Below are 57,671 nucleotides of genomic sequence, written 5' to 3' on the forward strand. Positions count from 1 at the left end.
AAGAGGTTTTAGCTGTAAATGGTGATAAAGTAGAGAGTTTTGTTCCGAAAGAAAGTATCAATTCAAATGGTAAATTTGTAGTAGTAGAACGCGAAAAAAAAACACTTACAACGTCACCAGTCGATATTTCAATTATTGATTCTGTAGTGAATCGCACGTATCCAGGAGCTGTACAACTTGCAAATAAAGCTTTTGCAGACAATCAGCCAAGTTTATTGGTGGCTAAAAGAAAGCCTTTGAATATTAGTATAGACTTACCGGGCATGAGAAAAGAAAATACAATCACTGTCCAAAATCCGACATATGGTAATGTAGCTGGAGCAGTAGACGATTTAGTATCTACTTGGAATGAAAAGTATTCTACAACACATACGTTGCCTGCAAGAATGCAGTATACGGAATCCATGGTTTATAGTAAATCGCAAATCGCAAGTGCTCTTAATGTTAACGCTAAATATCTTGATAACAGTCTAAACATTGATTTTAATGCAGTTGCAAATGGAGAGAAAAAAGTGATGGTTGCCGCATATAAGCAAATATTTTATACGGTAAGTGCTGAACTACCTAACAATCCATCCGACCTTTTTGATAATAGTGTTACTTTTGATGAATTAACTCGAAAAGGCGTAAGTAATTCGGCTCCACCTGTTATGGTTTCAAATGTAGCTTATGGTAGAACAATTTATGTAAAATTAGAAACAACATCTAAGAGCAAAGATGTACAAGCTGCTTTTAAAGCCTTACTTAAGGATAACAGCGTTGAAACAAGTGGACAGTATAAAGATATTTTTGAAGAAAGTACCTTTACTGCTGTAGTATTAGGCGGAGATGCGAAAGAGCATAACAAGGTTGTTACTAAAGATTTCAATGAAATCCGAAATATCATTAAAGATAATGCTGAATTAAGTCTTAAAAATCCAGCATACCCAATTTCATATACAAGTACTTTCTTAAAAGATAATGCAACTGCTGCTGTTCATAACAATACAGATTATATTGAGACGACAACTACAGAATATTCAAGTGCTAAAATGACACTTGATCATTACGGTGCTTACGTTGCTCAATTTGATGTATCTTGGGATGAATTCACATTTGACCAAAAGGGTAACGAAGTACTAACACATAAAACGTGGGATGGTAGCGGAAAAGACAAAACGGCTCATTACTCTACAGTTATCCCTCTTCCACCGAACTCAAAAAATATAAAAATTGTAGCAAGAGAATGTACAGGTCTTGCATGGGAATGGTGGAGAACAATTATTAATGAACAAAATGTTCCATTAACAAATGAAATAAAAGTTTCAATTGGAGGAACAACATTATATCCAACAGCTAGTATTAGTCATTAAGTATAAAAAACACTTTTTCCACGGAAGAGGTGTTTTTTTTTAGGAATACAAATAAAATTATTTTCAAAATATGTGGTTGGAATTCAATTAAACGCAATTTTAGTGAATACATTTTAAAGTCTTGCAATCAAATCAATCTTGATATATAGTTTAGTTAAGTAAACTAAATTAAAATGTATTCGGAGGTTTTGAAATGGAAAAAGAAATAATTTCAAACGAAAATAAACAAAAAAAGCCATTGCTTTTTAAAATTGGAATAGGACTTTTAATCATATATGTTCTACTTTGGGGAAGTGCTTTAATCATACCATTTACTTCACTTTCGACGCAGGTAAAGACCATTGTCATTCCAGGGTGTATAGTAATAGGAGAAATTCTATTTTTGATAGGTGCTGTCTTTGTTGGAAAAGAAGTGGTGGCAAAATATAAAAAGTATTTAAACCCGAAAAATTGGAGCAGAAAAGGTGAGAGAGAGAATTATGATAAATAAAAATATAGCTGAGGAAATCAATCAAACGCTTGAAGAACTATGGATATTACTTGAAACGAAAGAAAGATCTTATACGAATTTCAATTTAAATAATCAGCAATATACGTTGTTAACATTAATTATTCGGTACCCATCATCCACTCCTAAAGAGTTAGCTGAAAAAATGAATGTGACGAAAAGTGCCATTAGTCAACAGTTAGTGAAACTTGAAACGGAAGGATATATTTTCAGAAGGCAACATGCAGAAGATAAACGTGCATTTTCAGTTGAATTAGGTGAGAAAGGCTTGTTATATAAAAAAGAAATGGACGCATATATGCAACAGGTTTCTGAAAAATATTATGCAAGTTTATCACCTGAAGAATTAACAAATCTTTTATCAGCGCTTCAAAAGCTAACGAAAGTAATTGATGAGCTGTAGTGGTTGTTAAGGTTCAATTTTTATCCTATTTGTAAGAAGAAGCATAAAATGCCGTTTTGGTTACCTTATGCTTCTTTTCGTTTATAGATGATTTATGTTTCGAATAATAAGAAAGATCCTGCAACTCAGTACAGGATCTTTATCAAACGTTTTTAAAAGCTAAATTGTGGTTTCATATCACCTTTATAAGGCTCATGTTCAACGAATATAGTTATATCCTTACCAGCTTGGTCTTTACCAGTTCTTTTATACGTAAATTTATTCTTATTTAGTTCAGTAAGCTCAAGAGCAGCACCGTATTTATTATTTCCAATGGAAACATGGGCTCTTATTTTATTTTCGTGTACAACATCGAAGTAGCCATAATCACCGCGGCTTTGACCTGTTTCGCTATTGAAGAACTCATATTTATTAGATTTGTCATCAAATTTTGCTAGGCTTATAAAATTCGAATTAAACTGTGTTACATCGTTACCAGCTTCATCTAATACCTTTGTTCCATGCCAAAGGGTACTGCCTAAAATTTTATCTCCATCAACGTTTTTAACAATATCTCCTGTAGTCGTGTTCAGCTGCTTGTCCGGATCAGTGAAAGAAAGTTCTTTTTCTTTATATGGAACATGTTCAACGAAAACTTCTACATCTTTACCGTTAGCGTCTTTCCCCATTCGTTTATAAGTAAATACATTTTTATTTAGTTTTGTCATGTCAACGACAGCTTGATACTTCATTGATTCTGAAATTAATATTCTCTTCTTCCCATCATTTGTGACAAAGAAGGTTCCTTTATCGCCACGACTTGCACCTGTTTTAGCATCAAAAAATTCATATCTGCCTGACTTTGCATCATACTTTGCAAGACCAATGAAGTTTGCATTCTCTTTTGTTAAGTCATTCTTATCTTTGTCATACACTCGTGTACCTTGCCAATTTGTCTCGCTAAGAATATTAGCCATTTTTTGCCCTTTAGTTAATTTGTTTTCCTGTTTTGTTTCTTTAGCAACTTGTTCTTGTTTTTGTTTCCCGTGATTTTCTTCAGCTTTAGTACCAGCACACCCTGTTAATACTAATGTGAATCCGAGCAGTACGGATGATAGTGCTTTTGTTTTTTTGTTCATGTTTTATCGTCTCCTTATTTTATGATTTCAAGTAGTACGGTTAGCGATTATAGTAGCAGTGCATCATATATGAACTTAGTTGCTACGTTTCTTATGTTAATACCCGACTATAAACTGCCTCTAAATAAAACATTAAAAAAAGATAAACTAATTCCTAAAAAATGTTCATATTTATAAAAATCGCTAGCTTGCTGTAGTGCCTACGAGTAATCCAAAAAATACATTGTAAAGAAGAAGGAAAGCCGCTAATAATAATGTAATTGCTAATTGTAGCTATGCGGAAGTAATAACGTTGTGAAACGATTTTGAGGTATATAGTTTCAGTGTGAAAAAAGTGAAAGTTGCTATAAGTACAAATGGATTTTGTGGACTTCACGGCAAAGTTATAGATAGAGTGGCATTGCAGGGTTAAAAACCATAACTTTGCTGGAGGAGCGGGTTATGGTTTTTTTATGAGGAAATACGATTTTAAGTTTTTGCTGAAGGTGTTTTTCTAGGATATGCTGTGAGTGATTGGAGTGAGGTAGTGTCAGATATTGTCGACCGATCGATATATTGGAAAAATCGTTGATATATTGTGAGTTGTGATAGATATATTGGAAAAATCGTTGATATATTGTGAGTTGTGATAGATATATTGGAAAAATCGTTGATATATTTGTAAAGGGGTGTTTGAGGTGATTGTGAAAGAAAGAAAAATGCCGATTTATATAAGACAGTTAGAAGCACTGCTTAGAAGGTTACCTGTACATCATCCAAAACGAAATTTAATTGGAGAAAACTTGGCAAAACACATGGCGGGGTATAAAGGGGAGCAAGCAATTGATTATCCACTTAGTTTTATTTCTGAGAAAGAGTATAGTGTTTTACATGATGTTCGCTTATCTAATCATGATCAATACTTTCAAATTGATACTATTATCATTTCCACAAAGTTTCTTCTTTTTCTTGAGATAAAAAATATAGCAGGTACATTAATGTTTGATGCAAAGTTTAATCAACTTATCCGAATAACAGAAGGAAATTCAGAGGGATTTCCAGATCCGGTTTTACAAATAAAAAGGCAAGAAATACAATTAAAGAAATGGTTAAGCTTACATGGATTTTCCTCTAGTCTTCCAATCGAGTCCCTCGTTGTTATTAGCTCGCCTCGTACCATTATAAAATCTTCAGATGACAATCTTCTTCATACAATTATTCATAGTGCAAATTTACCTCATAAAATAAAGTGGTTTGAAAGTAAATATAAGAGAAAAGTTATAGATAATGTAGATAGGCTCATTCATCAAATAATAACGGAGCATTCTCCACTTCAACAAAATATACTTGAGCAATATAAAATAGAAAAAGAGGAGTTGTTAAATGGAGTACAATGTGAGAAATGCTTAGTTATTCCAATGGTTAAAGTGAAGAAGGGCTGGCGTTGTACAAGTTGTAAAGATTTTTCAAAAGTGGCACATGAGGATGCTATACGAGATTATGCATTGCTCATTAGTACGACATGTACGAACGGTAATTTGAAAGAGTTTCTCCATGTTTCGTCGGGTATGGTTGTAAACAGAATTCTCCACACACTAAATCTCCCCTACACTGGAAACAACAAAGGACGAATATATGATTTAACTTCTTTCCAATCGTAATTTTGCTATAATAAATAAGTACTTATACGAAGGGGAGTCTAAAGAGAATATGAGGTCATTTAATATCGATCATGTTATAGCTAGTGTTTTGCAATGGATATTAAATATAGCTTTAATTATATTATCCATTGTGTTATCGATTTTCTTAGTGAATGAGACGATCACGTTTGTGCAGTATATTTTTTCGTCAAAAGAGTATACGTCTTATAAATTGGTTGAAAGTATCATCGTCTATTTCTTATACTTCGAGTTCATTGCATTAATTATTAAGTATTTTAAATCGAATTATCATTTCCCGTTACGTTATTTTATTTATATCGGAATTACGGCTTTAATTCGATTAATTATTGTGTCTCATGAGGAACCGATGGAGACGTTATTATACGCAGGAGCAATTCTTGTTTTAGTTATTGCTTTATACATATCGAATATGAGAGATTTGAGAAAAGAGTAGTAGTGCAGACGTAAGTTTGCACTACTTTTTTACATCTTGACCTTCAAGTTGCTTGAAAGTTTACAATGAAATTAGGGCGTTTGAAATCGAAAAAAATTGAGAAATTAAGTGAAGAGGTTTCTTTTACTTGGAGGTTATAGGAATGAATCAGGAATTGAAGTTACGTCCATTAGAACGAGAAGATTTAAAGTTTGTACACGAACTGAATAATAATGCGCATATTATGTCGTATTGGTTTGAAGAGCCGTATGAGGCATTTGTGGAGCTGCAAGACTTATACGATAAACATATACATGATCAAAGCGAACGCCGATTTATCGTTGAGAAAGACAATGAAATGGTTGGATTAGTTGAGTTAGTAGAAATCGATTATATTCATCGTAGAACAGAATTCCAAATTATTATTGATCCGAATTATCAAGGATATGGTTATGCAGTGGATGCGACGCGTTTAGCAATGGATTACGCTTTTTCCGTACTAAATATGCATAAGATTTATTTAGTTGTAGATAAGGAAAATGAAAAAGCAGTACATGTTTATAAAAAAGTTGGGTTTATGATAGAAGGTGAGCTTATCGATGAGTTTTTCGTTGATGGTAATTATCATAATGCGATAAGAATGTGTATGTTCCAAAAGGCATACTTTGGCACAAAATAACTGACTGGAAGAGCTATAGATAAAATATTATCTGTAGCTTTTTTGTGATGCGAAAAACATTTTTATTGCAAAACAATAAATAATTGTTGATTCTTAATAATTTCAGGCGTATTATGATGGTAATAAAATCAGTGAGAATTAAAGGAGAGTATATGATGAAAAATAAATACGTAGTAGCTATTTCTTTCATGATTTTAGCGATTATTTCTTTAACGATACATGCTTCAAACAGTAAAGTAGGAGCGGATGGATTTCTTGGAGAACCTTTCTTTTTCCTAGTACCGATAAGTTATATATTGTTCCTTAGTGGTATTGGTGTATTATTATTTGGATTTATTACTTCAAAGCTGAAAAAGGGCAATAAATAGGGGTTACCAATAGGGACGAAACACTCACTATGAAATAGAAACATACCATATGGAAGAAAAAGAATAAGTGAGATGAATCATGATGAACCATCATTTTTATAATGGAAGACAAGTAGGAGCAGCTATTACGCTGGCTGGGGCACAGGGAACAATTCATGCTATGAATCAAGCTATTCAAATGCAACAACAAGCATATTTTGCACAAATGATGCAAAATCAGTATATGCCGTATTCACAGCTTCCGATGCAAATTGTACATTACAATGTACATCCAGCTGGTGTATTTTCCATTCCATATGGCGGAACATACTTCTTATGAAAGAAAGCGACTCAATAGAGTCGCTTTCTTTTTTTATATTCCGCCTAGCTTCATTCCAAGGAATGCGAAGAGGATACCAATTATGTAAGTAGCGCTTAAGTATAAAAGGAAAGTGCTAATATTTTTTCGATTGAGAAGTTGAACAGCTTCTAGTTTAAACGTAGAAAATGTAGTGAATGCACCCATAAATCCAGTACCTAATAATAGTTGCCAACCTGTAGTGACCCCATTGCCAATTATATATCCAAGTAAAAAAGCCCCTGTTATATTAATAAGGAATGTAGCAAGTGGAAATTGTGTTTTATTTCTTTTCTTAAACCAATTGCTAATTGCAAATCGTGTAATCGCACCGAAAAATCCTCCTGTTGCGACTAATAAGGCTTCTATCATGAGTAATCACCTTCCGTAAGAGATTTCTTAATTAAGAAATCTCCAAGTGTATAGCCAAGGCCAGACATAATGAGGCCACCAAGTATGCTACATGATACATATAAGAAGGCTATGCTCCACTCAGAATGATTGATCAATTGCACAGTTTCTACACTAAATGTTGAAAAAGTCGTAAAGGAACCGATGAATCCAGTCCCGATGCCTGTGATAACCTCTGAAGGTAAGACGTTTAGCCGGGCGATATAAGTAGTTAGCCACGCTAAGAAGAAGCAACCGATTAAGTTAATGAGTAATGTTGCTAATGGAAATGAATGATGCCAAAATGTGGTGATATTAAGACCTAAATAATAACGAGAAAGAGCTCCTAATATACCGGCAATGCCGACGATAATATAAATCAATTTTCTCACCTCTTTAAATAGCTTGCTCAAAAAAATAGACTCCTACCAGTATTCATACTGGTAGGAGTCATTAGCTAAGCAGCGTTTATGGCGAACTCCATCGCCTATGATTATTACATATAGTGTACTAAATATACCGTTTAATTTCCAGTGAGGAGGAGGGTGTAACTTTTCTTTTTTTGATGTCTGAAGGTTTTTCAAGTAATTAAAATGGGATCGATTACTTATCAACTAAATATAGTGATATAAGGTTTTAATTATGATAAAATGTTTCTTATGTGTGTCGTTTCGTTTTATTTGACTGAAAATAAAGAAAAATAAATTTGCGTGAAAAGGAGTCATTTATTTGAAGAAATTTTTAAAAATCGTATTTATATGTGTTTTAGTAGTAGCGGGCATTGTAGGAGGATTTCTAGCGTATATGACACTTACTAAAGAACAGCCTGCTGATATTATAAGCTTGAAGGTGGAGAATAATAAGGAGCGCGTATTAGCGACTGGAAATGAATTTAAAGTTACAACATTTAATATTGGATATGCTGGGTTAGATAAGGACCAAGATTTCTTTATGGATGGTGGAAAGGGATCTGGTTCAAGTAGTAAAGAGCAAACGGAAACTAATTTAAAGAATATGCTTTCGTTTTTACAAAATGAGAATAGTGATTTTGCACTATTACAAGAAGTTGATATAAAGTCACTTCGTTCATTTGATGTAAATGGACATGAATTTTTGAAAAAAGGATTACCTGATTATGTTTCGTCATTTGGCAAGAACTACGATACAAAATGGGTTCCAGTGCCAATAACAAATCCAATGGGATATGCGGAGGCTGGATTAAGTACGTTTTCTAAATACACTGTTCAAGAAGCGAAGAGGTTCCAGCTTCCTGGAATGGAGCCTTGGCCAAAGCGTTTGTTTGATTTAGATCGAGCAATTGTGGAATATAAAATTCCTGTTAATAATGGGAAACATGTTAGACTCGTAAATTTACATTTGTCTGCTTATGATGAAGGCGGGAAAATTAGAAAACAGCAAGTAGAGTACTTAAAAGAATATATGAACAAGCATTATGAAAATGGTGATTACGTAATAATGGGCGGAGATTGGAATCAATTAGTTTCAAACGCTCAATTAAGTGATCCGAAGTTCGTGAAAGAGCGTCCTGAGTGGTTAGTAGAGTTACCGAAGGACTTTACAGACGGTGGCTTTAAGTGGGCTGTAGATCCGTCTGTTATGACTGTGAGAGATGATGTAAAGAAATATGTAGAAGGTGAAAATTTCGTCACTATTATTGATGGCTTTATCGTTTCACCGAATGTAGAGATTGTAAATGTACAAGGGAAAGATTTAAAGTTTGAAAATAGCGATCATAACCCAGTAAGTGCGGTATTTAAACTGAAGTAATTGATATGTATAAGTAGAAGGTGGGGCTTCATATGGATTGGTTAAAGAGGACTTGTTTTTCTAACCTTGAGAAAGAATCACAGAAAAATCATTTATTACTGTTGATAACGATTTGTAGTTTCTTTCTTGGGATAATCGCAATTGGGTATTATGGATATATTTTTACAGAGAGAGCCATAGCGTTTTGGATTTGTGGTATTTCTGTCGTTGCATTTGGAACGCTGTTTACTTTTATAAAAAGTATGGAATCAGCGTATAAATATATCATGACATTTATGTTGCTTACAATGTCTTACATTATGGTACAAGCTTTTAATGAAAGCCCGGCTGTATTTCAAATGGTCTATTTTACATTAGCTGTTTCACTTATTTACTTAAGTGAGCGCCTCATTTTAATTCTTGGCGGGGTAGCTGTTGTGATCACATTTATCCTTTGTAGCTATTGGCCGGAGCAATTTTTTGCTTATACAGCCTCGTCTGAAGCTGCTAATTTCGCAAGTTTGTTAGCGATTGTAACAATCGCTATGTGGGGCGTCACGAAAATCGGTTCTAATCTGCTCCTTCGTTTAAGTGATGAGAAGCAAGAAGTAATGAGAAAAGCTCAGGAGTTAGAAGAGACGCAAAGACTTATTGAAGAAACAGTTGTGAAACTAGATAGTAATTTCAATCATTTAAGACAAAATATGAACACGTCGATGGAATCGATGAGTGAAATTAATTTTGCCTTTGAAGAGGTGGCAGTTGGTACGCAATCACAATCAGAGATGATGTATCGTTCGGTAGAAGTATTGAATGATATGGAGGGAAATATTGAACAAATCATCTCTCAAGTAAGAACTGCATCGGCTCGTGTGGATGAAAGCTTAGAAATTTCAAAAGGTAGTGTACATACTCTAAGAAATTTTGAAACTAACATGAGAAGTTTAAATGATGTTGTTTCACAGTCTGGAATTATATTTAGAGATTTAATGATGCAATCGAAACAAATTAATGAAATTGTAGATGTAATAACGAATATTTCAAGTCAGACGAGTCTGCTAGCTTTAAATGCAAATATTGAAGCTGCGAGGGCAGGCGAGCATGGAAAAGGTTTTGCTATTGTAGCGAGTGAAGTGTTAAAGCTTGCTGAAGAATCAAATCGTTCTGCGGGAAGAATTCAAGGGATTTTGAAGGAGTTTAGTAATCAAGCAAGTAAGGTAGAAGTGCAAGTAGAGAAGTCAGAAAGAGTACAAGAAGAATGTAACGAGATGTTAGCAAGCGTTTTAACAAATGTAACTGATTTAGGGAAGTTTATTGATGCGATTAATGAAGTAATGCGAGAGGTTGTTGTTCATCAAGAAAGTTTCCAAGTTAAAACAACGAATATCGTAAAGGATGTTACGCATGCTTCTAACGTAATTCAGCAAACTTCTACAGCTACAGAAGAAGTGCTAGCGAGTGTGGAAGAAGAAAAACATCGAAATGATACGTCAGTGAAGACGTTACAAACTGTTAGCGAGCAAGTGAAGTTGTTAGAAGATATTTTAGAAAAGTAATATTGCTTGGAAAGAGCACGAATGATGTGCTCTTTTTTCATTGAAACGAATACTTGATAGGAATTTAATTGCTTTTCTGCGCGTTTTCTGCCAAGCTTAAGGAGATAAAATTCAGCTAATAGCGGAATTAAAATACTTCAAAGAAAGAATTAAATAGGTGACGCATATGATCGAAGTTAAGACTTCTGAACTTAGTGATGGAGAATTTAATAGAGGTGTATTTGCAACTCGTGATATTAAAAAAGGTGAGTTGATACACGCAGCACCAGTTATCTCTTATCCGAATGAACAGCATGAACACATTGAGAAAACATTACTTGCTGACTACGCATTTGAGTATGGAATCAATCATACGGCAATCCTTTTAGGATACGGTATGTTATTCAATCATTCATATACACCGAATGCAACGTATGATATTGTCTTCGAGAACCATACGTTTAACTTCTATGCTTATAAGGATATAAAAGCAGGAGAAGAAATTTTAATCAATTATAATGGTGAAGTTGATAACGATGAGCTGTTATGGTTTGATAAAGAAAAAGAAGAGAACGAAAAGTAATATAAAGAGTATAGAAAGAGCACATTCTGTCGGATGTGCTCTTTTTTCATTGATGTAAATAAAGTAAAAAGTACAAAAAAATACCACTTTCTTTTTGTGTGGTATAGTAAGATACTGAGGGATAGTGTTTTGAAAAAGTCACATATTTTACAAATTGTTGTCTTTCTGATGACATGTCAAGTTTAGTAGTCCATTTGGGTTGCTTTATTATGCAATATATATTTTAATATGAGTGGCACCTCTTATAAATTAAGAGGTTTATAGGTGTCTCGAATTGATTTTGGGTACACTGTATCCACCACTTTAGGTTCTTTCATGTACGTGGGGATATTATGGGCCCGTATAACGGGATAAAATGAATATAGAAATAGAGGAATCGTAAAATGAATATGCAAGAGGTTTATAAATATTTAAGTACGGTATTGCCTGAAGGACATGTTAAACAAGATGAAATGTTAAAGAATCATACGCATATTAAAGTTGGCGGAAAAGCAGATGTTTTTGTTGCGCCTACAAATTATGATGAAATTCAAGAAGTTATCAAATATGCGAACGAATATAATATTCCAGTTACGTTTTTAGGAAATGGATCGAATGTCATTATTAAAGATGGTGGAATTCGCGGGATTACAGTAAGTTTAATTCATATTACAGGTGTTACTGTAACAGGAACGACGATTGTAGCACAGTGTGGTGCAGCAATTATTGATGTATCACGTATTGCCTTAGACCATAACTTAACGGGTCTTGAGTTTGCTTGTGGTATTCCAGGTTCAGTTGGCGGAGCATTATATATGAATGCTGGTGCATACGGCGGTGAAATTTCGTTTGTATTAACAGAAGCTGTCGTAATGACAGGTGATGGAGAGCTACGTACTTTGACGAAAGAAGCATTTGAATTTGGATATCGTAAGAGTGTATTTGCGAACAACCATTACATTATTCTTGAAGCGAGATTTGAACTTGAAGAAGGTGTACATGAAGAAATTAAAGCAAAAATGGATGATTTAACGTTTAAACGTGAGTCAAAACAGCCTCTAGAATATCCTTCATGTGGTAGCGTATTTAAGCGCCCACCAAATAACTTTGCTGGTAAGTTAATTCAAGACTCAGGACTACAAGGTAAGCGAATTGGTGGAGTAGAAGTTTCTTTAAAACACGCTGGGTTTATGGTGAATGTTGATAACGGAACAGCACAAGATTACATCGATTTAATTCACTTCGTACAAAAGACAGTTGAAGAGAAATTTGGCGTGAAGTTGGAGCGAGAAGTAAGGATTATTGGAGAAGATAAGGAATAACAAAATACGTATGAAGATATGAATTATTTCAAAATAATATTTGGGTATTGTTGACAATTTGTTTTCAATTCAATATAATGGCTAATAATTTAACAAATAACATACGTTGAAAGAGCCCAGTAGCAGTTTGTCACTGTTAACGAGAGAGCTAGGGGTTGCTGGAACCTAGCACAAACAAACTTGCGAATTACACTCTGGAGTATCTTAGGTAATGCTAAGCGGACTAGCAATCGATATTATTGCTAAGAGTGGTATGAGTAGCTATGCTATTTATGCAAACTGGGTGGTAACACGGTGAATAATCGTCCCTATGTCTATCGTAGACATAGGGACTTTTTGTTTTTAAAAAATAAAGGGGATGACAAAAGATGAATATTATTGATGAATTAGAATGGCGCGGCGCCGTTAATCAGCAGACTGACGAAGAAGGTTTACGTAAGCTAGTAGAAGAGAAAAAGATTTCGCTATACTGCGGAGTTGATCCGACTGGTGATAGTATGCATATTGGACATTTGATTCCGTTTATGATGATGAAGAGATTCCAATTAGCTGGTCATCATCCTGTTATTTTAATTGGCGGGGCAACAGGAACAATTGGTGATCCGAGTGGACGACAATCAGAGCGTCAACTTCAAACGTTAGAAGTGGTTCAGCATAATGTAGATGCGTTAACAGTACAAATGAAAAAGCTATTTGATTTTGGTGGAAATAGCGAAGTGAAGATGGTAAATAACTATGATTGGACACATGAAATAAATATTATTGAGTTTTTACGTGATTACGGGAAAAACTTTAGCATCAATAGCATGTTAGCGAAGGATATTGTAGCAAGCCGTTTAGATACAGGTATTTCTTTCACGGAATTCACGTACCAAATTTTGCAAGCGATGGACTTCCATCATTTATACACGAAAGAGGATGTTCAACTTCAAATTGGTGGTAGTGACCAATGGGGAAATATTACGAGTGGTTTAGATTTAATTCGTAAGTTAGAAGGTCATGAGGCGAAAGTATTCGGATTAACGATTCCGTTATTATTAAAATCGGACGGTACGAAGTTTGGTAAATCAGCAGGTGGTGCGGTTTGGCTTGATCCTGAAAAAACGACACCGTTTGAATTTTACCAGTTCTGGGTAAATACAGATGACCGTGACGTAATTAAATACTTGAAATACTTTACGTTCTTAACGAAAGAGCGTATTGATGAATTAGCAACGAAGGTAGAAGCGGAACCTCATAAACGTGAAGCGCAAAAAGTGTTAGCAGAAGAAATGACGAAATTTGTTCATGGAGAAGAGGCGTTCCTGCAAGCTGAGAAAATTACAGCAGCGTTATTTAGCGGAGATATTAAATCGTTAACAGCTGATGAAATTGAACAAGGCTTTAAAGAAATGCCAACATTCCAGTCTTCAAAAGAGACGAAAAACATCGTAGAGTGGCTAGTCGATTTAGGAATTGAACCATCTAGACGACAAGCACGCGAAGACATTAATAATGGTGCGATTTCTATGAATGGTGAGAAAGTAACAGATGTGGGTACGGATGTTACTGTAGAAAATTCATTTGATGGAAGATTTATTATTATTCGTAAAGGGAAGAAGAACTACAGCCTTGTGAAGTTAGGTGAATAGTTTGTGTGAAAGGATGGGAGTAGGAAGAATACTTCCATCCTTTCGTATACACAATTTGGACATAAAATAATCAGTAAATTTAGATAATTAAAAGGGTTATATTATTCTTTTGACGAATAAATAAGTTAGAGAAAATTACGGATAAAAATAGCCCGAACCATGCAGGGCATGATTCGGGCTTATATTCAGATTAGTAAGCTAAGCTGAATAGACCTTTAATGTGTGATAAGTAACGAACGTTACTTGCTTCTTTCATTAATGATGCTGGTAAGCCTTTAAGTGGAGTATTGCTTGCTCCAATTGTAGCAACCGCATCTTTACGTCCTAGACTAGCAAGTGTTCCAGAGTTTACAGGTGCGAACTCTTCTAATGCTTTGCCTTCTAGTGCTGCGTATAAGTTGTATCCAATTAACTCACCCATTTGCCAAGCGATTTGTGCAGTTGGTGGGTATGGACGTCCGTCTGGAGCGAAGACAACAGCGCTGTCTCCAGCAACGAATACGTCTTTGTGAGAAGTAGATTGTAGGTATGCATCAACTGTTGCACGTCCACGGTTAACTTCAAGACCTGATTCACCGATTAATGGGTTACCTTGTACGCCGCCCGTCCAAACGAATGTGTTAGCAACAAGTTTTTGACCGTCTTTTAAGTCGATTTCGTTGCCAGCAACGTTTGTTACAGGAAGACCAGTTAAGAATGTAACGCCGCGCGCTTCTAGGCTAGTAGTTGCACGTTCGATTAAGTGATCTGGTAATACTGGAAGGATTTTTGGACCTGCTTCAACAAGAAGAAGTTTCACTTCTTTTGGATTTACGCCGTGGCTTTTTGCAAGTTTAGGCATAATGTCAGCAAGCTCACCAACTAGCTCAACGCCAGTTAATCCGCCACCACCGATTACGATTGTAGCATCAGCTTCGTTTTTCGTTTTCGCGTATTCACGAATACGGTCTTCAACGTGTTTGTAGATTTTATTTGCATCAGCAGCAGATTTTAATACCATGCTGTTTTCTTCTAGTCCTGGAATACCGAAGTAAGCAGTTTTACTTCCTAAAGCAACTACAAGTGCATCGTAAGATAAAGTAGTGCCGCCAGCTAATTTGATTTCTTTGCTATCAACTGAGAATGACTCAACTGTTGCAATTTTAAGGTCGATGTCTTGCCCTTTGAAAAGCTTTGTAAGTGGCATTGCAACTGCTTGCTCAGACACGTTACCAGCTGCAAGGCGGTGTAGTTCAGTGATGATTTGGTGTGTTGGGTATTGGTTAATCACTGTAACTTGTGCTTCTGATTTGCTGTAATATTTACGTACGTTTAAAGCGGCAAGAAGACCGCCATAACCAGCGCCTAAGATGACAATTTGTTTTGACATAGTATGATATCCCCCGTCTTTACTAATTGTTGTTATAAGTTAAATTATTTATTGTTACGTTCTGCACTAATTTGAAGATATGCGTTCACAAAGCGGAACATTTTTTGTGCTTGTGGATCTTTTAATAATTTTAAAAGACCGAACAGGCCGATAACTTCGTTACTTTCGTCAGCACGATCTTTCGCTTCGATTGCAGTAGCAGCCATGCTTTTCACTGTATCTTTTACAGGTTCTACAAGCTCTGTGATTGCACCAACAGTGTCGCTTTTTAATACTTCATCAGTAGCAACAGTTTGAGCGAAGTCATAAGACTTAGTTAAAATGTTAACAAGCTCAGTTAATTTTGGAAGCTGTTCTACTAGTGTTGTTAATGATTCTTGTACCTCAGGTTTTAACAACTGATCAAGTACATCAAGTTGTCCTTGGCTAGCAGAAATTTGTACAGTTTCTTGTTCTGGCTTTGTTTGAGTCATAGTTTCTGGCATCTCCAATTCTCCTTTACGATAGCAATACTCTTATTTTTGATAAGTAAGATAGTAAACGGTTACGAAACTTTATACAAAGTTTCACAAAACACAATAAAATGCCTTTAAATTTATGACAGCAAGTAAGCTGCAAACATAAATCTAAAACCATAACGTCTTACTTATTATTTATGAACTGTCCGATACATGGCTTGTCCGCATAATGGAAAAGCTCCGTTACCGGAAAGTGTATATAATATATATCCTATATTATATACTATATACACCTATGTTAACATAAAAATGATTCCTAATTATTTGATATTGAGTGTATAACGTAGTGCTGACAAGGTATGAAAGCGTATAAAATATTTTGTTTCAGTTAGAAATGTACATATATATATAGAAAAAAAGGAAGAAACGAACAAATTCATGTTCGTTTTTTCCTTTTTCCTATTATTCACCTTCCGCAATTAGCATCGATGTGTTACCTTCTTTTTCAAGATGGCATTCGCCCCAAGAACAAAGAGAATCAAGAATGGATTCTAAAGACCAACCGTAATCAGTAAGAGAATATTCTACTTTTGGCGGGACTTGATTGTATACTTTTCTTTGAATAACGCCGTCTTCTTCTAATTCACGTAATTGCTGTGTTAACATTTTTTGTGTAATACCAGGCATGGAACGTTTTAGTTCACTCGTTCTCTTTGTACCTTTCGTTAAGTGACAAAGGATAACAACTTTCCATTTGCCGCCGATAACTTCTAAAGTCGCCTCTACAGGAATATTGTATTTCTTCATATGAAATCCTCCCTTTGTGAGTAAAATAAGTTAAATCATACAAATGTTACTTTTTAGTACCTATAGCACTTTAAAGTACGTACTTTTTATCATGTTAAATATGTTTCATAATAGCACATGTAAGAGGCAAATGAGTAGTACGGTACCAAAAAGTGACTATGTTACTTTTTAGTGCCTATAGTACTTTAAAGTGCGTTCTTCAAAAAAAGAATGAAACCATTCATAATAGCATTTGTAGAGATTAAATATATTTTTTAGAAGATAAAAGGGCCTTTTTATCACACTATTATGATTGGATTTCTTGTAATAAGGAGGAATTCAATTGAGTTCATATACAGTACCATCTTCGGAAGTTCAGACAAATCGAAGAAGTATGTTTGCTTTATTAGCACTAGCAATTAGTGCGTTTGGGATTGGTACGACCGAGTTTATTAGTGTCGGTTTATTACCATCGATTTCAAAAGATTTAAATGTTTCTGTTACAACAGCTGGTTTAACTGTTTCCCTATATGCGTTAGGGGCGGCAGTAGGAGCTCCTGTTTTAACAGCGTTAACGGCTAGTATGTCGAGAAAGACATTATTAATGTGGATTATGGTTATTTTCATTATTGGTAATGGTATTGCGGCATTAGCAACAAGCTTCACTGTATTAATTATCGCAAGGATTGTATCTGCGTTTGCACATGGTGTGTTTATGTCGATAGGATCTACAATTGCGGCTGCGATCGTACCAGAGAATAAACGTGCTAGCGCAATTGCGATTATGTTTACTGGATTAACAGTTGCAACTATTACAGGTGTGCCAATTGGAACGTTTATCGGTCAAGAGTTTGGCTGGAGAGCGTCATTTATGGCGATTGTCGTAATTGGAATTATTGCTTTTATCGCAAACAGCATACTAGTCCCATCTAATTTAAAAAATGGTGTACCTGTATCGTTTCGTGATCAATTCAAACTAATTAAAAATGGAAGACTATTACTTGTTTTCATTATTACTGCACTTGGATACGGCGGTACATTCGTAACATTTACGTATTTATCACCGCTATTACAAGAAGTAACAGGGTTTGAAGCGAGTACTGTCACTATCATTTTATTAGTGTATGGAATCGCCATTGCGATAGGGAATATGGTCGGCGGAAAATTATCGAATCATAATCCGATTCGAGCGCTATTTTACATGTTCCTTATTCAAGCAATTATATTATTTGTTTTAACATTTACAGCGCCATTTAAAGTAGCTGGATTAATCACAATTATTTTCATGGGACTATTCGCATTTATGAATGTTCCGGGGCTACAAGTATATGTAGTTATATTGGCAGAGCGCTTTGTTCCGAGTGCGGTTGATGTTGCTTCAGCAATTAATATTGCCGCATTTAACGGGGGAATCGCTTTAGGTTCTTATATAGGTGGCCTTGTAACGAATTCTTTAGGATTAATCCATACTGCTTGGGTAGGTGGCCTTATGGTAGTAGCCGCTGTTATTTTAACAGCGTGGAGTATGTCATTAGAAAAACGAGATCAAGTAAAATAAAAGGAGAGAAAATAAAATGAAAAACTTACAAAGTAAAACAGTATTAAGTAATGGTGTAGAAATGCCTTGGTTCGGTTTAGGTGTATTTAAAGTAGAAGAAGGACCAGAACTTGTAGAAGCAATTAAATCAGCAATTAAAGCAGGATACCGCAGCATCGATACAGCTGCAATTTACGGAAATGAAAAAGCTGTAGGTGAAGGAATTCGTGCAGGTATTGAAGCGACTGGTATTGCAAGAGAAGAATTATTTATTACTTCAAAAGTATGGAACGCAGATCAAGGGTATGAAACAACAATCGCTGCATACGAAGAGAGTCTAAAAAAATTAGGACTAGATTATTTAGATTTATATCTTGTTCACTGGCCTTCAGAAGGAAAATATAAAGATACATGGAGAGCGCTAGAAACACTTTATAAAGAAAAGCGCGTACGTGCAATTGGTGTAAGTAACTTCCAAATCCATCACTTACAAGATGTAATGAAAGATGCAGAAATTAAACCAATGATTAACCAAGTAGAATACCACCCTCGTTTAACACAAAAAGAACTACAAGCTTTCTGTAAAGAACAAGGTATTCAAATGGAAGCATGGTCACCATTAATGCAAGGTCAATTATTAGATAACGAAACATTACAAGCAATTGCTGAGAAACATGGTAAAACAACAGCTCAAGTTATTTTACGTTGGGATCTTCAAAATGGAGTAATCACAATTCCGAAATCAACGAAAGAACACCGTATTATTGCAAACGCTGATGTATTTAACTTTGAATTAACGAAAGAAGATATGGAAAAAATCGATGCGTTAAATCAAAATCACCGCGTTGGTCCAGATCCTGATAATTTCGATTTCTAAGATTAAGGTAAGAAAAAAGAGTGCGTAAAAGCACTCTTTTTTTGTGCATAAAAATAGTTTCTAATTAAATACTACTTAGTATTAAGTTTGTTATAAGGGGCTGTAAACATGAATATAAAGCAATCGTTCAAGATTTTAGCTATGTTTTTAAGTGTTTTATTTGTGTTATTCCCGCTTCAAAAAGCATTTGCAGAAGTTATGGACCATACAAAGTATCAAATGGATTGGAGTTATAGTAAGTCAAAGAAGAAACCAATCCGAACAGAGCTTATTAAAACGGCAGATGGAAAAATTGCTTTTTGCTTAAATGTCGATTTGAAATCTCCAAGCGGTCAAGACTTACCGGAAATGGGGAAAGTGGATATTAATGTGTATCGTGTACTATTGAATGGATATCCACAAAAGAGTCCACAAGAATTAGGGGTATCTGATTGGAGAGAGGCGCATTACGCAACGCAGCTTGCAGTGTGGAATGCGTTAAAACAAATCGATATTAATGATTTAGATTTCCGTAATAAAAATGTAGAAAAGGTAACGAAAGATATCGTTGCAAAAGCAAGTGCTAGTGAAGAACTACAAGAAATTACGATGAGTGTAACTCCTACAGAAGAACAAGAAGCAGTCTTAAAAAATGATTTCTTTGAAACAGGCTTATATACAGTAGAAACAAATGCAAAAAGCGGAACGTATAAAGTGCAAGCAACAGGTGCACCAGCGGGCGTGAAATTTGCAAATGAAAAAGGCGAAACAAAAACAGAATTTAATGTAGGAGAAAAGTTCCGCATTTTAATTCCGAAACAAACACCAGCTGGTGGATTTAGCTTTAAAGTATCAGGAAATTTAACGAAATTACAAGGGATTGCGCATAAAGGTACACCGACTATTCAAAATGCAGTAGTATTACTTGAGCGTAGTGAAGAAAAAACAAGTCCAGAGTTAGCGGTAAGTTGGAAAAAGGCTGAGGCTCCAAATAAACCAAATAAGCCATATACTCCAAATGAACCGCATAAACCGAATCAAAAGAGATAATGAAAAAGCATTGGTATATGCCAATGCTTTTTCATATGAATTCTTTAAAGATATATCAAAATAATAATTAATCGAGTGAAACACTATTTTAACGTTTGAAAAAGTATTTAAAAATAATAAAATATAGATAAATCCAAACGTTACAATAAATGGATTTTATTCACGAAATTGTAACATTATTCTAATTAGAGAGGCTATCAAACAAAGTGTAAAGCGTGTACAATTCAGTTGGAAAAACTACCTATAGATGGTCATATATGAAGAAAATGTAAGATTCTATTACTATTTTTATTTTTAGATGTATAGATGACAATACTAAAGTGTATCTTTTACTATTCTCTTTTTATGTACGAAGAGAACTCATCATAAATAGAGAGAAGTGAGGAGGGCATATTACATAAAAATTTTACAATGTAAGAAAGCGAATACATAGGGAGGAATGCGGTAGTAATTGATACAGGTGCGCGAGGTGTTAGTCTATTCATTAAATGTTTTTATAAAAATAATAGGATTTTTTATTAAATGGATATATAGGATAGTTTCTCTAAATAAAGGAACAGGGGACACAGATTATGTCGAAGAAAAAGACGAGTAGGGTATTAGTAGCTGGTATATGTATATCTACATTATTATCACCAGTAGCTTTCGAAGCATCGAAAGGATATGCCGCACCTTTGGAAGAGAATAAGGGCGGAAGTTTAGAAGATGTTCAAGAGAATAAATTTGAGCAGAGATTATTTCAGTTGCCGGGTAAAGGTAGCGTCGAAGATGAGAAAGAACGCTTAAAATATGCATACGAATTTTCACCTAATGAGCCAACTGGAATTTATGTGGAACCAAATGAAGAAATCACTATTGAAATAAAAGGGAACCAATCTATTAAGGCGTTTATAGGGACACATAGTTATGATAAGGAAGCTCCGAAAGAGTTTGATTTGAAGCCGGGGAAAAATGCAATTGCATCTCCTAATGGAGGTATTTTATATTTTTATAATTTAAATGATACAGGAGAAGTTACTGCAACTGTTACAAATGGTGGAAGTCATTTTCCTTTATTTATATTAGGGAAACATACAAAAAAAGATTGGGATGAAATGCTCGAAAAGTATAAAAATCCTTATGCGGTAGAATTAAAAGGGGAAAGAAGCTTAATTACTGCAGGGTATGATAAGGTACAAAATTACATGGAGAAGAAAGAACCGAACGAATCAATCAATCCGATAGAATTAATGAAGGCGCATGATGAAGCAATTCGTATTGAAGGTGCATTATCTGGATTGTCAGAAAATGGAGCTGGGGTGGCCAAGTCGGCGGAACATTACACTCACTTTATTGAAGCTAAATACCCTCGTCGTTCTTACATGTATGCGACTAATTTTTATACTGGATATGCAAAAGAATCGATTGAATATGTATTAGATTTAGAAAAGTTTAAAAATGATGGGTGGGGCCCTTGGCATGAAGTAGGACATTTACACCAGCAACAACCGTGGGAATGGAAAGGGATGGGAGAAGTAACAGCGAATATTTACAGTTTGGCTGTTCAAATAGCTTTTGGAAATCCCTCTCGTATGGAGGTAGATGGTCGTTATGAACAAGCTTTTGAATATCTTAATAAACCAAACGACCAAAAGGATTTTGATAATTCGGATCCAGTTATAATGTTTTGGCAATTACATTTAATCTATGGAGATCAGTTCTATCCGAAGCTTCATCAAATGTATAGAGTACTATCAGATACAGAGTTCCCTATGCTAGATATTGATGAGGTTGTTTCAAATAGAGAGAAAAAACAAATGTTTATCTATATGGCTTCTAAAGTAGCGGGACAAAATTTAATTCCATACTTTGAAAAATGGGGATTACATGCAGACTCGGATACTGTAGAAAAAGTAAATAAACTACAATTACCTGAACCGAAAAATGAAATATGGTTATCGAGAGATAGCGCTCCTATTCGTGAAACGCAAGTTAAGCCATATAAAGTTCCTTATGGTGAGCCAGTTAATACAGTACCGGATATTTTAATAGGTACTGAATTTGATGAGAAAAAGGCTAATGAACTTGTACAAAATTTAGCTGAAAATGTAAAAGTGACAGGGAAAATAGTATGGCCTAAACAAGAAAATGGAAAACAAACAGTGAATGTAGAAATTATAGATGCAGAAGGAAATGTAAACGCAATTCCTGTATCGGTTAACGTTGTGTATGGAGATAGTATGGCATTTAAAACATATTGGAATACCAACGCTGTGCTAACGCTACGTCATGAGGATAAGAAATTTAATATGACATTAGTAAGGAACATATTGGAGCATGATTATCGAGATAAAAAGTATGTGAGTGTTACGATATACGATGTGAACGGAAAAGAAAAGAAAAGAAAAGTGTTTCAGCGGAAGGGCATGAAGGATTAAAGAATTTTGCGAAAGAGTTAGATGGAATGTCCTTTGAATATGGAGACATTATTAAGGTATACCATGTTCAGCCTCGATATTTAGAATGGTATGATGACAATAAACTTGTAGATCAAGGGGAAGCTAAAAAGGAAACGGAAAAACTATTTAAAATTACCACGCAAGGATATGAATTAATTGATGGTTTACAGGAAGTAACAGCAGTACCACAAAAAGTAGTAATTGGAACAGATGCTGAAAAATTAAATGCAAAAGACTTTGTTCAAGTGAAAGATGGAGAAGTGATTGGATTTGTAGAAAAACCAATTACAACAAAAATCGGTGAACAAAAGGTGAAAGTGGAAACGAAAGATCGTTTAGGAAATAAAACGGTGACAGAAGTGCCTGTAGAAGTGATTTATGGAGATAGTATTATGTTCTTCGGTACATGGTATGGAGGAACGAATATTAAATCGATTGTTACATTAAATCATGAAGGAAAGAAATTCAGTACGACAGATTCAGAAGGTGCAATGCATACTTCATTTGCAGATGAGAAGTATATGGCGATGACTGTATATGATAAAGGTGGAAAAGAGAAGAAAGCTTTATCGGTAAAAGCATCTGAAAATACAAAAGAATTTGCGGAACGATTTAATGGAATGGCTTTTGAATACGGCGATATAGTAAAGGTTTATCAGAGAGAATTTGATCGTTTTAAAGTATATAAAAAGAATGAGTTCGTAGATACAAAGTATGGTGTAAATGAAGTATTCTTTAAAATTACAGAGCAAGGCTTCGAAAGAATAGAAGCTTTACAAAAAGTCACAGCAGTGCCACAAAAAGTAGTAATCGGAACAGATGTTGAAAAATTAAATGCAAAAGACTTTGTTGAAATAAAAGACGGAGAAGTAGTAGGTTTTGTAGAAAAACCGAATACAACGAAAATTGGTGAACAAAAAGTAAAAGTAGAAACGAAAGATCGTTTTGGTAATAAAAAAGTGACAGAAGTTCCTGTGGAAGTGACATATGGAGATAGCTTAGTATTTAAAGGTCTCAATTATAGTACTGATATTAAATCGATTGTAACAATGCAACACGATCAGCAAAAGTTTAGTGCCACAGCTGATTCAAAGCAAGTGCATCATTACTTTAAAGAAGAGACGTATTTTGAATTTACATTGCTAGATCAAAATGGAAATGAGAAAAAGAAAGTAACTGTAAAAGGTGTTGAAAATGCGGAAGAATTCGCAAAATCAATTAATGGCTTAGGATTCGATTACGGTGATGTTGTGAAAGTATATCATGCAGAATCAGACCGCTTTAATTGGTATCAAAATAATAACTTTGTCGGTCAAGGTAAAGCGAAGATAGAAAAAGAATTACTGTTCAAGGTAACTAAACAAGGTTTCGAGAGAATGGAAGCTCAACAAGAAGTAACAGCAAAACCGCAACAAGTAGTAGTCGGAACGGAAGTAGAAAAGCTAGATGCAAAAAACTTTGTTGAAGTAAAAGGTGGAGAAGTAATCGGTTTTGTAGAAAAACCAAATACAACTACACTTGGAAAGCGAACAGTAAAAGTAGAAACGAAAGATCGTTTCGGAAATAAGAAAGTAACAGAAGTGCCAGTAGAAGTGATTTATGGAGATAGTATTATGTTCTTTGGTACATGGCATGGTGGAACGAATATTAAATCAATTATCACATTAAATCATGAAGATAAAAAATTAAGTACAGTAGGTTCAGATGGGCCGGTTCATACTCAATTTAAGGGTGAACAATATATGGGTCTCTCTGTGTTTGGTAAAGATGGAAAAGAGAAGAAGCAAATGATCTTAGAAGGAATGGAAAATACAAAAGCATTTGCGGAACAATTTAATGGTATGACGTTTGAATATGGTGATGTAGTAAAAGTATATCAAGCGGAATTCGATCGATTTAAAGTGTACAAAAAGAATGTAGAAGTGAATGCACAGTATGGTGTGAATGATGTATTCTTTAAAATTACAGAAAAAGGTTTTGAAAGAACAGAAGGTATGAAAGAAATAAAAGCTTAAAAGTAAGAAAAGCTCGTAAAACATAATGTTTTACGAGCTTTTTTTATTATTCAGCTTCAGAAACTACTGTGAAGCGTTCGTTTACATGTTTTGGATTTTCAATTTCATCAAGTGATGCAACTGCGAAGTCTTCGTAACTTACGTAGCTATCACCTTTTGCGTTCACAAGAAGGTTGTCTTTACCAGCTTTATAAGAACCAGTACGTTTTCCTAATGCGAATAGTGCAGAAGGGCTGATGAATGTCCAAGTGATGTCATTTGTTTGTTGCAGAATTTCTAAGTTTTTACCTTGGTTTTGAGCAGTTGCAAGATATTCTTTCGGGAAACCTGGTGTCTCAAATACACGTGTTGTTTTCTCTTCGTCTACAAATAAGCTTCCAGCGCCTCCAACTACAAGTAATTTTGTATTTGGTGCACCTTTCATAGCTTCAATAAGTACGTTTCCTGCATCTACGTGAAGGTGTTCTTCGCCTGCTGGAGCACCGAATGCATTTACAACTACGTCAAATGCCTGCAGGTCGTTAGATGTAAGAGAGAATACATCTTTCTCTAAAACTTTTACATTGTCTTCTGTAATTTTTGCAGCGTTTCTTACGATTGCAGTTACTTCATGTCCGCGATCCAATGCTTCTTTTAAAATACGACTTCCTGCTTTACCAGTTGCTCCGATAATTCCGATTTTCATAATAAATCCCTCCAAAGTGTTTTGTTAAAGTGTATATCTGAAAGTAAATGAATTTGTTGTAATTAGGTTTGTTACAACCTGTTGTAATCATTATAGTTACAGGTTGGTATTTTTGTCAATAGGGTTGTTTGTGAATTTATTTTTTGTTTTAGTATGCACAGTTAGAGGGAGGGTAGTCAGTCATAAAGATATTGTTACTGTGAACCTGGCTAATATTTGGAAATTGCAAATTGTCGAAAAATGTTGATTTTTGAATGTTTTTTAAATATAATTCGTTTTATGGAGAAAAGGAGGGGTTAATTGTATGAATATTTTAGAGCCATTTATTTCATCAACAAATACAATTCTTTGGTCATATATTCTTATTGCAATGTTAATTGGTTTAGGTCTTTATTTTTCTATTAAATTGAAATTCGTACAAATTACTCATTTAGGGGAAATGGTTCGACTAATGAGTGATGGATTAACTGGAAAGACGCGTAAAAAAGGTAGTGTATCTTCTTTCCAAGCGTTTTGTATGAGTTCAGCAGCTCGTATTGGTATCGGTAACTTAGCTGGTGTAGCATTAGCTATATCTATGGGAGGACCTGGAGCTGTATTTTGGATGTGGGTTATTGCGATTATCGGGGCTTCTTCAAGTTTCGTAGAAAGTACGCTTGCCCAAATTTATAAAGTAAAAGATGGCAGTGGCTTCCGTGGTGGTCCTGCTTATTATATGGAAAAAGGTTTAAATAAACGTTGGATGGGAATTTGGTTTTCTATCCTTATTACAGTTAGTTACGGTTTAATTTTTAACTCAGTACAAGCGAATACAGTAACATTAGCGTTTGAAAATGCATTTGGTTTAGAGCGTTATATTGTTGGTATTGTATTAGCTGCATTAGTTGCGGTTATTATTTTTGGTGGTGTAAAAAGTATTGCACGTATGTCGGAAATGATTGTTCCGCCAATGGCGCTTGTTTATATTGCGGTAGCTATTTTTGTTGTCATTAAAAACTTCTATTTAATACCAGATGTGTTTACGGAAATTTTTAAAGGTGCATTCGGTTTAGATTCAGCTGTAGGTGGCGGTATCGGTGCTGCGATGAAATATGGTATTCAGCGCGGATTATTTGCGAACGAAGCAGGTATGGGGAGTGCGCCGAACGCGGCAGCAACAGCTGATGTAACGCATCCAGCAAAACAAGGTTTTATTCAAACGATCGGCGTTTTAGTAGATACATTCTTAGTATGTACATCAACAGCATTTATCGTACTATGTTCTGGTGCATATAAAGCAACAAATTTAGAAGGTATTGAATTAACGCAAAATGCATTAAGCTCACAAATCGGCCCATGGGCAAGTAGCTTCTTAGCGATTATTATTTTCTTATTTGCATTTAGTTCTCTTTTAGGAAACTACTATTATGGTGAAACAAATATTGAATTTATTAAGCAAAGCAAAACGTGGTTAACAATTTACCGTATTGCGGTAGTTGGAATGGTATTATTCGGTTCTGTTGCGACGCTTCAAGTTGTATGGAATATGGCAGACTTATTTATGGGTCTAATGGTAATCACGAACTTAATTGCGATTACACTTCTTGGCCGATTTGCGTACGCGGCATTAACAGACTATGTAAGGCAAAAGAAACAAGGGAAAGATCCAGTCTTCAGTGCAGATTCTATTCCTGGTTTAACGAATACAGAGTGCTGGGATAAGCCAGTGGTAACAGATAAAGAAAAAGCAGTGTAATTGAAAAGGCGAGCATCGAGGTAAATTCGATGCTCGCCTTTTTTGTTGTAGTAAATGATGAAAAGGGTGAGAGGTAATTATTAATATAACTTTTTTTGTTTGTTTCTCTCGTTATTTGTGGGGAACGTACTGTTTTAAAAGTATGGCTGGTCGAAGAGGATAAGTGATTGAGTATTGGATAAATGCATGTAATAGCTATATTTTTATGTAAAAAAACACGTATGTTAAAAGAATTAACGCACTCATGTCATGAAACCTCACATAAAGTTCTTGATTACTTAAAGTTTTTAGAATATAATTTTCTTATTGTTAGGAAGAGGGGGCAATGCAAATATGGATTTTTTAGCTAGGGTAATTGGGGATGTAAATAATATCCTTTGGTCATATGTCATTATTGCGATGTTAATTGGGTTAGGGCTCTATTTTTCATTTCGTGTGAAATTTGTCCAAGTTCGTTACTTCGGTGAAATGATTCGTTTGCTTGGGGATGGAGCAAGCTCGAAAACGAGGAAAGCGCAAAAAGAGAAGAGCGGTGTATCATCATTTCAAGCATTTTGTATGAGTACAGCTTCTCGTGTAGGTACTGGTAACTTAGCTGGTGTAGCTATTGCGATCTCAGCAGGTGGTCCAGGAGCAGTATTTTGGATGTGGTTAATCGCGGTAATTGGGGGTGCTTCTGCATTTGTAGAGAGCACATTAGCGCAAATTTATAAAGTAAAAGATGGGAATGCATTCCGTGGGGGCCCAGCGTATTATATGGAAAAGGGTTTAAAGAAACGCTGGTTAGGTGTTGTGTTCTCTGTTCTAATAACAGTAAGTTTCGGATTGATTTTTAACGCTGTACAGTCTAATACTGTAGCGGCTGCCTTTGATGGGGCGTTTAAAACAGATAGTAGATTAGTAGGTCTTGTTATGGCTGGTTTACTTGCAGTTATTATTTTCGGCGGAGTAAAACGAATTGCTCGCGCGGTTGAAATGATTGTTCCAGTAATGGCAATTATTTATGTAGCAGTGGCGTTATTCGTTGTTGTAACAAACATTACGGCAATTCCATATGTATTTAAAGAAATTTTCTTACATGCTTTCGGAATTAAAGAAGTAGTAGGCGGAGGATTAGGAGCTGCGATTTTATTAGGGGTAAAACGTGGGTTATTCTCAAATGAAGCAGGTATGGGTAGTGCGCCGAACGCAGCAGCGACTGCAAACGTAACGCACCCAGTTAAACAAGGTTTCATTCAAACTTTAGGGGTATTTACTGATACATTATTAATTTGTAGTTGTACAGCATTTATTATTCTTTTATCAGATGTGCATAATGCAGCTGATTTAAATGGAATTCAATTAACGCAGCAGGCGTTAAGTCAACATATCGGTCCATGGGCTTCTATATTTGTAGCAGTTGCGATCTTCTTGTTTGCATTTAGTTCATTAGTAGGTAACTACTACTATGGTGAAACAAATATTGAGTTCTTAAATGGAAGTAAAGTGTTATTAAATGCATACCGCATTGCTGTACTTGGTATGGTTATGCTAGGATCTGTAGCGACAATTCAAATCGTTTGGGATTTAGCAGATTTATTTATGGGGATTATGGCTGTTATTAACTTAGTAGCAATTGTATTCCTTTCTAAGTATGCTTTCGCAGCGTTATCAGATTATATTAAGCAAAAGAAACAAGGGAAAGATCCAGTCTTTTATGCGGAGTCTATTCCAGGTTTGAACAATACAGAGTGTTGGGATGAGCCAGCAGTAGCTGATAAAGAAAAAGCGGTATAATGAAAAGGGCATCAAGTGAAACTTGATGCTCTTTTTTTGTTTTATTCAACCATTTGCAGATAGTAAAAGACGAACATTCATAGACGTTTTATAATAAAATGTAATTTTTTTGAGAAAAGTGCGGATATGATTTGTGATTTGTGTTAGAATGGAAAATGCCTTTGAAACAAGAGTTTTTATGATTTTTCCTATCCGATTGAAGATTTTGGAGGGGGAATGGAAAGTTCGGATTATTTCTTGTTTTGAGTAGTCAGACGTTCAACGTTAATGAAGAGTTAAATGGAGGATTTTATTAATGAAGTTTGTTATGTTTCTTGTAGGATTACTCGTTGTATTTGTACTCGGTTTTCTTATAAGTGCCGATCGAAAGAAGATTAAGTATAAACCAATCGCAATTATGCTTATTATTCAGCTAGCATTATCTTATTTCTTATTAAATACACAAGTTGGTTATATTTTAGTAAAAGGAATTTCAGATGGATTTGGTGCACTTCTTGGATATGCGGAAGCTGGAATCGTTTTCGTATTTGGTGGTCTTGTTAATAAAGGAGAGGTTTCATTCTTCTTAACAGCGTTATTACCAATCGTATTCTTTGCCGTTTTAATCGGAATTCTGCAACACTTTAAAATTTTACCGATATTTATTCGTGCTATTGGTACTTTGTTAAGTAAAGTAAATGGTTTAGGGAAATTAGAATCATATAACGCAGTAGCAGCTGCTATTGTTGGACAAGCAGAAGTATTTATTACAGTAAAAGATCAATTAAGTAAAATCCCAAAACATCGTTTATATACATTATGTGCATCTTCCATGTCGACAGTATCGATGTCAATTGTCGGTTCTTACATGAAAATGATCGAACCAAAATATGTAGTAACAGCACTTGTATTAAATTTATTTAGTGGTTTCATTATTATTCATATTATTAACCCGTACGATATTACAGAAGAAGAAGATACACTGAAATTAGAAAATAAGAAAAAACAATCATTCTTTGAAATGTTAAGTGAATATATTATGCTTGGTTTCACAATCGCGATAACAGTAGCAGCGATGTTACTTGGTTTCGTAGCATTAATTACAGCAATTAATAGCTTGTTTGATTCCATGTTCGGTATTACATTCCAAGCTATTTTAGGATATATTTTCTCACCATTAGCATTCGTAATGGGTATCCCGCAAGCTGAGATGGTAACAGCGGGACAAATTATGGCAACAAAATTAGTATCAAACGAGTTTGTTGCGATGCTTGATCTTGGAAAAGTAGCTGGTGATTTATCGGCTCGTACAGTTGGTATTCTTTCTGTATTCCTTGTATCATTTGCGAACTTCTCATCTATCGGAATTATCGCAGGTGCAACGAAAGGTATCGATGAAAATCAATCAAATGTTGTATCATCATTCGGTCTACGCCTTGTGTACGGTGCGACATTAGTAAGTATTCTATCAGCGATTATCGTTGGTGTTATGTTATAAAGTGAAACTTTAATCAGTGGGGGCTTTATTCCCACTCATTATTAGCCCTCACCAATCGGGGTAAAAAGGATGGTCCTAGCTCATAGCTAGGGCTATTTTTATGGTAAATTTACATGAAAAAACCAATTAATTAGGAATATATTAACATATAAAAATCTTTTAAAATTTATATTGCATTTCATCTAGATAACGCTTACAATTTGATTTGTAGGTGGTATCAATTTCAGACTTTCAAGTATGGTAGGAGAGAAGAAGCTACCTTTTATAAATTGCAATTTATGTAAACGCTTACTGATTTTAGATGACAGTTGAATAGTTTTAGGGGTTTTAAATTTTTTTAACAACAATGGTCAGACGTCATTCGTTATACGTTATACGACCAATAACTCGTGGGAGAAGTGGAGGATTCACATATGAAGTTCGTAATGTTTCTAGTCGGTTTACTTGTAGTGTTTGTACTAGGTTTCCTTATCAGTTCAGATCGTAAGAAAATTAAATATAAACCAATTGCACTTATGCTTGTCATTCAATTGGTACTTGCGTATTTCTTACTAAATACAAAGATCGGATTCGTATTAGTAAAAGGGATCGCAGATGGATTTGGCGCTATTTTAAAATTTGCGGAAGCTGGGGTTAATTTCGTATTTGGTGGTCTAGCAAACGATGGACAAGCACCATTCTTCTTAACAGTATTATTACCGATTATTTTCTTAGCAGTATTAATCGGAATCCTGCAACATATTAAAGTTTTACCGATTATCATTCGTGCAGTCGGTTTCCTATTAAGTAAAGTTAACGGTTTAGGAAAACTAGAATCATATAATGCGGTAGCAGCTGCAATCGTTGGTCAAGGGGAAGTATTCATTACAGTAAAAGATCAACTAAGCAAATTACCGAAAAATCGTTTATACACACTTTGTGCATCTTCAATGTCTACAGTATCGATGTCAATCGTCGGTTCTTATATGAAAATGATTGATCCAAAATATGTAGTAACAGCACTTGTATTAAACTTATTCAGTGGATTCATTATCGTTCATATCATTAATCCATATGAAGTAAAAGAAGAAGACGATATTTTAGAATTACAAGAAGACAAGAAACAAACATTCTTTGAAATGTTAGGCGAATATATTATGCTTGGTTTCTCAATCGCTGTAACAGTAGCGGCGATGTTAATCGGTTTCGTAGCATTAATTACAGCAATTAACGGTGTATTTGATTCAATTTTCGGAATCACATTCCAAAGCATTTTAGGATACATCTTCTCACCATTAGCATTTGTAATGGGTATTCCAACATCAGAGATGCTACAAGCAGGACAAATTATGGCAACAAAATTAGTAACGAACGAATTCGTTGCAATGCTTGATCTTGGAAAAGTAGCTGGTGATTTATCAGCTCGTACAGTAGGTATTTTATCTATCTTCCTTGTATCATTTGCGAACTTCTCATCTATCGGAATTATCGCAGGTGCAACGAAGAGTATCGATGGCAAACAAGCAAACGTTGTATCATCATTCGGTTTAAAACTTGTATACGGTGCAACGTTAGTAAGTATATTATCAGCGATTATCGTTGGGGTTATGCTTTAATAAATAATAAAGAAGTCGTTTATCTCTCGCTTAGAGGGATGAACGACTTTTTTGTTTTTGTATGATAAATAATATAGAGAGGAGGAATTAGGTTGAAAGAACAGGGTATTTTAAAGGAACTTGATGAGGTTATAGATAACATTAATCATTTAACTGGAGAAGATGCTAGAGCATTTTTGAAATTTACACATGGGTACTTAAACATAGTAGAAGAGGGAGAGGGTACTTTTACTCATAGTGATTTTGTTGAAAAGGTTGCAGGGCTTTATAAGAAGGATATGGCTAAGGTTATTGAGCTTAGAAAAGAACAAATTAAAAAATCACCTTAATCCATTCATTAAGGTGATTAAAAGTATTATTCAGCTGGAGGCGTAAATGTACGTTTCTCTAATTCAGCATCTAGCATAAACAGTGCGTTTGAATCGCTTGTAATACGTTTTAATTTTTGAATGATGCTATCGAATGAAGCTTCTTCTTCAACTTGTTCGTCAACGAACCATTTTAAGAATGTAATTGTTGCATGTTCACGCTCGTCCCAAGCGATATCAGATAAGTTATAAATACGTTTCGTTACTTCACGCTCGTGCTCAAGTGCGACTTCAAAAGCGTTTAATACAGATTCGTATTCGTTATTCGGATTATCAAATCCAGTAATAATAGCGCGCTCTCCGCGGTCATTAATATAGTTGTAAAGCTTCATTGCGTGGAAACGTTCTTCTTCAGCTTGTACAAGGAAAAAGTTAGCGAATCCATCATAGCTCTCAGCTGTACAGTAAGCAGCCATTGCCATATAAGCATGGGCAGAATAAAATTCAAAGTTCATTTGTTCATTTAATGCGTCGTGCAATTTTTTTGATAACATAAAATCCCCCTTAGTATTGTGACAAGAATATTATACCATAATTGATAATATTCTCATTTAGATGCTTCGAACCTTTTCGAAAGCTTTGTGACGTGTGCGTCCATAATGTCTTGTAAGTCTAAATCATATTTTTGCGAAAGAATAATAAGGTTAGATAGTACATCGCCAAGTTCTTCTTTTAGTTCTTGTTTTAGCTCTTCTTCTGTTTTCGCCTCTTCATCAGGGCGATCGCGGCCAATTTCAATAGCACGAACGACTCGTGAAACTTCCCCAACTTCCTCGGTTAAGAAATTTAAGCGAATAAAGGCATTATACTGTGACCAGCTTCGTTTTTCGTAAAATTCCTCAACCCATCTTTGAAATGCAACGATATCCATTTCTTCCTCATCTCCTCAATATGTTGTACAATGTTCATTGTATCATAACAATATATAGTTTCGGGGTGTAGGGATGAGAAAGATTTGTGTGTTTGCAGGTTCTAATTTAGGGGAGAGACCAGAATTCAAAGAGCAGGCAATTCAGTTAGGTAAAATGTTTGTTGAGAACGACTATGAGCTCGTATACGGTGGTTCATGTGTCGGATTAATGGGAGAAGTAGCAAACGAGGTTCTTCGTTTAGGTGGACGTGTAACAGGTGTTATGCCGCGCGGTCTATTTCGAGGAGAGATTGTGCATACAGGATTAACGGAATTAATTGAAGTAGAAACAATGCACGAACGTAAAGCGAAAATGGCAGAGCTTGCGGATGCTTTTATTGCGCTTCCAGGCGGATACGGAACGTTTGAAGAACTATTTGAAGTTGTATGTTGGTCACAAATTGGTATACATAATAAGCCGGTTGGTTTATTAAACATAAAAGGTTTTTACGGACCAATTTTGCAAATGGTTGAACGTGCAGCGGAAGAAGGATTTATGAATCCATCAAATAAAGAATTGATCGTTTCAGCTGAGACAGCAGATAAACTAATTCATGCAATCCAAAATTATGAGCGTCCTGTTTTGGGAACGAAGTGGAAGCAACTATCATAGCAAATACGGAAACACATGTCGTTTTAATGTAAGACGGCATGTGTTTTTAATTTGGTTAAATATGTTAATGTTTAGATGTAATGTTTTTGGGAAAGGAGAAATAGATGGAGGAATTCGTATATTTACGTCCGGTTTTTAAAAGTATTTTAGCAGCATCTATTCTTGTTATGCTAATTGTTTTGAGACAGAAGAAAGAGTTGATTAATGAATTTTCGCTTTGGTTTATCTCGGTATTGTGTATCGGTGTTTCCGCGATAACGTTGTTTATGTCCGGATTTATCGTTGATGATTATAATCTAGGTGGAGATCCACAATCGTTTTGTATGTTTATTGCGATTGGTTGTATTAGCGGTCTGAATTTCATTATTTATTACAGAAGGCAATAAAAGAGGCATTCCATATTACTTTGGAATGCCTTTATCATTTTGATTGCTTTGTTTTTTATACAGGTACCAGCCACCCCAGCCGCCACCAATTGCTACGACAACGAGGAAAGCATAGTCCTTAACCTCGACACGTATATTGAAAATATTAGCTATAAGTAAGAGAATCCCAACTGTTATTAACGCAAAAAATGCTCTAATTAAGTAGTCTTTCAACTGAACCACTCCCGTCATTTAAGTAGTAAATGATGAATTTGGAAAAGCTAAAGGGTGTTTCCTATATTTTAACATAGATGAGATTGTAATATATTGATAAAAGTAGGGGAGAGGGGCGCTGATATTGTCGTGATTTGTCGGCAAATCGATATCCTTTGTCAAATCGTTGATATATTGCGGGTAATGATCGATATAATGAAAAAATCGTTGATATATTGCGGGTAATGATCGATATATTTGAAAAATCGTTGATATAATTTCGTGTACCGCTAAGTGCGACCATTACATAAAAAAGCGACTCTAAACGAGCCGCTTCCGCTTTTAATTATTATTGATTCAAGAACGCACGTAGCATCCAAGCGTGTTTTTCTAGTTCTGTGTAGATGCCTAGTAGTAGGTCAGATGTCATTTCATCGTCAGAGTCTTGAGCGATTTCCATGCCTTTTTTCAGTTCGACTAGCATCATTTCGTAGTCTTTCATGATTGCTTCGACCATCCCTTCTGCAGTTTCTCCGTATGCTGCTTCTTGAATAGAAGATAGTTCTAAGTATTCTTTCATTGTTGCTACTGGTTTGCCGCCAATTGCTAAAATACGTTCTGCAATTTCATCGATGTGAGTAGCTGATTCTGTGTAAAGTTCTTCAAATTTCTCGTGTAATGTGAAGAATTGAGGTCCTTTTACGTACCAATGGAAGTTGTGAAGTTTTGTGAATAAAACGCTCCAGTCTGCTACTTGTTTGTTTAATACTTCGATTACTTGTTTGTTCATTATGATCAATCTCCTTTTGAGTTGTTATGTGATATCAATTACTAATTTATAATCATTATAATCTAGTAATCTCTATAAATCAACCCTTTTGCTGGAATTAATTTGAACAAATTATGAACTCTTGTAAATAAAAGGCCCTATTACGGTGAAGTAATAGGGCCTTTGTTTGAGATATGGCTCTTGTTCTAAACGAGCCGCTTGTGCTTTTAGTGATATCCAGCTCCGGTGACTAGACCAGTCGGTCATTTCGCTCCTTCCTGTGAGGCAAAGAACGCCTCTTCGTCAGGAGCTCCAATGCCCTCCTGTTCTGAGCAAGTCACCTCCGCTTTTAATTAATATCCAGCTCCAGCGGCTAGAATCTCCGGTCATTTCGCTCTCTCGCTCGAAGCAAAAAGCGCTTCAAGGTCGAGAGCTTGAAGTGTCCTGCGATTCTGAACGAGCCGCTTCCGCTTTTATTTGTTAAACAGCCTTTTGTTTTTCTTCTACATCCTGTCCATCCCAGCACTCTGTATTCTTTAAGCCAGGGATAGAGTTTGCAACGAAGACAGGATCTTTGCCTTGTTTCTTTTGCTTCAAATAGTCTACTAATGCAGCGTAAGCAAATTTGCTAAGGAATGAGATGGCAATTAAGTTTGTGAATACCATTAGTCCCATGAATAAATCAGCTAAACTCCAAACTGTTTTAAGAGCAGCGATTGATCCGAAGAATACCATTCCGACAACTGCAACACGATAAATCATTAACCATGTTTTACTTTCTTTAATGAATGCGATATTTGTTTCACCATAATAGTAGTTTCCTAGAAGTGAACTGAAAGCGAATAGGAAAATAATAATCGCTAAGAAAGTGCTTGCCCACGGTCCAATTTGTGAACTTAATGCGTTTTGTGTTAATTCGATACCTTCTAAATTTGATCCTTTGTAAAGTCCAGAACATAATACGATAAATGCTGTTGATGTACATACTAAGAATGTATCTACGAAAACGCCTAACGCTTGAACAAGCCCTTGTTTTACAGGGTGAGATACATCAGATGTTGCGGCTGCATTAGGAGAACTACCCATTCCCGCTTCTGTAGCGAATAAACCGCGCTGAATTCCGAACTTGATTGCTGCTCCAATACCACCAGCGATAGCTTGGTCTAAACCGAATGCACCGTTAAAGATTTCCATGAAAATGCTTGGTAACATACTGAAGTTGTTAATAACGACAAAAATAGCCACGCCGATATAAACGATTGCCATTGGCGGAACAATCATTTCTGTAATACGTGAAATGCTCTTAATGCCACCAAAAATAATAACTGCAACTAATAAAGCTAATAGAGCTCCTACGATTGTTCGCTCTAGTCCAAAAGCATTTTCAAACGCTATTGTTACTGTATTTGCTTGCACTGAATTGAAAATTAATCCGTACGCAACTGTAATAAGAAGTGAAAACCAGACGCCCATCCAGCGTTTGTTTAACCCTTTTTCCATGTAATATGCTGGTCCACCACGGAACCTACTTCCATCTTTTACTTTATAAATTTGCGCAAGTGTACATTCTACAAAACTAGTAGCTGCTCCGATAATTGCGATAAACCACATCCAAAATATTGCGCCAGGTCCACCCATTGAAATTGCTAATGCTACACCGGCTAAGTTCCCGATACCGATACGTGCTGCTGCACTTAAGCAAAATGCTTGGAATGGGGAGATGCTATCTTTCTTTTTTTCTTTTCGATTAAACCCTTTACTAATTAAGCTGACCATCTCACTGAAATGAGTAATTTGGACAAATTTTAATTTAAAAGAGAAGTAAAGACCGAAGCCGATTAGCATTGCAATAAGAATATATGACCATAAAATATTATTCGTTACCTCAAGGAATCTGCTAAAGATATCAACCATATAATACACTTCCTTTTTTTCGTAATAAGAAAATTATATGCAAAAAATATACGAGAATCAATTTTTCTAAAAAATTATGTTACTTAAGTCATTTTTGTGTTATGATTATGTTACATCGTAATATTTTTAGAATTATTTACATTTTAAAAAACTAAATGTAAAGCGAGAAGGTGGGGATAATTTGAAAGAAGATTCTTTATGGAAAGTAAGCCTTGAGAGTTTGAAAATGAGAAGTAATATATTTTTTATCATTACATCTTTAAGTATCTTTTTAGGGTCCGCTTATTATTACAATAAAAGATTTCCAAATCACAAATATCCTGAGTGGTTAGAATTTCTAAAGCTGATTGGATGAATAAAAGACAGAAAAACAGAAAATTAAAATAAATAAGTTATGGAGGAGCTAAAAATGAATATTAGAGAAAGTGAACTTCCGGGTATTGGTTATAAGTTTCAAACCGTTACAAAAGGTAATGAAAAGATGGTAATTGTCATTCATGATGATGGTCGTAGAGAAATGTATCATTTTGATTCAGACCATGAAGAAAGCATCTCAAGTATTTCACTACGTGACTCAGAGGCAAGACAAATCGCGGCAATATTAGGTGGAATGGTATATAAGCCTAGGGCGTTAGAAAATGTTGAGATGGTTTTTGAAGGTTTAGCGATTGAGTGGTTCAAAGTGGAGAATACAGCTCCAGCAATCGGAAAAACAATTGGCGATCTTGAAATAAGAAAAACATATAGCGTAACCATAATCGCAGTTATGAAGAAGAACATGAAGAAGCTATTTAATCCAGGACCAGAAACAGTAATTGAAGAAGGAGATATGCTTGTAGTTTCAGGTGAGAGAGAAGAAATAAAAAAAATCATTAATGAATTACTTTCAAATAGGGGGGACTGATTAGATGGATACGTTAATTTTTGAAGTTGGTACAGCTTTAGTTTTAGTGGCAATTGCAGCAGTAATTGCTGGAAAATTTAAATTCTCAGTAATTCCTTTTCTAATCGTTCTTGGAATGTTAGTAGGACCGCATGCACCGACAATAGGTGTTATCGATCTCAAATTTATTGAAAGTGCAAGTGTAATTTCCTTCCTTGGACGGATTGGGGTTCTATTCCTTCTATTCTATCTAGGATTAGAATTTTCAATGAAAAAACTAATTAAATCTGGACGCTCTATTGCGATTGGCGGAACGATTTATATTTTAATTAACTTTTCACTTGGTTTGTTATACGGATTTATAATGGGATTCCCATTACTAGAAATCTTAATTATTGCGGGTATTATTACGATTTCTTCTAGCGCTATCGTTGCTAAAGTGTTAGTGGACTTAAGAAGAACTGGTAATAATGAAACCGAATTAATTTTAGGAATTATTATGTTTGAAGATATATTCCTTGCTGTATATTTATCAGTTGTTTCTGGTTTAGTACTTGGAGATCACGCTTCCTTCTTAGGTGCCCTTACTTCAATTGGAATTGCTTTAGGATATATGCTTCTATTCTTTATAGTAGCTAGAAAGGCTACGCCTTTATTAAATAAATTGCTCAATATTAGCTCAGATGAAATCTTTATTATTGTAGTATTTGCTTCTTTATTCTTCATTGCTGGTTTTTCAGAAACAATTCACGTTGCAGAAGCAATTGGAGCACTTCTTCTAGGATTAGTTTTCTCTGAGACAGAGCATAGTGACCGAATTGAACATCTTGTTGTTCCATTTAGAGACTTTTTCGGAGCTATTTTCTTCTTCAGCTTCGGGTTAAGTATTGATCCGTTCTCATTAGGCGGAGCGATATGGTTAACGTTAGGTGCTGTCCTTCTTACGATAATCGGTAACTTTGTAGCAGGAATGATCGCAGGAAGACAAGCTGGATTATCTCATAAAGCATCAACAAATATCGGATTAACAATCGTTTCAAGAGGAGAGTTCTCCATCATTATGGCTAATATCGGTATCGCCGGTGGCTTAATGTCAGTACTGAAACCATTCTCAGCACTATACGTGCTTATACTATCCATTTTAGGCCCACTTCTGACAAAAGAGTCGAAGAATGTATATAAATTCTTAAATAAAATCTTTAAGTGGGATACGAAGACTAACTAAATTGAAAAAAATAAAAGTACAAGATATTTCCTGCTTGTACTTTTATTTTTGTAATGAAAACAGTAAAGAGAGGTAAATGATGTTAGGAGAGTTGATTCATTCGGTTTTAGTTTTTTTAGAAGGACTTGGTTATTGGGGAATTATGCTTGGATTAATGCTAGAGGTTATTCCAAGTGAAATCGTATTGTCTTATGCAGGTTATTTAGTATCAACAGGAAGCATTACATTTTGGGGCGCTGTCGCGTTCGGTACAATTGGTGGTGTAATTGCACAACTATTCATTTATTGGATTGGTCGATATGGAGGAAGACCTGTTCTTGAGCGATATGGAAAATATATTTTAATCCAGAAGAAACATATTGATTATGCTGAAGATTGGTTTAATCGTTATGGAACTGGCGTTATCTTTACCGCACGTTTTATTCCGGTTGTGCGTCATGCTATTTCGATACCAGCGGGTATTGCGAAAATGTCACATGCTAAGTTTATTACGCTAACTACATTAGCTGTTATTCCGTGGTCAATTGTGTTTGTATATTTAGGTTTTAAATTAGGAACAGAGTGGGAAAGTATTAATAAAGTTGCGGGGCCATATGTGAAATACTTTGCACTTGCTGCTATTGTTTGTGCAATTGGTTATTTTGTATTAAAAAAAATGATGAAAAAAAAGTGATTACAGAAAAGGAATCTATGTCGACGTAGATTCCTTTTTTATTGGTATTTTTTCAAGGATGAAAGAATACGTTTAATATTTACCATATTGTGGCATATATATAGAAAAAGGGTGCTTGGAAAGGGGAATAAAGAGAAATGGAACTCCAGTTTCAAAATGTATATCAACAGGTAGAGAATTGGTATGTGTTGGATTCGGAGCTTCCTTGGGATGTCAAAAAGCTGAGAGAGGATTTGTTTTCTCTTATTGAATTATGTAAAACGCCCGTTATTTTTTGTGATACGTGTGATGCAAATGATGTGCTTCTATCATTAGGGGAAGAGGAAGAAGAGTTCCTATTCCCAGTAGGTGGTTTTTATCATAAAGAAAAGCAATTAATTTTCGTTTGTATGTGGGAAGAGTATGATCAAGTTCTCAAAACGCTACTGCATGAATTTCGCCATGCGATGCAGCATAAGAGAGATATATTGTATGTGGGAAGTGAACGGTACGAAGAGCGGTGGGTTGAAAAAGATGCGAGGAAGTTCGCGGAGAGGAAATTGGATGAATATAAGAATAGAAAGTTAATGTAAAGCATAGTGGAGAAATAGCGCTGTGCTTTCTTTATACTTATTAAAAATAAGTATTTGACTTTTATAAAGTTTAGTTCTAAACTAATGATATAAAACGAGCGAGGTGATGAAATGAAAACAGAAGATAGACTAGGGCTACTATTATGGTTTCGTTTATCACGTTTTTATAACAAGAGCATCCGTGAGACGAATCAGCATTTGAAAAAATGGAATGTATCTGCCGCTCAGTTTGATGTGCTAGCTCAAGTCGGAGGACATGATAGTTTAACACAACAAGAACTTGGAAATAAGCTATTTGTTACGAAAGGAAATGTGACGCAGCTTTTAAATAAAATGGAGCAGCTTGAGTGGATTCATCGTGAGCAAGAGGGTACTACGAAATATATTTCGTTAACAGAAAAGGGCAGAGCTTTATATGAGGAAATTGTTCCACCTCAAGAAACGTTCCAAGCAGAGAAGTTTCATAATTTAAATATAGAAGAACAAAATCAATTATTAACACTACTAAAAAAGTTACAGTAAGAAAAAAATTTTAAAATAAATCTCGAATTCGAGATAGTATGAGGTGAAGGATATGTTTAGAAAAGTTGATCATAAAAATATGGGCAGAGCAAATCATGGTTGGTTAAATACACATTTTCATTTTTCTTTTGCCAATTACTACAATCCAAATAACATGAACTTCGGAGCGTTACGTGTTATTAATGATGATCTAGTAGCGGCGCAAACTGGTTTTGATATGCATCCGCACCGTGATATGGAGATTATTTCTTACGTTGTAGATGGTGCTTTAACACATGAAGACAGCATGGGAAATCGCGGAACGATTGAGCGTGGACATGTTCAATATATGAGTGCTGGCACGGGTGTATTTCATAGCGAGCATAATTTAGGCGATGAAACGCTGCGTTTATTACAAATTTGGATTTTACCAGACCGCGCAGATCATAAACCAAACTATGGTGAGTTTAAATTTGATTGGAGCAAGCGTAAAAATGAATGGTTCCATATGGTATCTTCAGTAGAAGGAAATGCACCAATTCAAATTCACCAAGATGCAAATTTATATTCTTTATCATTAGAGGCTGGAAAAGAAATTCATTTTCCAGTGAAAGAAGGCCGTCAATTGTACCTTGTACAAATTGAAGGAAGCAGTGTAATAAATGGTGAAACGTTTGTTATGCGGGATGCAGCAGAAGCGGTAGAAGAAGATATTCACATTCAAGCGAAAGAGCAATCACACTATTTAGCAATTGAATTGAAAAAACAATAAAAGGTTTATAGAAAAGAGGACATCCGATAGATGTCTTCTTTTTTTTGATTGGAATTGTCTGAAAAATGTTTCTCAAATTTTTGGTAGAGGTATCGGCTGGGAAAATAAGAATTGTATAAAAGTGTCAAAAATCTTTATGGGAATGGGGAATGTTATAGTGAAAAAGCAAGTCATTTCATCAGCATTAGCGTTAACTGTTATCGCCGGGGGATTTGGAGCGTTTGGGGCAACGACAACGAAAGCGGAAGAACAAAAAATTCAATATCATCAAGAATTTAAAACACCTGCATACATAGGTGAAGAATGGAAAGCACCGGAAGGACTAGATAAAAAAGAGACAGTCTTTCAATACTTAGAGAGTAAGAAAGATATGTTTAAATTAGCAGGAAATATTGAAAAGCATTTTAATATCGTTGGGGAAGAAAAAGACGCTGAATCTGATACGACACATGTGAAGCTAGTTGAGAAACATAATAACATTCCTGTGTACGGTTCTGATCAAACTGTTACACTTGATAAAGAGAATAATGTAAAAGCATTCTTCGGACAAGTTATTCCGAATTTAGATGATAAAAATATTCCTGCAGCTGCAAGCATTACTGCGGAACAAGCAGAAACAATTGCAAAGGCAGATATTGAGAAAGAAATTGGTAAAGTAAAGAGTTATGACGGTGTGAAAAAAGATTTATTTGTATATGAAAAGGACGGTAATTACTACCTTGCATACTTAGTTAAGGCATCGATTTCAAAACCAGCTCCAGGATATTGGCATTATTTTGTTGATGCAACGAATGGAAATGTTATTGAGAAATATAACGCTGTAGATAACATTACTGGATTTGGTTACGGAGTATTAGGTGCTAGACAATCATTTGAAATTGCTCAAGATACGAAAACAGGACAATTCAACTTGTTTGATGGTAAACGAGGACAAGGTGTTCACACATTTGATGCAGAAAATATGGACGAGAACTGGTTTAATTTATTCTCACAATGGCTTGGATATACAGGAGAAGAAGTTGAAAGTAAATCTAAGTTCTTCGAAGATAAAGCTGCAGTTGATGCGCATGTAAATGCAGGAAAAGTATATGATTACTACAAAAAGACATTTAATCGTAACTCTTTCGATGATAAAGGTGCGAAGCTTATTTCTACTGTTCACGTAGGTACAGCTTGGAATAACGCAGCTTGGAATGGTGTACAAATGATGTATGGTGATGGCGATGGAAAAACATTCATTCCATTATCTGCTGGACTTGATGTTATCGGTCACGAATTAACGCATGCTGTAACTGAACATACAGCAAACCTTGTTTACAAAAATGAGTCAGGGGCGTTAAATGAATCGTTATCTGACATTATGGGTGTTATGGTTGAGAAGAAGAGCTGGGATTTAGGTGCTGATATTTATACACCTGATAAACCTGGTGATGCACTTCGCTCTCTTAAAGACCCAGCGTCTATTCCAAATCCATTAAAACCAAGTGAAGGTTACCCAGATCACTATAGTAAACGTTATACTGGAACAGCTGATAATGGCGGTGTTCATATTAACAGCAGTATTAACAATAAAGCTGCATATTTAGTATCTGAAGGCGGAGATCATTACGGCGTGAAAGTAACTGGAGTGGGCCGTGAAGCGACAGAAAAAATTTACTACCGTGCTCTTACGAAATATTTAACTGCAAACTCTGACTTCAAAATGATGCGTCAAGCTGCTCTTCAGTCAGCTGAAGATTTATATGGTAAAAACTCTAAAGCTGTACAAGCTGTAACGAAAGCTTATGATGCAGTAGGTGTAAAATAATAAGAGAAAAGACCTGACATCCTAGTCAGGTCTTTTCTTTATCCCGCTATCCGCAAATGATGAAATTTCCACTTTATTTAGTCGCGAATACCTAATGCGATTTTCGCCATACGTGACATACGTTCTTTCGACCACGGTGGATTCCAAACGACATTTACTTCTATTTCATTAACTTCAGGTACGTTTGTTGATAATACTTTTTTAACGTCTGATACGATTTGCCCAGCCATTGGACAACCGATAGAAGTCATAGTCATCGTAATGACAGCATTATTATTTTCATCTGCTGTAACATCATAAACTAATCCAAGATTAACGATATCAACACCTAGTTCAGGGTCAATAACAGCCTCTAAATTGGCAAGTAATTTATTTTCAAATGCTTCTTGTGACATAAGCAGCCCCTCCTACACTTTAATGATATCGATTCTCATTATAACGGAAATGAGCATAATGTGCAGGAAATGAGCTCAAAAAAATATCCCTCTTTCAAAGAAGGGATATTTTTTGAACATCTATTCTGTTTTAAAATGAGATACGAGCTGATCTAACTCTTCAACTGTTTGTTTCATTTTTCTAGCAGTTACTGTCATTTCATTCATAACAATAACTTTCTGTTCAGCAGATTGTGCCGTTGCGGCAGTTTCGCTGGATACTTCAGTAGAGATAGAAGCGATGTTATTAAGTGAAGCATTCATTTCTTCAGCACTTGCAGCCATTTCTTCAGCAGTTGCTGATATATCTTGCATTTGAGTAGATACTTTATTTACTTGTTCCACAATTGTTGTGAAAGAAGTACCAGCTTCACGAATAACATTGATACCTTCAAATGCTTCAGAACGGCCTTGAGACATCATAGAGCTAGCAGTTTCTGTATCATTTTGAATTTGATGTAGTAATTGATTAATGTCTGTTGCAGCTGTTTTAGATTGTTCAGCAAGCTTTCGAACTTCGTCAGCTACGACAGCAAATCCTTTTCCTTGCTCACCAGCACGAGCTGCCTCAATAGAAGCATTTAAAGCAAGTAAGTTTGTTTGCTCAGCAATATTAGAAATAGATTGTACAGCAGTATCAATATATTTCGTATGAGTGATTAGACGTTCAACCACTTCTGACGTAGCATTTACAGCTTCGTGTATTGTTGTCATTTGTGAAACAGATTTTTGGATAACGGTACTTCCATCGCTAGCATGTTCAGATGTGGCAACAGCAAGTTCCGCTACAGATGAAGCAGATTCAGCAATGCGCTGAACACTTACTGCCATATCATCCATTGCAGTTGAACTTTCTTCCATACTAGAAGTTTGTGATTGAATACTTGCATTTAAGTTGGACATCGAGCTTTGGACTCTTAATGTCGCCTCACGTGATGTATTCGTTTTTTCTAGCATATTTTCAGAAGCGGTTTGTACTTCCACTGATGTTTTTTGAACACGATTAATAATATGTTGTAGGTTTTCTAACATTTTATTAAATGATGTTGCGATAGCACCTATTTCATCGTTGCTATTTACTTGTAGACGTGCCGTTAAGTCACCTTCTTGAGAGGCCAATTCTTTTAGTTTCGTGTCAATTTGTTGAATTGGTTTCACCAGTTTACCAGAGAACCACCATGCAAGAATAATTGCAACGATAATACATACAACAAGTGATAAGAAAATAACATATTCGATTAAGAGTGCAGATTGATCAATTTTTTCAATAGCTTGTTCACGTAATTTAGCTTGTTCATTACTGTAATTTGTGAAGTCACCAATTACTTTATAGACCGTTCCGTTTTCTGAAGAAGCTACTTGTAAAGCTTCTTCCCATTTTTGTTCTTTTGCAAGAGTGAATACTTTTTCTTCAATGAACTTTCTCCAAGTAGACCCTAATTCCATTGTGCTTTTTACGGACGAAGAAAGATTTGGATTAGAAAGAAGTTTATCTTTTGAATCCTCAAGACGTTTACTCATCTCATTAAACTTGTCTAATTCGACTTGATCATGTTGTAGTAAATAACCTCTTAAAGCAGAAAGCTGTACTTGATAAGCGTCCCCACGTTCTTTCAATTCTGTTGCCAGTGGAGAAATTTCTTTTTGTAATGTTTCAGCTTTACGAGATTGATCGATAGCAAAAAATAAAATAAATGCTAAGGCGACACCAAATAAAGCGCAAATCGTTCCCATCATGAACATAAGTTTTTTTCTGATACTTACAAAATTCATATAATTAAAAGCCTCCTTTGTGAAATCTTAGTATTAGAATTAATAAATGTAAAAAATTGAAAGAAAGCTTTACTCCAGTTGGAATAAAGCTTTCTTATTTCCTTTAGGAATTATAGCAGACGGAATGAGAGATAGAAAGAGATATTTTAAAGTGAAAAAAGAGAGACTGTAAAACTTTCATTCCTATACCTTTGAGCTCGTGTCATTTTCACTTTAAGCGTTTGTTTTGAAATGAGAGACGAGAACTTCAAGTTCTTGTACGATTGTTTTCATTTCAGATGATTTTTTAGCCACGATACTCATTTTGTTTACTTGATCACCAGCCGAATGTGCTGTTTGTGATGTTTCTGCAGCAACTTCGTTTGAAATAGAAGCGATATTATTTAAAGCTGCGTTCATTTCTTCAGAGCTTGCAGCCATCTCTTCAGCAGTTGCAGACATTTCTTGCATTTGTGTAGAGACTTTGTTAATGTGGTTAACAATTTCTGAGAATGAAGATCCGGCGGTACGAATAACCGTAATTCCTTCAGAAGCTTCTGCTTGACCTTGTGTCATCATGTTATTTGCTATTTTTGTATCAGCTTGAATTTGATGAAGTAAATGGTTAATGTCAGTTGCGGCTAGTTGAGATTGTTCAGCAAGTTTTCGAACTTCATCGGCAACAACAGCGAATCCCTTTCCATGTTCACCAGCACGAGCTGCTTCAATAGAAGCATTTAAAGCGAGTAAATTTGTTTGGTCGGCGATATTCGAAATAGATTGAAGTGCAGTATCTATATGATTTGTATGTGTAATGAGTCGCTCAACTACTTGTGATGTAGCGTTAACAGCTTCGTTAATTGTATGCATTTGTGTAATAGATTTCTCAATGACTTTATTCCCATCATCTGCTTTTTCTGAAGTTGTGACAGCTAAACTAGTAACAGAAGAGGCGGACTCAGCGATACGCTGAACACTCGTTGCCATGTCATCCATTGCGGTTGAACTTTCTTCAATGCTAGAAACTTGTGAACGAATATTGTGTTCAAGAGTATTCATAGTTTCTTGGGTTCTTGCGGTATTTTCCATAGAAGCGGTTGTTTCGATAAATACATTTTCGGAAGCTTCTTTTACACTTGTTGATGTTTGTTGAACTTGTTTTATTATATGCTGTAAGTTAGTGAGCATTTGATTAAAGGAATTTGCAATGTCACCAATTTCATCTTTACTTGTTACGTGTAATCTAGCCGTTAAATCTCCATCTTGAGAAGCTAATTCTTTTAACTTCTCATCAATTTGTCGAATTGGTTTAACAAGTTTACCAGAGAACCACCATGCTAATAAGATAGACGTTAATGTACATGTAATGAGTGAGAAGAAAATAATATATTGAATAAGTGATGAAGAAGACTCGACATCAGCAATTAATGCGTCACGTTTCTCATTCTCTTCATTTGTATATTTATTAAAACGACCTAAAAGATCATTTACATAATCTGTTTGTGATAAAGCAATTTTGGATGCTTCTTCCCATTTTCCTTCACGCGCAAGAGGTAGTACCTCATTATCCATGACGCTACGCCATTTTCCCCCCATTAAAATAGCTTCTTTCATTCCTTCTGGGAGCTTCTTGTCACTTGTTACTTTCTCTCTAGTATCAGCTAATTTTTTCCCTTCTCGATTGAACTTATCTAATCCTTTTTGATCATGTGATAGCAAATATTCTTGTAAACCAGCAACTTGTGCTTGGAACCAATCGCCACGTTCTTTTAAAATCGTCGCTCTTTTTGATACATCATTTTTTAACGTTTCGATTTCACTTGCTTGATTCATGGCGAATGAAAGAATAACAATAAGAGCAATGCTAAATAAAGAAGAAATGCTTAAGAGTGTGAACAGTAGTTTTTTTCGAATACTAACATATTTCATCGTTACCCCTACCTTTATTTAAACTATTTATTATGATTTATAGATATTTAAAACAAAATTAATAAAAACATTATTATGAAGTTATTAATCTGTTCAATGAAAATTATAGCAGATAATGGAAGGAGTCAGATTGGTATTAGAAAAAGTTCTTAAAATGTATACATTTGCATATCATAAAATTCATAAATAAATATTAGAAATGCTATTGAAATTTGAAATGACATCATGTATACTTCTAATTAGTTGATAACGATTATCAGTATCAACTAAAAACATTACTCTTCGTTATGTTGGTCATACCCCTTTTTGACGACGTAAGTCAGAGACGAAATGTTGAAATATCTTGTGTCCTATTCTACAGAATTATGGTAATCTCCAACCTCAACTTATATGCGTGAGCATGCAAAAAGGATCCTATCCGTGAAGGGATCCTTTTTTGCATGCTGTCGCAATTATTGTATATAGACCAGGGATACGTTCTTCGATTCCTTCTGGTGCAGTAGAAGGAAAGACCCATCTTTGATGAGATCCATGTTCTTCAACTAGTTTTTCGATTTTAAAACGTTCTTCCGCAATTGTTGTAATGATTTCTCCTAGCGTCCAGCGACGGATGGTTGTTTTAGGTAGCGATTCTTTCTGTGCTTCTGTAAGAAGGATGCTATAAGCAACATCATCTTCAATTAATTCTTCATCGAAATAATTTCCATTGGCCTGAAATGATGGGTGGTCGACTCCTAATAATTTCGTGTAAACAGGATGATAGTCACGAAGGATAAGCATTCCATCTCGCTTAAGTAAAGTAGCAATTTTTTGAAAGAGTGGTTTTAAATCTAGAAAGTAATGGAGTACACCAAGTTCCAGCAATACGATATCAAATGATTCGGAGAGCTGCACATTTAATACATCAGAAACGACATACTGGATAGAGACACCTGCTGCGTCCGCAAGTTCATTTGCATATTTTGCATTACTTGCTGAAATATCAACAACTGTTACGTCAGAGCCTAAAAGAGCGAGAGCAACACCTTTATTTCCTTTTGAGCCGAGTAAGTTAATAATACGTTTTCCTTTTGGAGATTGTATGTAAGGTAAATAATGTGCTACTTCGCGTGTGGGATCTTCCATAATTTTTTTTGCATAATCCTCTGGCGCCCCATGGCGATTCGTCCAAGCTTCATAAGCAGCTGTATTCCAGCTTTTTTCATTTATAGTGCTTAGTTGTTTTTGGTTCAATGTTATCACTCCTTTTGTGAACGTATAGGTATTCGGCAGGGGGATGTAATTTCCTTTTCTTTCCGGATAAAAGTTTGATTTTTCTGTGATTAAGTCGTACAATACTTGTTATACGTAAAAGCGTTGAAAAGGAAAAGTAGGATGAACACATTCTTTCCAGAGAGCTTCGGTAGCTGAGAAGAAGCAAGAATATTCATTTGAACAATGGCCTTTGAGCTTCGTCCTGAACTTATCAAATGATAATAGTAGGCGGCGACGAGAGTTGGTACTCGTTATCAAAACCACAGTATAAGAGCATATAGCTCCGTACTTGTTAAGGCTAATTATGTGAGTAATTGGCGAAATAAGGTGGTACCGCGACTGTTTATACAGCCCCGCCCTTATCTTTTTTAAGATAGGGGTGGGGCTTTTTATATTTTAAAGGAGGAATGTAAGATGAGTATTTTTATTGGGGGCGCTTGGCCGTATGCGAATGGTTCATTACATCTTGGCCATATTGCGAGTTTATTACCTGGAGATATTTTAGCACGTTATTACCGGTCCAAAGGTGAGAATGTGTTGTATGTTTCGGGAAGTGATTGTAATGGAACACCGATTGCAATTAGAGCAAAACAAGAAGGTGTGACAGCGAAGGAAATTGCTGATCAGTATCATGAAGAGTTCCAGCGATGTTTTCGTAGCCTTGGTTTTACTTATGATTGCTATACACGTACAGATAGTGAGCACCATCATGAAACGGTTCAAAATGTTTTTTTACGTTTATTAGAAGAAGGACATATTTATAAAAAAATAGTGGAACAAGCGTATTGTGAAACGTGTACGCAGTTTTTACCGGATCGTTATGTAGAAGGAATATGTCCACATTGTCATGAAGCAGCAAGAGGAGATCAATGCGATGCGTGTTCTGCTATTTTAGATCCACTCGATTTGTTAGAAAAGAAATGTAAGTTATGTGGTAGTACACCATCTGTACAGGAAACAGAGCATTTCTATTTCGCATTGCATACATTTCAGGAGCAAATTAAAAGGGCTGTAGAAATTGCCAAGCAAATAGGGACATGGCGCGACAATGCGATTCAACTAACAGAGAGATATGTAAAGGAAGGATTACTAGATAGGGCCGTATCACGTGATTTACCAATTGGGGTACCAATTCCAGTAGAAGGGTATGAAGATAAGAAAATTTACGTATGGATTGAAGCAGTGACAGGCTATTATTCAGCGAGTAAACATTGGGCTGAAGAAACAGGGAAAGATGATCAAGAGTTTTGGGATAGCGAAGCGAAAACATATTATGTGCACGGAAAGGATAATATTCCGTTTCATTCCGTCATTTGGCCAGCGGTATTACTTGGAATAGGGGAGGAAGCAATCCCGCGTCATATCGTTTCGAATGAATATTTAACAGTTGAAAAAAGAAAATTATCTACAAGTAAAAACTGGGCAGTATGGGTGCCTGACATATTAGAACGCTATGATCCAGATTCTATTCGTTACTTTTTAACCGTCAACGCACCAGAAAATCGCGATACTGATTTTTCATGGCGGGAATTTATTTACAGTCATAATAGTGAATTATTAGGTGCATACGGGAACTTTGTGAACCGGACATTAAAGTTTATTGAAAAATATTATGGTGGTATCGTGCCGAAGGGAAGTATTGAGGTAGAGCTGAAAGATAAAGTAGAAGGATTATATAAACATGTAGGAGAGGCGATTGAGCAAACTAAATTTAAGGTGGCGCTAGAAACAATATTTGATGCAGTACGTTTTGCAAATAAATACTTTGATGAAAAGCAGCCTTGGAAACAAAGAGAAGATGATCCAGTTTCATGTGAAGAAACGATTTATAACTGTGTGTATCTTATCGCTAATTTTGCAAATCTCCTTGAACCGTTTTTACCATTTTCAAGTGAAAGGGTTAGAAACACATTGTCGATTGTGAAACGAAATTGGGAACCGCAAAATACGTTGCCAAGTAGAATTGATAGCGTACAGCCATTATTTGAGCGAATCGATGTAAAACAAATTGAGCATGAGATAGAGAAGCTGTATGGAGCAGTAAAATGAGATAGAGAAAAAGACCTTTCAAGTAAATGAAAGGTCTTTTGTTATACAGTATGATTCTCTTTCTTATCTTTCAAAAAGAAAAGTACAGCAAGGATTACAAGAATAATAGCTGCAATATCATACGTTATTTTAAATGTAGTATTAAAGTTTAAGTACTCTACGAAAGGAGTTTTCACTGCTCCTGCATATATACAAACGGGAATGAGAAGTAAATCGTAAAATTTCTTTTCTTTCATATATCTTATTAGGAAGAAGATACACATAATAGCAAAAAATACGATGCTTAAAATAGTCATTTATACCTCCAGATAAATTTACTTATTTTAATTGCAGTTATATCTTTTATATAAATTCTGTATTTTTTCAAGCGCTATGCACGCGATTTTGTTTCCTTTCTTTCCTAGCCGTAAGCAGCTGAGGAGTGAAGATCCCAACCAATATGAAAATAATTCCAATCCACTGCATGAACGTTACGACTTCATGTACAAGTGTAATAGAAGCAATAATAGCAGTTGGTAATTCAGCTGCACCTAATATCGTACCAAGCCCTGTTCCAACCTTTGGTACACCGATTGAAAAACAAATGACAGGTACAACAACGCCGAATAATCCGAGGAAGAAAGCATATTTCCATAGACCGGCTTGCAAAGCACCGTCTGTTAAAAAGGTTGGCGGAAAGAATAGGCATACGATAAGAGTAGCGCTTGTTGTCATAAGGAAGCTTTTCGTATAAGGCGGAACATCCGTAGCGACGCGCCCGCTTGCAAAAACATAGAATGAAAAAGAGACAGCAGCTAATAGTCCAAAGATAATCCCTTTCGTAGAAAAACTTTGTCCGAGGCCTTCAAATACACCACCTGCAAACAATGTACCAGCAAATAAAATAAGGATAGATATAATCTTATCGCGGCTTGGAAATGTTCGATTTGCAATGGCTTCGATAATGACACCAATCCAAGTGAACTGAAAGAGTAGGACGACAGCGATAGATGCGGGTAGTTCTTCTACAGAAATAGCGTAAAAAATCCCGGTCATACTCATTGTTGTTCCGACGGTTAGTAAGGAAAAGAATTGTTTTTTTGTTACTTTATGACGTGAAAAGAAAAGAACGAGTAGAAATAGTCCAATCCATCCGAAGACATATTGTCCCCCTAAGAGTTGATGTGCTGAAAATCCATTTATGAATCCGAGTTTGAAAATAGTTGAAAGTATGCCATAGCTGCAAGCACCGAATAAAACGAGCAATGAATATTTAAACTTTTCCATAAAAAATCCTCCTTTTAAGTAATAAAAAACGCCCGCTATCCAAATAAGGATAACGGGCGAACGAAACAGAGTAAGACACTCTACAAAATTCCGCCACTCACACATGAAGTATAAGTTTGGGGTATGTAATTATAGTTAATGTTACATTGCTTTTGGGAATACAATGGAGCATTTTACACCTTGAGCTGTGTTTTGTATCCCGTAAGGAAACTGATGTTTATCTAATATTTGTTTCACGATATATAATCCAAGACCACTACCTTGTACTAAACCGTGTTTATCAGGGTTTGCGCGATAGAACGGTTCAAATAAATGAGCAAGTTTATCTTCATCAATTTGTGAACCTGTATTTAATACTTCTAATGCGTAACCATTTGGTTTTTCATAAAGCTTTATATATACGTGCTGATGGTCAATTGTATAATGAATTGCATTTGAAATAATGTTAAAAATAGCAGTTTGAATAAATTTAGGATCAGCTAAAATTTGTACGTCGTGTTTAATATTAGATTGTACATTTAATTGTTTTACAGATACAAAGTAATCTACTTTCTTCATAACATCCTCAATAATATTAGATAAAGAAATGACTTCTAAATTAGGTTTAAATTGAGGGTTTTGTATTTTGGATAATTCCGACATTTTTTCCGTTAATATGTTAATGTCTTGCATCATCTCGTAGGAACGTTTCAAATACTTATCTCTATCTTTATAAGCTCCAATTCCGTGAATCATGCCATCTAGTTGTCCCATAACGGCTGCGATTGGTGTTTTTAATTCATGGGATACCATAGACATAAATTCTTTACGAGATTGTTCTAATTGTTGTTCCTTCTTGAGCTCATTTCTTAAATCTTGATTGCTTGCATGTAAATTCTTCACAATATTTGGTACTTGTGAAGCAGCTACTTGCAAATTAAAATCTGTTTGATCTGTATTTTTGTTAAGTAGCTTTTTATCTGAGAAATCAAGATTCATAATATCTTTTAAAGCATCGCTCATATATTGAAAAGGTTTGGCAATTAGTTTTGTATAAATTAAAGATCCGAGTAGTGATAATGCAAGCATTGTCGCGCCAATATGTGGAGCTAATTGCTGCAACGCATCTGCTAACTTTGGATTATCATTTGTATCATTTGTTTTACTTGCTGCATTTTGTGTATGTAAGGCATCATTATTAGCGGCTTTCTTTTCTGCTTCTGTAGGCGGATTAGAAGTGCTATTTTTCCCCGAAAGATTTTGTGTATGTTCTTTTGCCTTTACAGTTTGGCTAGGCTGCAAAAGGTGATTGATAGCTGTAGAAAGAGATTTATAATCTATAATAGAAGATTGGAAATTAGAAATGCTCCCCTCTGACACAGCTTTATTTTGCTTCGTTTTACTTCCGTCGTTTTGCTTATCTGAATCGGCCTGTTCTGTAGTCGGCGTTCCATTTTCTTTCGCAAAACGTTCTTTATCGTAGTTTGAAGCTAGAAAGTAAATAATTTGATAAAGGCAAAGTGATAAAAGAATACAAAATAATAAGGTTTTGATGAAAATATTTTTGGTGATGTTGTCTTTGCTACGATTCGATTTTGTAGCCAATGCCTTTCACCGTTTTGATATAAGGAATTCCTAGTTTTTTTCTTAAGTTTTTAATATGTGTATCTATAACTCTTACATCACCATAATGTTCATAGCCCCATACCTTATTCAACAAATCACTTCTTGATAATACTTTTCCTCGATTTTGCAGTAAAGTATAAATAATTTCAAATTCTTTTGTTGTCAATTCAATTTGATTACCATGAACATAAGCTGCATATGCTGTAGAGTTTAACATCAACTCATGGAATTGTAGTATAGTTGCAGCTTCTGCTTCCTTTGTTGCTGCCCTTCTTAATACAGCCTCTACACGCTTAATAAATACAGTGTAATGGAACGGTTTCGTAATATAGTCATCAATACCTAACTCAAATCCTTTAATTTCACTTTCTTCATTATGTAAGCCTGTTAACATAATGATTGGTACATCAGATTGTCCTCGCATAATTTTACAAATACTATAGCCATCTATATCTGGTAACATTACATCGAGGAGGACAAGGTCGTATGAATTTTTTTGGAAAAGAAGAATACCTTCTGTTCCAGCACCAACTACATCAACGGTAAAGTTTTGTGCCATTAGAAATTCACGAATAAGTTCTTGTATATCTGGGTTGTCTTCAATCACCAGTATATGCGTCATAGTAACACCTCCTAAATAACGCTTTTTACTGCAATATTCGAATTCATCATTTTTCGAGTGACTCAGATTGTTTATACATATAATAAGCCCCCGCTATAAAATAATCATGAAGGTAGCAAGGGGAATAGTTTAGTGTTACTGAATAGTTCAGAATTACAGTAGTTCTATTATAGTATGTATTATAAAATTTATAAAACATTATAACTGTATAATTTTAATATCTACGTTTATCAATGTTTAAATATTAGCTAATCAAATCTATTCCTATTATATATGTAAATACAGTTGTTTTGCTACTGTAAATGAATAAATAAAATAAGCCAAGACATAAAATTCTTGGCTACACATAAATCTTGTTTTTAGGCTATTTTACAGTGACAGTAGCTTGCTGCTGAACGCGCTCAAATAACCAGTGTATATCATTGTTATACATACGAATACAACCAAGTGTTGTCCATTTGCCGATTGCTTGATTATTGTTAGTTCCGTGAATCGCATAAGTTGTTCCGTAAGTTCCTGCCATATTTAATCCGAGCCAACGGTCACCAAGTGGATTACGTGGATCGCCGCCTTTAATTTTGCCTGTATAATAAGGGCGATTTTTAATTTTATTTACGATTTGAAAAGTGCCTTTAGGTGTAGGTGTTGCAGCTTTTCCAGTAGCGACAGTAAAACTTTTTATAAATTTTCCATCCTGATAATAATCCATTTTATTTAACTGAGTGTCTACGATTAATTGATCTTTCGTTGTAGCTGCCTCTGCGCTAGCGAATGGAAGAGTTAAAAATCCTAATGATAATAGTGCGCTTAATAATAATTTTTTCATTGTTATTCTCCTTTTACTATCGTAAGAGTCTTACATACAATGAAGTTGTAATCCTCGTAATGCTTTATTTACATTTTCATCTAATGTTTCAAAGAATGTAGTGATTTTGCTGTTGTGTTTGTTGTTGTTATCAATAAGTAATCTTTCATTTAATAAAAGCTCACCACGTAGTCCAAAACTTTGAACTTGAATATTTAGCTCATCTTCATTTTCAGAGATGATTGGTAAGAAATAATGAAAAGCTTTTGTTGGAATGATGTAGCTTTTGCCAATCATGCTTTCTTGATTTGAATTAATCCATTTTTTCGTGACAATTTTAATATTCTTTTTTGAAACGATAAAAGATAGTGTTGTAGATTTTGTTAAACTTACGTCAAATTCACTTGTTTCACATATTTGTAAATTAAAAACGGTTTCATTTTGATGAGATTCAACATTTGTATTAATAAAATCGTGCATTTTATATGCTTCCATTTCGTATTCACCCTTTTTTCAATTTCGAAAAACGACTTATATTTATTCAAATTAATGCTTAGTCATATATTGGTTAAATTTTTCAACAAATTCCGATATAATCTTACAATACGTATATGAAGCTAATATGAAGTTAGCATGAGTTTGTGATGGTTTTTTATTGAGAACAAAATAAGAGAGGTTTTTTAGTGCTAAAAAATGGATAAAATTTGCATGTTATTAATGCGCCTTTTCGCTATTTCGACTTGAAAAATGATTTTTACTATTTAATAAAGAACGAAAATCATTAGTGTGACCCTTACAAAAATGTAATAAAAATGTAAGCTATTGTGATAGTTATTTCGACAATTTTTTTATACAATAATAGTAAGAAGTTGTACGTGATTGAAAGGAGAGATGACATGGAATGGATTCATGAATTATTTCAGCAATACGGGTACTATGTTGTACTTGTCGGCTTGCTGTTAGAATATATTGCACTTCCGTTTCCGGGAGAGCCAACATTAGCATATGCGGGATTTTTAGCACATAAGGGTGATTTAAGTTTACCGATTTTAATTATTCTATCTTTTATTGGGACAAGTGTAGGAATGACGATTCAATACTTTTTAGGAAATAAATTAGGTATGCCTTTCATTCAAAAGTATGGGAAATACGTATTTTTAACGCAAAGAAAAATCGACTTAACGAGAATGTGGTTTGATAAGTATGGGTACTTCCTGATTTTTATTGGTTTCTTTATTCCTGGTGTACGTCATTTCACAGGATACTTTGCAGGAATTATTAATTTACCATTCCGTCGTTTTGCCATTACAATTTATTCAGGCGCTCTATTTTGGGTATCATTCTTCTTAATCGGTGGTTACTGGTTAGGTGGAAACTTACATGATATCTTTGGAGTGCTAGAAGGTCATATCGGTAAAATCATTTTTGGAGTTATTGTGATTGTAGCGGTTACGTTAGGTATTCGTTTCCGTAAGCAGTTAAAACGAGTATTACTACAAAACGCAAGTTAATATGAAATCCATTCTATGTCAGAATTTAGGAAGTCAGTGCAAAAGCACTGACTTTTTTATTTTTAAGACTATGTTTAATGCACATTTTACATTCTTTATAGGAATTTGATACAGGATAAGAAATAAGTATCTTGTCAATTATTATAGTCGTAATGACAATTATAATTGACAAAGATAAGGATATTATTTACAATTTTAATTAAATAAATGAAAAAGAGGGAAGACATGAAGCTTCAAAATCGAGTGAGGGAATTGCGAGCAAAGCATCGTTTATCACAAGGGGATTTAGGGAAAGCGATTGGATCATCACGGCAAACGATTAGTTTAATTGAGCGCGGGGATTATGCACCATCTATCGTATTGTCGTTAAAAATCGCACAAATTTTCAATGTACCGGTGGAGGAAATATTTACGTTAGTAGAGGGGGAAGAGGACGATGAAGAGTAAGAGTAAGCGAAAAAAACAATTTGATTCTGTGGGGAAAATAGCATTAAGTATGATAGGAGGATTTTTAACGTCTTATATAGCTTTAAATTTACTCTCGGATGAACCGAGAAAATTATCATCCAATACATTTATAGGTATATGTACTATTTTTGGAATCTTAATGATGTACTATACTTGGAAGAATACACGTATGTTAGCAGAGGCACGCGATGAAGAAGAGAGCGTACAAGGCAGAAAATTAGGCATTATAAGTATATATTTACGTGTAGGCGATATAGTTACGCAGGCATGGTTTGTATATGCAGTTATTACATGTAGACGTGCACTGTTGCAGGATACAAATGTTTCATTTGCGGTGTGGAATTTAGTAGCTTCTATTATTTGTTTAACTACTGTAGTAATTATCGGACTTATAACAAAAAATCGTTATAATAAGCTATATCCTGAACAAGGTGTAACGTATATGGAATCTATGAAAATGTGGACGAAAAACGCAGATGAAGGATTAAAGCACATTGTGCATGAGGCTGGATATAAAGCGTATGAATTTACGAATACAATATTGGCATATGTATGGTGGGCTGCCGTTA

The 57,671-nt window shown here is 35.1% G+C and carries 56 protein-coding genes, 1 pseudogene, 1 riboswitch and 2 other annotated features (2 of these 60 cut by a window edge); of the genes and pseudogenes, 35 read left to right on the plus strand and 22 right to left on the minus strand.

Going from position 1 to position 57,671, the window contains the following annotated elements; genetic code table 11:
* The 3 genes from alo to M1D66_RS01930 all read left to right on the plus strand — a co-directional run.
* Positions 1-1,352, plus strand: partial view of an anthrolysin O/cereolysin O family cholesterol-dependent cytolysin Alo gene (gene alo / locus M1D66_RS01920; RefSeq protein ID WP_242554950.1) — the 3' portion only. The gene continues 187 nt to the left of window position 1, outside the view; 1,352 of the gene's 1,539 nt are visible here — the last part of the coding sequence; the start codon falls outside the window, past its left edge; its stop codon occupies positions 1,350-1,352.
* A 193-nt stretch (positions 1,353-1,545) separates the two neighbouring features.
* Positions 1,546-1,842 carry a transporter suffix domain-containing protein gene (locus M1D66_RS01925; RefSeq protein WP_000409982.1) on the plus strand — a complete coding sequence of 99 codons (297 nt, stop codon included), beginning with the start codon at positions 1,546-1,548 and terminating at the stop codon, positions 1,840-1,842.
* Positions 1,832-2,263, plus strand: coding sequence for a MarR family winged helix-turn-helix transcriptional regulator (locus M1D66_RS01930; protein ID WP_000608841.1), 432 nt, complete (start codon positions 1,832-1,834; stop codon positions 2,261-2,263). Before M1D66_RS01925 ends, M1D66_RS01930 begins: the two co-directional genes overlap by 11 nt.
* Before the next feature lie 152 nt (positions 2,264-2,415).
* On the opposite strand, the gene M1D66_RS01935 is transcribed toward M1D66_RS01930, so the two are convergent.
* Entirely contained in the window at positions 2,416-3,381 is a 966-nt protein-coding gene (locus tag M1D66_RS01935) for a DUF4822 domain-containing protein (RefSeq protein ID WP_197323711.1), read from the minus strand.
* A gap of 683 nt (positions 3,382-4,064) precedes the next feature.
* Between M1D66_RS01935 and M1D66_RS01940 the strand changes: the two genes are divergently transcribed.
* The 5 genes from M1D66_RS01940 (at position 4,065) to M1D66_RS01960 (ending at position 6,820) form a co-directional block, all read left to right on the plus strand.
* The gene (locus tag M1D66_RS01940; RefSeq protein WP_002184034.1) at positions 4,065-5,021 is read left to right on the plus strand and encodes a nuclease-related domain-containing protein; all 957 of its coding nucleotides are present in this window, start codon (positions 4,065-4,067) and stop codon (positions 5,019-5,021) included.
* Positions 5,022-5,070: 49 nt separating this feature from the next.
* Positions 5,071-5,475: a phosphate-starvation-inducible protein PsiE gene (psiE, locus tag M1D66_RS01945; protein WP_242554951.1), complete on the plus strand. Its 405-nt coding sequence runs from the start codon at positions 5,071-5,073 to the stop codon at positions 5,473-5,475.
* Between the two features lie 142 nt (positions 5,476-5,617).
* Complete coding sequence (gene speG, locus M1D66_RS01950; protein ID WP_001071090.1) at positions 5,618-6,133, plus strand: spermidine N1-acetyltransferase; 516 nt, start codon at positions 5,618-5,620, stop codon at positions 6,131-6,133.
* Between the two features lie 116 nt (positions 6,134-6,249).
* Entirely contained in the window at positions 6,250-6,501 is a 252-nt protein-coding gene (locus tag M1D66_RS01955; RefSeq protein ID WP_242554952.1) for a DUF3955 domain-containing protein, read from the plus strand.
* 79 nt (positions 6,502-6,580) lie between these two features.
* A complete protein-coding gene (locus tag M1D66_RS01960; protein ID WP_074618690.1) occupies positions 6,581-6,820 on the plus strand; it encodes a DUF3947 family protein in 240 nt (79 codons plus the stop codon).
* Between the two features lie 33 nt (positions 6,821-6,853).
* Here M1D66_RS01960 and crcB (M1D66_RS01965) read toward each other — a convergent pair whose 3' ends face one another.
* Together crcB (M1D66_RS01965) and crcB (M1D66_RS01970) are read right to left on the minus strand one after the other, a co-directional pair.
* Positions 6,854-7,210: a fluoride efflux transporter CrcB gene (gene crcB / locus M1D66_RS01965; RefSeq protein ID WP_000568587.1), complete on the minus strand. Its 357-nt coding sequence runs from the start codon at positions 7,208-7,210 to the stop codon at positions 6,854-6,856.
* On the minus strand, positions 7,207-7,611 hold the full coding sequence (crcB, locus tag M1D66_RS01970) for a fluoride efflux transporter CrcB (RefSeq protein ID WP_174402580.1): 405 nt from the start codon (positions 7,609-7,611) through the stop codon (positions 7,207-7,209). Before crcB (M1D66_RS01970) ends, crcB (M1D66_RS01965) begins: the two co-directional genes overlap by 4 nt.
* Before the next feature lie 54 nt (positions 7,612-7,665).
* A riboswitch (Fluoride riboswitch) is annotated at positions 7,666-7,725 on the minus strand.
* A gap of 232 nt (positions 7,726-7,957) precedes the next feature.
* Between crcB (M1D66_RS01970) and M1D66_RS01975 the strand changes: the two genes are divergently transcribed.
* From M1D66_RS01975 to tyrS, 5 genes are all read left to right on the plus strand, one after another.
* On the plus strand, positions 7,958-9,016 hold the full coding sequence (locus M1D66_RS01975) for an endonuclease/exonuclease/phosphatase family protein (protein ID WP_242554953.1): 1,059 nt from the start codon (positions 7,958-7,960) through the stop codon (positions 9,014-9,016).
* Between the two features lie 32 nt (positions 9,017-9,048).
* A complete protein-coding gene (locus tag M1D66_RS01980) occupies positions 9,049-10,551 on the plus strand; it encodes a DUF4077 domain-containing protein (protein WP_086385559.1) in 1,503 nt (500 codons plus the stop codon).
* Between the two features lie 166 nt (positions 10,552-10,717).
* Positions 10,718-11,113 (plus strand): SET domain-containing protein, encoded by a 396-nt coding sequence (locus tag M1D66_RS01985; RefSeq protein ID WP_000573649.1) that lies wholly within the window; start codon positions 10,718-10,720, stop codon positions 11,111-11,113.
* 383 nt (positions 11,114-11,496) lie between these two features.
* Complete coding sequence (gene murB, locus M1D66_RS01990) at positions 11,497-12,414, plus strand: UDP-N-acetylmuramate dehydrogenase (RefSeq protein WP_001057102.1); 918 nt, start codon at positions 11,497-11,499, stop codon at positions 12,412-12,414.
* Positions 12,415-12,511: 97 nt separating this feature from the next.
* Positions 12,512-12,727, plus strand: a binding site (T-box leader).
* 55 nt (positions 12,728-12,782) lie between these two features.
* Positions 12,783-14,045 (plus strand): tyrosine--tRNA ligase, encoded by a 1,263-nt coding sequence (gene tyrS, locus M1D66_RS01995; protein WP_242554954.1) that lies wholly within the window; start codon positions 12,783-12,785, stop codon positions 14,043-14,045.
* Between the two features lie 190 nt (positions 14,046-14,235).
* On the opposite strand, the gene M1D66_RS02000 is transcribed toward tyrS, so the two are convergent.
* The 3 genes from M1D66_RS02000 to M1D66_RS02010 form a co-directional block, all read right to left on the minus strand.
* A complete protein-coding gene (locus M1D66_RS02000) occupies positions 14,236-15,414 on the minus strand; it encodes an NAD(P)/FAD-dependent oxidoreductase (RefSeq protein WP_006918768.1) in 1,179 nt (392 codons plus the stop codon).
* 44 nt (positions 15,415-15,458) lie between these two features.
* Positions 15,459-15,899 carry a DUF1641 domain-containing protein gene (locus M1D66_RS02005; RefSeq protein ID WP_001115309.1) on the minus strand — a complete coding sequence of 147 codons (441 nt, stop codon included), beginning with the start codon at positions 15,897-15,899 and terminating at the stop codon, positions 15,459-15,461.
* Between the two features lie 435 nt (positions 15,900-16,334).
* Positions 16,335-16,679 carry a winged helix-turn-helix transcriptional regulator gene (locus M1D66_RS02010; protein ID WP_086385558.1) on the minus strand — a complete coding sequence of 115 codons (345 nt, stop codon included), beginning with the start codon at positions 16,677-16,679 and terminating at the stop codon, positions 16,335-16,337.
* A 373-nt stretch (positions 16,680-17,052) separates the two neighbouring features.
* Here M1D66_RS02010 and M1D66_RS02015 point away from each other — a divergent pair, with 373 nt between their 5' ends.
* From M1D66_RS02015 to M1D66_RS02030, 4 genes and pseudogenes are all read left to right on the plus strand, one after another.
* Positions 17,053-18,216, plus strand: a complete 1,164-nt coding sequence (locus M1D66_RS02015) for an MFS transporter (RefSeq protein WP_242555037.1) — start codon at positions 17,053-17,055, stop codon at positions 18,214-18,216.
* A 16-nt stretch (positions 18,217-18,232) separates the two neighbouring features.
* Entirely contained in the window at positions 18,233-19,072 is an 840-nt protein-coding gene (locus tag M1D66_RS02020) for an aldo/keto reductase (RefSeq protein ID WP_086385556.1), read from the plus strand.
* Between the two features lie 108 nt (positions 19,073-19,180).
* Entirely contained in the window at positions 19,181-20,101 is a 921-nt protein-coding gene (locus tag M1D66_RS02025; protein ID WP_086385555.1) for a thioester domain-containing protein, read from the plus strand.
* 572 nt (positions 20,102-20,673) lie between these two features.
* Positions 20,674-24,554, plus strand: a pseudogene (locus M1D66_RS02030) (putative mucin/carbohydrate-binding domain-containing protein).
* 46 nt (positions 24,555-24,600) lie between these two features.
* Here the strand turns inward: M1D66_RS02030 and M1D66_RS02035 are convergent.
* A complete protein-coding gene (locus M1D66_RS02035; protein WP_086385553.1) occupies positions 24,601-25,239 on the minus strand; it encodes an NAD(P)-dependent oxidoreductase in 639 nt (212 codons plus the stop codon).
* 304 nt (positions 25,240-25,543) lie between these two features.
* On the opposite strand from M1D66_RS02035, the gene M1D66_RS02040 reads away from it, so the two are divergent.
* From M1D66_RS02040 to M1D66_RS02060, 5 genes are all read left to right on the plus strand, one after another.
* A complete protein-coding gene (locus M1D66_RS02040) occupies positions 25,544-26,974 on the plus strand; it encodes an alanine/glycine:cation symporter family protein (protein ID WP_242554955.1) in 1,431 nt (476 codons plus the stop codon).
* Between the two features lie 333 nt (positions 26,975-27,307).
* Positions 27,308-28,750 (plus strand): alanine/glycine:cation symporter family protein, encoded by a 1,443-nt coding sequence (locus tag M1D66_RS02045; RefSeq protein ID WP_000346408.1) that lies wholly within the window; start codon positions 27,308-27,310, stop codon positions 28,748-28,750.
* A 295-nt stretch (positions 28,751-29,045) separates the two neighbouring features.
* Positions 29,046-30,227 (plus strand): NupC/NupG family nucleoside CNT transporter, encoded by a 1,182-nt coding sequence (locus M1D66_RS02050; protein WP_000673839.1) that lies wholly within the window; start codon positions 29,046-29,048, stop codon positions 30,225-30,227.
* Positions 30,228-30,640: 413 nt separating this feature from the next.
* Positions 30,641-31,822, plus strand: coding sequence for a NupC/NupG family nucleoside CNT transporter (locus M1D66_RS02055; RefSeq protein WP_086385550.1), 1,182 nt, complete (start codon positions 30,641-30,643; stop codon positions 31,820-31,822).
* Positions 31,823-31,914: 92 nt separating this feature from the next.
* Entirely contained in the window at positions 31,915-32,151 is a 237-nt protein-coding gene (locus tag M1D66_RS02060; RefSeq protein ID WP_000662911.1) for a hypothetical protein, read from the plus strand.
* 26 nt (positions 32,152-32,177) lie between these two features.
* Here M1D66_RS02060 and M1D66_RS02065 read toward each other — a convergent pair whose 3' ends face one another.
* Positions 32,178-32,684 (minus strand): ferritin, encoded by a 507-nt coding sequence (locus tag M1D66_RS02065; RefSeq protein WP_000949403.1) that lies wholly within the window; start codon positions 32,682-32,684, stop codon positions 32,178-32,180.
* A 53-nt stretch (positions 32,685-32,737) separates the two neighbouring features.
* Complete coding sequence (locus tag M1D66_RS02070; RefSeq protein ID WP_086385549.1) at positions 32,738-33,061, minus strand: MazG nucleotide pyrophosphohydrolase domain-containing protein; 324 nt, start codon at positions 33,059-33,061, stop codon at positions 32,738-32,740.
* Positions 33,062-33,134: 73 nt separating this feature from the next.
* On the opposite strand from M1D66_RS02070, the gene M1D66_RS02075 reads away from it, so the two are divergent.
* A complete protein-coding gene (locus M1D66_RS02075) occupies positions 33,135-33,713 on the plus strand; it encodes an LOG family protein (RefSeq protein ID WP_001225751.1) in 579 nt (192 codons plus the stop codon).
* 104 nt (positions 33,714-33,817) lie between these two features.
* Positions 33,818-34,099: a hypothetical protein gene (locus M1D66_RS02080; protein WP_000390909.1), complete on the plus strand. Its 282-nt coding sequence runs from the start codon at positions 33,818-33,820 to the stop codon at positions 34,097-34,099.
* A gap of 15 nt (positions 34,100-34,114) precedes the next feature.
* Here the strand turns inward: M1D66_RS02080 and M1D66_RS02085 are convergent, their stop codons facing one another.
* The 3 genes from M1D66_RS02085 to M1D66_RS02095 all read right to left on the minus strand — a co-directional run bounded on the left by M1D66_RS02085 (position 34,115) and on the right by M1D66_RS02095 (position 36,974).
* The gene (locus M1D66_RS02085; RefSeq protein WP_000656312.1) at positions 34,115-34,312 is read right to left on the minus strand and encodes a hypothetical protein; all 198 of its coding nucleotides are present in this window, start codon (positions 34,310-34,312) and stop codon (positions 34,115-34,117) included.
* A gap of 328 nt (positions 34,313-34,640) precedes the next feature.
* Positions 34,641-35,081 carry a Dps family protein gene (locus M1D66_RS02090; protein WP_001041895.1) on the minus strand — a complete coding sequence of 147 codons (441 nt, stop codon included), beginning with the start codon at positions 35,079-35,081 and terminating at the stop codon, positions 34,641-34,643.
* 459 nt (positions 35,082-35,540) lie between these two features.
* Positions 35,541-36,974 (minus strand): alanine/glycine:cation symporter family protein, encoded by a 1,434-nt coding sequence (locus tag M1D66_RS02095; protein ID WP_000227591.1) that lies wholly within the window; start codon positions 36,972-36,974, stop codon positions 35,541-35,543.
* A 409-nt stretch (positions 36,975-37,383) separates the two neighbouring features.
* On the opposite strand from M1D66_RS02095, the gene M1D66_RS02100 reads away from it, so the two are divergent.
* From M1D66_RS02100 to M1D66_RS02130, 7 genes are all read left to right on the plus strand, one after another.
* Complete coding sequence (locus tag M1D66_RS02100; RefSeq protein ID WP_242554956.1) at positions 37,384-37,878, plus strand: cation:proton antiporter regulatory subunit; 495 nt, start codon at positions 37,384-37,386, stop codon at positions 37,876-37,878.
* Positions 37,879-37,882: 4 nt separating this feature from the next.
* Positions 37,883-39,082 (plus strand): cation:proton antiporter, encoded by a 1,200-nt coding sequence (locus M1D66_RS02105; protein WP_000380223.1) that lies wholly within the window; start codon positions 37,883-37,885, stop codon positions 39,080-39,082.
* Positions 39,083-39,161: 79 nt separating this feature from the next.
* Entirely contained in the window at positions 39,162-39,755 is a 594-nt protein-coding gene (gene uptA / locus M1D66_RS02110; protein ID WP_000900214.1) for an undecaprenyl phosphate transporter UptA, read from the plus strand.
* Positions 39,756-39,892: 137 nt separating this feature from the next.
* Complete coding sequence (locus M1D66_RS02115) at positions 39,893-40,327, plus strand: DUF3920 family protein (protein ID WP_242554957.1); 435 nt, start codon at positions 39,893-39,895, stop codon at positions 40,325-40,327.
* Positions 40,328-40,438: 111 nt separating this feature from the next.
* Positions 40,439-40,849 carry a MarR family winged helix-turn-helix transcriptional regulator gene (locus M1D66_RS02120; protein ID WP_086385547.1) on the plus strand — a complete coding sequence of 137 codons (411 nt, stop codon included), beginning with the start codon at positions 40,439-40,441 and terminating at the stop codon, positions 40,847-40,849.
* A gap of 52 nt (positions 40,850-40,901) precedes the next feature.
* Positions 40,902-41,600 (plus strand): pirin family protein, encoded by a 699-nt coding sequence (locus M1D66_RS02125; RefSeq protein WP_006918782.1) that lies wholly within the window; start codon positions 40,902-40,904, stop codon positions 41,598-41,600.
* 157 nt (positions 41,601-41,757) lie between these two features.
* On the plus strand, positions 41,758-43,407 hold the full coding sequence (locus tag M1D66_RS02130) for a M4 family metallopeptidase (RefSeq protein WP_033685825.1): 1,650 nt from the start codon (positions 41,758-41,760) through the stop codon (positions 43,405-43,407).
* Between the two features lie 77 nt (positions 43,408-43,484).
* Here M1D66_RS02130 and M1D66_RS02135 read toward each other — a convergent pair whose 3' ends face one another.
* The 4 genes from M1D66_RS02135 to M1D66_RS02150 all read right to left on the minus strand — a co-directional run bounded on the left by M1D66_RS02135 (position 43,485) and on the right by M1D66_RS02150 (position 48,755).
* Positions 43,485-43,802: a metal-sulfur cluster assembly factor gene (locus M1D66_RS02135; RefSeq protein WP_000076422.1), complete on the minus strand. Its 318-nt coding sequence runs from the start codon at positions 43,800-43,802 to the stop codon at positions 43,485-43,487.
* A gap of 120 nt (positions 43,803-43,922) precedes the next feature.
* Positions 43,923-45,614, minus strand: a complete 1,692-nt coding sequence (locus M1D66_RS02140) for a methyl-accepting chemotaxis protein (RefSeq protein ID WP_242554958.1) — start codon at positions 45,612-45,614, stop codon at positions 43,923-43,925.
* A gap of 213 nt (positions 45,615-45,827) precedes the next feature.
* On the minus strand, positions 45,828-47,522 hold the full coding sequence (locus M1D66_RS02145) for a methyl-accepting chemotaxis protein (RefSeq protein WP_242554959.1): 1,695 nt from the start codon (positions 47,520-47,522) through the stop codon (positions 45,828-45,830).
* A 414-nt stretch (positions 47,523-47,936) separates the two neighbouring features.
* Positions 47,937-48,755, minus strand: a complete 819-nt coding sequence (locus M1D66_RS02150; RefSeq protein ID WP_242554960.1) for a class I SAM-dependent methyltransferase — start codon at positions 48,753-48,755, stop codon at positions 47,937-47,939.
* A 114-nt stretch (positions 48,756-48,869) separates the two neighbouring features.
* Positions 48,870-49,140, plus strand: a binding site (T-box leader).
* A 50-nt stretch (positions 49,141-49,190) separates the two neighbouring features.
* Here M1D66_RS02150 and metG point away from each other — a divergent pair.
* On the plus strand, positions 49,191-50,825 hold the full coding sequence (gene metG, locus M1D66_RS02155) for a methionine--tRNA ligase (RefSeq protein WP_242554961.1): 1,635 nt from the start codon (positions 49,191-49,193) through the stop codon (positions 50,823-50,825).
* 41 nt (positions 50,826-50,866) lie between these two features.
* On the opposite strand, the gene M1D66_RS02160 is transcribed toward metG, so the two are convergent.
* The 6 genes from M1D66_RS02160 to M1D66_RS02185 form a co-directional block, all read right to left on the minus strand.
* Positions 50,867-51,121 carry a hypothetical protein gene (locus tag M1D66_RS02160; protein ID WP_074554286.1) on the minus strand — a complete coding sequence of 85 codons (255 nt, stop codon included), beginning with the start codon at positions 51,119-51,121 and terminating at the stop codon, positions 50,867-50,869.
* A gap of 67 nt (positions 51,122-51,188) precedes the next feature.
* Complete coding sequence (locus tag M1D66_RS02165) at positions 51,189-52,091, minus strand: EamA family transporter (protein WP_000410484.1); 903 nt, start codon at positions 52,089-52,091, stop codon at positions 51,189-51,191.
* A 141-nt stretch (positions 52,092-52,232) separates the two neighbouring features.
* Positions 52,233-53,675: a sensor histidine kinase gene (locus M1D66_RS02170; protein WP_086410146.1), complete on the minus strand. Its 1,443-nt coding sequence runs from the start codon at positions 53,673-53,675 to the stop codon at positions 52,233-52,235.
* Positions 53,653-54,318: a response regulator transcription factor gene (locus M1D66_RS02175; RefSeq protein ID WP_000148833.1), complete on the minus strand. Its 666-nt coding sequence runs from the start codon at positions 54,316-54,318 to the stop codon at positions 53,653-53,655. The genes M1D66_RS02170 and M1D66_RS02175 overlap by 23 nt, the downstream gene beginning before the upstream one ends.
* Before the next feature lie 364 nt (positions 54,319-54,682).
* On the minus strand, positions 54,683-55,144 hold the full coding sequence (locus M1D66_RS02180; protein ID WP_000735058.1) for a L,D-transpeptidase: 462 nt from the start codon (positions 55,142-55,144) through the stop codon (positions 54,683-54,685).
* 30 nt (positions 55,145-55,174) lie between these two features.
* Positions 55,175-55,618 carry a DUF3978 family protein gene (locus M1D66_RS02185; protein ID WP_000388769.1) on the minus strand — a complete coding sequence of 148 codons (444 nt, stop codon included), beginning with the start codon at positions 55,616-55,618 and terminating at the stop codon, positions 55,175-55,177.
* Between the two features lie 401 nt (positions 55,619-56,019).
* Between M1D66_RS02185 and M1D66_RS02190 the strand changes: the two genes are divergently transcribed.
* From M1D66_RS02190 to M1D66_RS02200, 3 genes are all read left to right on the plus strand, one after another.
* A complete protein-coding gene (locus M1D66_RS02190) occupies positions 56,020-56,634 on the plus strand; it encodes a DedA family protein (RefSeq protein WP_000454754.1) in 615 nt (204 codons plus the stop codon).
* Positions 56,635-56,859: 225 nt separating this feature from the next.
* Positions 56,860-57,081 (plus strand): helix-turn-helix transcriptional regulator, encoded by a 222-nt coding sequence (locus tag M1D66_RS02195; RefSeq protein WP_000776168.1) that lies wholly within the window; start codon positions 56,860-56,862, stop codon positions 57,079-57,081.
* A protein-coding gene (locus tag M1D66_RS02200; protein ID WP_153595741.1) for a DUF3169 family protein crosses the window boundary here: on the plus strand, positions 57,071-57,671 show its 5' portion. Its footprint extends 113 nt past the window's final position; only the first 601 of its 714 coding nucleotides appear in the window; its start codon is at positions 57,071-57,073; its stop codon lies off the right edge, out of view. The genes M1D66_RS02195 and M1D66_RS02200 overlap by 11 nt, the downstream gene beginning before the upstream one ends.

The sequence above is a fragment of the Bacillus sp. PK6-16 genome, assembly GCF_056530295.1.

Excerpts from the sequence above, each read along its gene's own strand:
- M1D66_RS01925 (WP_000409982.1), top strand. The coding sequence starts at position 1,546 with ATGGAAAAAGAAATAATTTCAAACGAAAATAAACAAAAAAAGCCATTG.
- M1D66_RS01930 (WP_000608841.1), top strand. The coding sequence starts at position 1,832 with ATGATAAATAAAAATATAGCTGAGGAAATCAATCAAACGCTTGAAGAA.
- M1D66_RS01935 (WP_197323711.1), bottom strand. The coding sequence starts at position 3,381 with ATGAACAAAAAAACAAAAGCACTATCATCCGTACTGCTCGGATTCACA.
- psiE (WP_242554951.1), top strand. The coding sequence starts at position 5,071 with ATGAGGTCATTTAATATCGATCATGTTATAGCTAGTGTTTTGCAATGG.
- speG (WP_001071090.1), top strand. The coding sequence starts at position 5,618 with ATGAATCAGGAATTGAAGTTACGTCCATTAGAACGAGAAGATTTAAAG.
- M1D66_RS01955 (WP_242554952.1), top strand. The coding sequence starts at position 6,250 with ATGGTAATAAAATCAGTGAGAATTAAAGGAGAGTATATGATGAAAAAT.
- M1D66_RS01960 (WP_074618690.1), top strand. The coding sequence starts at position 6,581 with ATGATGAACCATCATTTTTATAATGGAAGACAAGTAGGAGCAGCTATT.
- crcB (WP_000568587.1), bottom strand. The coding sequence starts at position 7,210 with ATGATAGAAGCCTTATTAGTCGCAACAGGAGGATTTTTCGGTGCGATT.
- M1D66_RS01980 (WP_086385559.1), top strand. The coding sequence starts at position 9,049 with ATGGATTGGTTAAAGAGGACTTGTTTTTCTAACCTTGAGAAAGAATCA.
- M1D66_RS01985 (WP_000573649.1), top strand. The coding sequence starts at position 10,718 with ATGATCGAAGTTAAGACTTCTGAACTTAGTGATGGAGAATTTAATAGA.
- murB (WP_001057102.1), top strand. The coding sequence starts at position 11,497 with ATGAATATGCAAGAGGTTTATAAATATTTAAGTACGGTATTGCCTGAA.
- tyrS (WP_242554954.1), top strand. The coding sequence starts at position 12,783 with ATGAATATTATTGATGAATTAGAATGGCGCGGCGCCGTTAATCAGCAG.
- M1D66_RS02000 (WP_006918768.1), bottom strand. The coding sequence starts at position 15,414 with ATGTCAAAACAAATTGTCATCTTAGGCGCTGGTTATGGCGGTCTTCTT.
- M1D66_RS02005 (WP_001115309.1), bottom strand. The coding sequence starts at position 15,899 with ATGCCAGAAACTATGACTCAAACAAAGCCAGAACAAGAAACTGTACAA.
- M1D66_RS02010 (WP_086385558.1), bottom strand. The coding sequence starts at position 16,679 with ATGAAGAAATACAATATTCCTGTAGAGGCGACTTTAGAAGTTATCGGC.
- M1D66_RS02015 (WP_242555037.1), top strand. The coding sequence starts at position 17,053 with ATGTTTGCTTTATTAGCACTAGCAATTAGTGCGTTTGGGATTGGTACG.
- M1D66_RS02020 (WP_086385556.1), top strand. The coding sequence starts at position 18,233 with ATGAAAAACTTACAAAGTAAAACAGTATTAAGTAATGGTGTAGAAATG.
- M1D66_RS02025 (WP_086385555.1), top strand. The coding sequence starts at position 19,181 with ATGAATATAAAGCAATCGTTCAAGATTTTAGCTATGTTTTTAAGTGTT.
- M1D66_RS02035 (WP_086385553.1), bottom strand. The coding sequence starts at position 25,239 with ATGAAAATCGGAATTATCGGAGCAACTGGTAAAGCAGGAAGTCGTATT.
- M1D66_RS02040 (WP_242554955.1), top strand. The coding sequence starts at position 25,544 with ATGAATATTTTAGAGCCATTTATTTCATCAACAAATACAATTCTTTGG.
- M1D66_RS02045 (WP_000346408.1), top strand. The coding sequence starts at position 27,308 with ATGGATTTTTTAGCTAGGGTAATTGGGGATGTAAATAATATCCTTTGG.
- M1D66_RS02050 (WP_000673839.1), top strand. The coding sequence starts at position 29,046 with ATGAAGTTTGTTATGTTTCTTGTAGGATTACTCGTTGTATTTGTACTC.
- M1D66_RS02055 (WP_086385550.1), top strand. The coding sequence starts at position 30,641 with ATGAAGTTCGTAATGTTTCTAGTCGGTTTACTTGTAGTGTTTGTACTA.
- M1D66_RS02065 (WP_000949403.1), bottom strand. The coding sequence starts at position 32,684 with ATGTTATCAAAAAAATTGCACGACGCATTAAATGAACAAATGAACTTT.
- M1D66_RS02070 (WP_086385549.1), bottom strand. The coding sequence starts at position 33,061 with ATGGATATCGTTGCATTTCAAAGATGGGTTGAGGAATTTTACGAAAAA.
- M1D66_RS02075 (WP_001225751.1), top strand. The coding sequence starts at position 33,135 with ATGAGAAAGATTTGTGTGTTTGCAGGTTCTAATTTAGGGGAGAGACCA.
- M1D66_RS02080 (WP_000390909.1), top strand. The coding sequence starts at position 33,818 with ATGGAGGAATTCGTATATTTACGTCCGGTTTTTAAAAGTATTTTAGCA.
- M1D66_RS02090 (WP_001041895.1), bottom strand. The coding sequence starts at position 35,081 with ATGAACAAACAAGTAATCGAAGTATTAAACAAACAAGTAGCAGACTGG.
- M1D66_RS02095 (WP_000227591.1), bottom strand. The coding sequence starts at position 36,974 with ATGGTTGATATCTTTAGCAGATTCCTTGAGGTAACGAATAATATTTTA.
- M1D66_RS02100 (WP_242554956.1), top strand. The coding sequence starts at position 37,384 with ATGAATATTAGAGAAAGTGAACTTCCGGGTATTGGTTATAAGTTTCAA.
- M1D66_RS02105 (WP_000380223.1), top strand. The coding sequence starts at position 37,883 with ATGGATACGTTAATTTTTGAAGTTGGTACAGCTTTAGTTTTAGTGGCA.
- uptA (WP_000900214.1), top strand. The coding sequence starts at position 39,162 with ATGTTAGGAGAGTTGATTCATTCGGTTTTAGTTTTTTTAGAAGGACTT.
- M1D66_RS02115 (WP_242554957.1), top strand. The coding sequence starts at position 39,893 with ATGGAACTCCAGTTTCAAAATGTATATCAACAGGTAGAGAATTGGTAT.
- M1D66_RS02120 (WP_086385547.1), top strand. The coding sequence starts at position 40,439 with ATGAAAACAGAAGATAGACTAGGGCTACTATTATGGTTTCGTTTATCA.
- M1D66_RS02125 (WP_006918782.1), top strand. The coding sequence starts at position 40,902 with ATGTTTAGAAAAGTTGATCATAAAAATATGGGCAGAGCAAATCATGGT.
- M1D66_RS02135 (WP_000076422.1), bottom strand. The coding sequence starts at position 43,802 with ATGTCACAAGAAGCATTTGAAAATAAATTACTTGCCAATTTAGAGGCT.
- M1D66_RS02140 (WP_242554958.1), bottom strand. The coding sequence starts at position 45,614 with ATGAATTTTGTAAGTATCAGAAAAAAACTTATGTTCATGATGGGAACG.
- M1D66_RS02145 (WP_242554959.1), bottom strand. The coding sequence starts at position 47,522 with ATGAAATATGTTAGTATTCGAAAAAAACTACTGTTCACACTCTTAAGC.
- metG (WP_242554961.1), top strand. The coding sequence starts at position 49,191 with ATGAGTATTTTTATTGGGGGCGCTTGGCCGTATGCGAATGGTTCATTA.
- M1D66_RS02160 (WP_074554286.1), bottom strand. The coding sequence starts at position 51,121 with ATGACTATTTTAAGCATCGTATTTTTTGCTATTATGTGTATCTTCTTC.
- M1D66_RS02165 (WP_000410484.1), bottom strand. The coding sequence starts at position 52,091 with ATGGAAAAGTTTAAATATTCATTGCTCGTTTTATTCGGTGCTTGCAGC.
- M1D66_RS02175 (WP_000148833.1), bottom strand. The coding sequence starts at position 54,318 with ATGACGCATATACTGGTGATTGAAGACAACCCAGATATACAAGAACTT.
- M1D66_RS02180 (WP_000735058.1), bottom strand. The coding sequence starts at position 55,144 with ATGAAAAAATTATTATTAAGCGCACTATTATCATTAGGATTTTTAACT.
- M1D66_RS02185 (WP_000388769.1), bottom strand. The coding sequence starts at position 55,618 with ATGGAAGCATATAAAATGCACGATTTTATTAATACAAATGTTGAATCT.
- M1D66_RS02190 (WP_000454754.1), top strand. The coding sequence starts at position 56,020 with ATGGAATGGATTCATGAATTATTTCAGCAATACGGGTACTATGTTGTA.
- M1D66_RS02195 (WP_000776168.1), top strand. The coding sequence starts at position 56,860 with ATGAAGCTTCAAAATCGAGTGAGGGAATTGCGAGCAAAGCATCGTTTA.